The 56,015-nt window shown below is 60.7% G+C and carries 52 protein-coding genes, 4 tRNA genes and 1 pseudogene (1 of these 57 running past the window's edge); 29 read left to right on the forward strand and 28 right to left on the reverse strand.

From position 1 onward, the window contains the following. Positions 1–26: 26 nt before the first annotated feature. From msrQ to PSEUDOMOFG3G_RS23180, 6 genes are all read right to left on the reverse strand, one after another. Complete coding sequence (msrQ, locus tag PSEUDOMOFG3G_RS23155; protein WP_139051172.1) at positions 27–647, reverse strand: protein-methionine-sulfoxide reductase heme-binding subunit MsrQ; 621 nt, start codon at positions 645–647, stop codon at positions 27–29. Then, on the reverse strand, positions 647–1,660 hold the full coding sequence (msrP, locus tag PSEUDOMOFG3G_RS23160; protein ID WP_139051173.1) for a protein-methionine-sulfoxide reductase catalytic subunit MsrP: 1,014 nt from the start codon (positions 1,658–1,660) through the stop codon (positions 647–649). The genes msrQ and msrP overlap by 1 nt, the downstream gene beginning before the upstream one ends. A gap of 63 nt (positions 1,661–1,723) precedes the next feature. Beyond that, positions 1,724–2,581, reverse strand: coding sequence for a CDP-diacylglycerol--serine O-phosphatidyltransferase (gene pssA / locus PSEUDOMOFG3G_RS23165; protein ID WP_076386334.1), 858 nt, complete (start codon positions 2,579–2,581; stop codon positions 1,724–1,726). A 143-nt stretch (positions 2,582–2,724) separates the two neighbouring features. Continuing rightward, the gene (gene ilvC, locus PSEUDOMOFG3G_RS23170) at positions 2,725–3,741 is read right to left on the reverse strand and encodes a ketol-acid reductoisomerase (RefSeq protein WP_003228216.1); all 1,017 of its coding nucleotides are present in this window, start codon (positions 3,739–3,741) and stop codon (positions 2,725–2,727) included. A 45-nt stretch (positions 3,742–3,786) separates the two neighbouring features. Beyond that, positions 3,787–4,278 carry an acetolactate synthase small subunit gene (gene ilvN / locus PSEUDOMOFG3G_RS23175; protein ID WP_003205610.1) on the reverse strand — a complete coding sequence of 164 codons (492 nt, stop codon included), beginning with the start codon at positions 4,276–4,278 and terminating at the stop codon, positions 3,787–3,789. Positions 4,279–4,280: 2 nt separating this feature from the next. Next, positions 4,281–6,005 carry an acetolactate synthase 3 large subunit gene (locus tag PSEUDOMOFG3G_RS23180; protein ID WP_047229879.1) on the reverse strand — a complete coding sequence of 575 codons (1,725 nt, stop codon included), beginning with the start codon at positions 6,003–6,005 and terminating at the stop codon, positions 4,281–4,283. 400 nt (positions 6,006–6,405) lie between these two features. Here PSEUDOMOFG3G_RS23180 and PSEUDOMOFG3G_RS23185 point away from each other — a divergent pair, with 400 nt between their 5' ends. After that, on the forward strand, positions 6,406–6,828 hold the full coding sequence (locus PSEUDOMOFG3G_RS23185) for a DUF4124 domain-containing protein (RefSeq protein ID WP_047229831.1): 423 nt from the start codon (positions 6,406–6,408) through the stop codon (positions 6,826–6,828). A 7-nt stretch (positions 6,829–6,835) separates the two neighbouring features. Here the strand turns inward: PSEUDOMOFG3G_RS23185 and PSEUDOMOFG3G_RS23190 are convergent, their stop codons facing one another. Genes PSEUDOMOFG3G_RS23190 through mrcB form a run of 3 tightly spaced genes read right to left on the reverse strand, consistent with a single transcriptional unit; the run spans position 6,836 to position 10,219 of the window. Next, the gene (locus tag PSEUDOMOFG3G_RS23190) at positions 6,836–7,165 is read right to left on the reverse strand and encodes a YqcC family protein (RefSeq protein ID WP_047229832.1); all 330 of its coding nucleotides are present in this window, start codon (positions 7,163–7,165) and stop codon (positions 6,836–6,838) included. Next, positions 7,165–7,884, reverse strand: a complete 720-nt coding sequence (locus PSEUDOMOFG3G_RS23195; protein ID WP_047229833.1) for a M48 family metallopeptidase — start codon at positions 7,882–7,884, stop codon at positions 7,165–7,167. Before PSEUDOMOFG3G_RS23195 ends, PSEUDOMOFG3G_RS23190 begins: the two co-directional genes overlap by 1 nt. 16 nt (positions 7,885–7,900) lie before the next feature. Beyond that, complete coding sequence (mrcB, locus tag PSEUDOMOFG3G_RS23200) at positions 7,901–10,219, reverse strand: penicillin-binding protein 1B (protein ID WP_047229834.1); 2,319 nt, start codon at positions 10,217–10,219, stop codon at positions 7,901–7,903. Positions 10,220–10,346: 127 nt separating this feature from the next. Here mrcB and PSEUDOMOFG3G_RS23205 point away from each other — a divergent pair, with 127 nt between their 5' ends. The 3 genes from PSEUDOMOFG3G_RS23205 (at position 10,347) to PSEUDOMOFG3G_RS23215 (ending at position 12,818) form a co-directional block, all read left to right on the forward strand. Then, on the forward strand, positions 10,347–11,903 hold the full coding sequence (locus PSEUDOMOFG3G_RS23205) for a bifunctional aminoglycoside phosphotransferase/ATP-binding protein (RefSeq protein ID WP_139051174.1): 1,557 nt from the start codon (positions 10,347–10,349) through the stop codon (positions 11,901–11,903). A 91-nt stretch (positions 11,904–11,994) separates the two neighbouring features. Further along, positions 11,995–12,336, forward strand: a complete 342-nt coding sequence (locus tag PSEUDOMOFG3G_RS23210; protein WP_139051175.1) for a pentapeptide repeat-containing protein — start codon at positions 11,995–11,997, stop codon at positions 12,334–12,336. A 209-nt stretch (positions 12,337–12,545) separates the two neighbouring features. Next, the gene (locus PSEUDOMOFG3G_RS23215; RefSeq protein ID WP_047229837.1) at positions 12,546–12,818 is read left to right on the forward strand and encodes a TfoX/Sxy family protein; all 273 of its coding nucleotides are present in this window, start codon (positions 12,546–12,548) and stop codon (positions 12,816–12,818) included. 182 nt (positions 12,819–13,000) lie between these two features. On the opposite strand, the gene PSEUDOMOFG3G_RS23220 is transcribed toward PSEUDOMOFG3G_RS23215, so the two are convergent. The 4 genes from PSEUDOMOFG3G_RS23220 to PSEUDOMOFG3G_RS23235 are packed head-to-tail and all read right to left on the reverse strand — an operon-like array spanning position 13,001 to position 16,589. Then, positions 13,001–13,888, reverse strand: coding sequence for a ChaN family lipoprotein (locus tag PSEUDOMOFG3G_RS23220; protein ID WP_139051176.1), 888 nt, complete (start codon positions 13,886–13,888; stop codon positions 13,001–13,003). A 21-nt stretch (positions 13,889–13,909) separates the two neighbouring features. Further along, a complete protein-coding gene (locus PSEUDOMOFG3G_RS23225; RefSeq protein WP_139051177.1) occupies positions 13,910–14,677 on the reverse strand; it encodes a heme ABC transporter ATP-binding protein in 768 nt (255 codons plus the stop codon). Then, entirely contained in the window at positions 14,677–15,660 is a 984-nt protein-coding gene (locus PSEUDOMOFG3G_RS23230; protein WP_171061425.1) for an iron ABC transporter permease, read from the reverse strand. Before PSEUDOMOFG3G_RS23230 ends, PSEUDOMOFG3G_RS23225 begins: the two co-directional genes overlap by 1 nt. Positions 15,661–15,710: 50 nt before the next feature. Further along, positions 15,711–16,589, reverse strand: coding sequence for a hemin ABC transporter substrate-binding protein (locus PSEUDOMOFG3G_RS23235; RefSeq protein WP_107322943.1), 879 nt, complete (start codon positions 16,587–16,589; stop codon positions 15,711–15,713). 264 nt (positions 16,590–16,853) lie between these two features. Between PSEUDOMOFG3G_RS23235 and PSEUDOMOFG3G_RS23240 the strand changes: the two genes are divergently transcribed. Then, positions 16,854–17,177 carry a Rieske (2Fe-2S) protein gene (locus tag PSEUDOMOFG3G_RS23240; RefSeq protein ID WP_047229841.1) on the forward strand — a complete coding sequence of 108 codons (324 nt, stop codon included), beginning with the start codon at positions 16,854–16,856 and terminating at the stop codon, positions 17,175–17,177. Here PSEUDOMOFG3G_RS23240 and sfsA read toward each other — a convergent pair. Then, positions 17,127–17,867, reverse strand: a complete 741-nt coding sequence (sfsA, locus tag PSEUDOMOFG3G_RS23245; protein WP_139051178.1) for a DNA/RNA nuclease SfsA — start codon at positions 17,865–17,867, stop codon at positions 17,127–17,129. The two genes, PSEUDOMOFG3G_RS23240 and sfsA, sit on opposite strands and share 51 nt — an antisense overlap. Further along, positions 17,867–19,039 carry a pyridoxal phosphate-dependent aminotransferase gene (locus PSEUDOMOFG3G_RS23250; protein ID WP_139051179.1) on the reverse strand — a complete coding sequence of 391 codons (1,173 nt, stop codon included), beginning with the start codon at positions 19,037–19,039 and terminating at the stop codon, positions 17,867–17,869. Before PSEUDOMOFG3G_RS23250 ends, sfsA begins: the two co-directional genes overlap by 1 nt. Before the next feature lie 342 nt (positions 19,040–19,381). On the opposite strand from PSEUDOMOFG3G_RS23250, the gene dksA reads away from it, so the two are divergent. From dksA to PSEUDOMOFG3G_RS23325, 15 genes are all read left to right on the forward strand, one after another. After that, a complete protein-coding gene (gene dksA / locus PSEUDOMOFG3G_RS23255) occupies positions 19,382–19,825 on the forward strand; it encodes an RNA polymerase-binding protein DksA (RefSeq protein WP_047229844.1) in 444 nt (147 codons plus the stop codon). A gap of 233 nt (positions 19,826–20,058) precedes the next feature. Next, positions 20,059–20,949 carry a tRNA glutamyl-Q(34) synthetase GluQRS gene (gene gluQRS, locus PSEUDOMOFG3G_RS23260; protein WP_047229881.1) on the forward strand — a complete coding sequence of 297 codons (891 nt, stop codon included), beginning with the start codon at positions 20,059–20,061 and terminating at the stop codon, positions 20,947–20,949. A gap of 77 nt (positions 20,950–21,026) precedes the next feature. Next, a complete protein-coding gene (locus PSEUDOMOFG3G_RS23265) occupies positions 21,027–21,203 on the forward strand; it encodes a hypothetical protein (protein WP_003176118.1) in 177 nt (58 codons plus the stop codon). After that, entirely contained in the window at positions 21,187–24,141 is a 2,955-nt protein-coding gene (locus PSEUDOMOFG3G_RS23270) for a sensor histidine kinase (RefSeq protein ID WP_160893587.1), read from the forward strand. The genes PSEUDOMOFG3G_RS23265 and PSEUDOMOFG3G_RS23270 overlap by 17 nt, the downstream gene beginning before the upstream one ends. A 22-nt stretch (positions 24,142–24,163) precedes the next feature. After that, on the forward strand, positions 24,164–25,594 hold the full coding sequence (locus tag PSEUDOMOFG3G_RS23275; RefSeq protein WP_076386346.1) for a sigma-54 dependent transcriptional regulator: 1,431 nt from the start codon (positions 24,164–24,166) through the stop codon (positions 25,592–25,594). A 715-nt stretch (positions 25,595–26,309) separates the two neighbouring features. After that, on the forward strand, positions 26,310–27,707 hold the full coding sequence (locus PSEUDOMOFG3G_RS23280; RefSeq protein WP_047229847.1) for a polynucleotide adenylyltransferase PcnB: 1,398 nt from the start codon (positions 26,310–26,312) through the stop codon (positions 27,705–27,707). A 3-nt stretch (positions 27,708–27,710) separates the two neighbouring features. Then, positions 27,711–28,196 (forward strand): 2-amino-4-hydroxy-6-hydroxymethyldihydropteridine diphosphokinase, encoded by a 486-nt coding sequence (gene folK, locus PSEUDOMOFG3G_RS23285; RefSeq protein WP_139051180.1) that lies wholly within the window; start codon positions 27,711–27,713, stop codon positions 28,194–28,196. Positions 28,197–28,598: 402 nt separating this feature from the next. Further along, positions 28,599–29,399 (forward strand): 3-methyl-2-oxobutanoate hydroxymethyltransferase, encoded by an 801-nt coding sequence (panB, locus tag PSEUDOMOFG3G_RS23290; protein WP_139051181.1) that lies wholly within the window; start codon positions 28,599–28,601, stop codon positions 29,397–29,399. Beyond that, positions 29,396–30,256, forward strand: coding sequence for a pantoate--beta-alanine ligase (gene panC, locus PSEUDOMOFG3G_RS23295; RefSeq protein ID WP_047229850.1), 861 nt, complete (start codon positions 29,396–29,398; stop codon positions 30,254–30,256). The genes panB and panC overlap by 4 nt, the downstream gene beginning before the upstream one ends. A 240-nt stretch (positions 30,257–30,496) precedes the next feature. Next, a complete protein-coding gene (gene panD, locus PSEUDOMOFG3G_RS23300; protein WP_047229851.1) occupies positions 30,497–30,877 on the forward strand; it encodes an aspartate 1-decarboxylase in 381 nt (126 codons plus the stop codon). Between the two features lie 316 nt (positions 30,878–31,193). Further along, positions 31,194–32,858 (forward strand): glucose-6-phosphate isomerase, encoded by a 1,665-nt coding sequence (pgi, locus tag PSEUDOMOFG3G_RS23305; RefSeq protein WP_047229852.1) that lies wholly within the window; start codon positions 31,194–31,196, stop codon positions 32,856–32,858. Between the two features lie 205 nt (positions 32,859–33,063). After that, complete coding sequence (acs, locus tag PSEUDOMOFG3G_RS23310) at positions 33,064–35,001, forward strand: acetate--CoA ligase (RefSeq protein ID WP_139051182.1); 1,938 nt, start codon at positions 33,064–33,066, stop codon at positions 34,999–35,001. Positions 35,002–35,135: 134 nt separating this feature from the next. Next, positions 35,136–36,152 carry a class I SAM-dependent rRNA methyltransferase gene (locus PSEUDOMOFG3G_RS23315; protein WP_139051183.1) on the forward strand — a complete coding sequence of 339 codons (1,017 nt, stop codon included), beginning with the start codon at positions 35,136–35,138 and terminating at the stop codon, positions 36,150–36,152. Between the two features lie 119 nt (positions 36,153–36,271). Beyond that, positions 36,272–39,205: a DUF748 domain-containing protein gene (locus PSEUDOMOFG3G_RS23320; RefSeq protein ID WP_139051184.1), complete on the forward strand. Its 2,934-nt coding sequence runs from the start codon at positions 36,272–36,274 to the stop codon at positions 39,203–39,205. Position 39,206: 1 nt separating this feature from the next. Next, positions 39,207–39,503 (forward strand): DUF2845 domain-containing protein, encoded by a 297-nt coding sequence (locus PSEUDOMOFG3G_RS23325; protein ID WP_047229856.1) that lies wholly within the window; start codon positions 39,207–39,209, stop codon positions 39,501–39,503. A 322-nt stretch (positions 39,504–39,825) separates the two neighbouring features. Here the strand turns inward: PSEUDOMOFG3G_RS23325 and PSEUDOMOFG3G_RS23330 are convergent, their stop codons facing one another. Both PSEUDOMOFG3G_RS23330 and PSEUDOMOFG3G_RS23335 read right to left on the reverse strand, forming a co-directional pair. Further along, the gene (locus tag PSEUDOMOFG3G_RS23330; protein ID WP_047229857.1) at positions 39,826–40,179 is read right to left on the reverse strand and encodes a BON domain-containing protein; all 354 of its coding nucleotides are present in this window, start codon (positions 40,177–40,179) and stop codon (positions 39,826–39,828) included. Between the two features lie 280 nt (positions 40,180–40,459). Beyond that, the gene (locus tag PSEUDOMOFG3G_RS23335; RefSeq protein ID WP_047229858.1) at positions 40,460–40,879 is read right to left on the reverse strand and encodes a pilin; all 420 of its coding nucleotides are present in this window, start codon (positions 40,877–40,879) and stop codon (positions 40,460–40,462) included. A gap of 224 nt (positions 40,880–41,103) precedes the next feature. Here PSEUDOMOFG3G_RS23335 and pilB point away from each other — a divergent pair, with 224 nt between their 5' ends. Genes pilB through yacG form a run of 5 tightly spaced genes read left to right on the forward strand, consistent with a single transcriptional unit; the run spans position 41,104 to position 45,727 of the window. Then, the gene (gene pilB / locus PSEUDOMOFG3G_RS23340) at positions 41,104–42,804 is read left to right on the forward strand and encodes a type IV-A pilus assembly ATPase PilB (RefSeq protein WP_047229859.1); all 1,701 of its coding nucleotides are present in this window, start codon (positions 41,104–41,106) and stop codon (positions 42,802–42,804) included. 2 nt (positions 42,805–42,806) lie between these two features. After that, entirely contained in the window at positions 42,807–44,024 is a 1,218-nt protein-coding gene (locus PSEUDOMOFG3G_RS23345) for a type II secretion system F family protein (RefSeq protein WP_076386354.1), read from the forward strand. 1 nt (position 44,025) lies between these two features. Beyond that, positions 44,026–44,895, forward strand: coding sequence for an A24 family peptidase (locus PSEUDOMOFG3G_RS23350; protein ID WP_139051185.1), 870 nt, complete (start codon positions 44,026–44,028; stop codon positions 44,893–44,895). Between the two features lie 11 nt (positions 44,896–44,906). Continuing rightward, a complete protein-coding gene (coaE, locus tag PSEUDOMOFG3G_RS23355; protein ID WP_139051186.1) occupies positions 44,907–45,530 on the forward strand; it encodes a dephospho-CoA kinase in 624 nt (207 codons plus the stop codon). Then, on the forward strand, positions 45,527–45,727 hold the full coding sequence (yacG, locus tag PSEUDOMOFG3G_RS23360; RefSeq protein WP_047229863.1) for a DNA gyrase inhibitor YacG: 201 nt from the start codon (positions 45,527–45,529) through the stop codon (positions 45,725–45,727). The genes coaE and yacG overlap by 4 nt, the downstream gene beginning before the upstream one ends. Positions 45,728–45,759: 32 nt before the next feature. Here the strand turns inward: yacG and PSEUDOMOFG3G_RS23365 are convergent, their stop codons facing one another. Both PSEUDOMOFG3G_RS23365 and PSEUDOMOFG3G_RS23370 read right to left on the reverse strand, forming a co-directional pair. Continuing rightward, on the reverse strand, positions 45,760–45,975 hold the full coding sequence (locus tag PSEUDOMOFG3G_RS23365; RefSeq protein WP_076386357.1) for a hypothetical protein: 216 nt from the start codon (positions 45,973–45,975) through the stop codon (positions 45,760–45,762). Between the two features lie 63 nt (positions 45,976–46,038). After that, positions 46,039–46,725, reverse strand: a complete 687-nt coding sequence (locus PSEUDOMOFG3G_RS23370) for an energy-coupling factor ABC transporter permease (RefSeq protein ID WP_047229865.1) — start codon at positions 46,723–46,725, stop codon at positions 46,039–46,041. 145 nt (positions 46,726–46,870) lie between these two features. On the opposite strand from PSEUDOMOFG3G_RS23370, the gene PSEUDOMOFG3G_RS23375 reads away from it, so the two are divergent. Genes PSEUDOMOFG3G_RS23375 through PSEUDOMOFG3G_RS23390 form a run of 4 tightly spaced genes read left to right on the forward strand, consistent with a single transcriptional unit; the run spans position 46,871 to position 49,606 of the window. Continuing rightward, a complete protein-coding gene (locus PSEUDOMOFG3G_RS23375) occupies positions 46,871–47,497 on the forward strand; it encodes a DUF1780 domain-containing protein (protein WP_047229866.1) in 627 nt (208 codons plus the stop codon). Next, the gene (locus tag PSEUDOMOFG3G_RS23380) at positions 47,494–48,021 is read left to right on the forward strand and encodes an MOSC domain-containing protein (protein ID WP_107322954.1); all 528 of its coding nucleotides are present in this window, start codon (positions 47,494–47,496) and stop codon (positions 48,019–48,021) included. Before PSEUDOMOFG3G_RS23375 ends, PSEUDOMOFG3G_RS23380 begins: the two co-directional genes overlap by 4 nt. Before the next feature lie 52 nt (positions 48,022–48,073). Beyond that, positions 48,074–48,247 (forward strand): DUF3094 family protein, encoded by a 174-nt coding sequence (locus tag PSEUDOMOFG3G_RS23385; protein WP_076386361.1) that lies wholly within the window; start codon positions 48,074–48,076, stop codon positions 48,245–48,247. 60 nt (positions 48,248–48,307) lie between these two features. Continuing rightward, the gene (locus PSEUDOMOFG3G_RS23390; protein WP_139051187.1) at positions 48,308–49,606 is read left to right on the forward strand and encodes an NAD(P)/FAD-dependent oxidoreductase; all 1,299 of its coding nucleotides are present in this window, start codon (positions 48,308–48,310) and stop codon (positions 49,604–49,606) included. 157 nt (positions 49,607–49,763) lie between these two features. Here the strand turns inward: PSEUDOMOFG3G_RS23390 and PSEUDOMOFG3G_RS28485 are convergent, their stop codons facing one another. The 9 genes and pseudogenes from PSEUDOMOFG3G_RS28485 to rluD form a co-directional block, all read right to left on the reverse strand. Continuing rightward, complete coding sequence (locus tag PSEUDOMOFG3G_RS28485) at positions 49,764–50,627, reverse strand: methyl-accepting chemotaxis protein (RefSeq protein ID WP_371517269.1); 864 nt, start codon at positions 50,625–50,627, stop codon at positions 49,764–49,766. Beyond that, positions 50,619–51,428, reverse strand: a pseudogene (locus PSEUDOMOFG3G_RS28490) (MCP four helix bundle domain-containing protein); the annotation flags it as partial. The pseudogene PSEUDOMOFG3G_RS28490 and the gene PSEUDOMOFG3G_RS28485, both read right to left, overlap by 9 nt. Positions 51,429–51,533: 105 nt before the next feature. Next, positions 51,534–51,610, reverse strand: a tRNA-Pro gene (locus PSEUDOMOFG3G_RS23400). A gap of 94 nt (positions 51,611–51,704) precedes the next feature. Continuing rightward, positions 51,705–51,780: transfer RNA gene (locus PSEUDOMOFG3G_RS23405), tRNA-Lys, on the reverse strand. 5 nt (positions 51,781–51,785) lie between these two features. Then, a tRNA-Pro gene (locus PSEUDOMOFG3G_RS23410) sits at positions 51,786–51,862 on the reverse strand. 7 nt (positions 51,863–51,869) lie between these two features. Then, positions 51,870–51,945, reverse strand: a tRNA-Asn gene (locus PSEUDOMOFG3G_RS23415). Positions 51,946–52,261: 316 nt separating this feature from the next. Next, entirely contained in the window at positions 52,262–54,826 is a 2,565-nt protein-coding gene (gene clpB, locus PSEUDOMOFG3G_RS23420) for an ATP-dependent chaperone ClpB (RefSeq protein WP_047229871.1), read from the reverse strand. Between the two features lie 130 nt (positions 54,827–54,956). Continuing rightward, a complete protein-coding gene (pgeF, locus tag PSEUDOMOFG3G_RS23425) occupies positions 54,957–55,682 on the reverse strand; it encodes a peptidoglycan editing factor PgeF (protein WP_076386367.1) in 726 nt (241 codons plus the stop codon). Further along, positions 55,679–56,015: the end of a 23S rRNA pseudouridine(1911/1915/1917) synthase RluD gene (rluD, locus tag PSEUDOMOFG3G_RS23430; RefSeq protein WP_047229873.1), read on the reverse strand. The gene runs 626 nt beyond the window's last position; only the last 337 of its 963 coding nucleotides appear in the window; its start codon lies off the right edge, out of view; its stop codon occupies positions 55,679–55,681. Before rluD ends, pgeF begins: the two co-directional genes overlap by 4 nt.

The following is a 56,015-nucleotide window of genomic DNA, read 5'->3' on the forward strand; positions in this document are numbered from 1 at the left end:
TTCCAGGATTTGCCGTCAAGCGTTAATTACGCTTTTGTTGCAGAAGGTGCTTTGCGTCCAATTAAACGCGGTATCCGGCGCGTAACCACAGGAATTCGAAGCATCAAAAGCACAGCACCTATAAAGGCGTAAATCGACCACTCCTTAAGATCCGCCCGCACAATCCACAACATATGCAGCAATCCAAGGCCCAAGATCGGATAAACCAGGCGATGCAGTTTTTTCCAGCGCGCGCCCAGTCGCCGCTGACTGTAGCGATTGGAAGTCATCGCCAGCGCCAAGAGCCCCAGAAACCCGAGCGCTCCAACGATAATATAAGGTCGCTTGCTCAGCTCGACGCCCAGTTGCGACCAATCGAACCCCAGGATGAACGCCGTATACCCACTCAAATGCAGCACCACATAAGCAAAACACCACAATCCCAGCTGACGCCTGACCGCGATCCACCCTGCCCACCCCGTGAGTTTCTGCAACGGCGTCATGCTCAAGGTGATCAACAACAAAATAAGCGTGCCCAACCCGAGCCGATCCACCAGCACCTTGCCTGGATCAGGCCCCAACTTATTCATCAACGCTTCGTAGAGCCAGAGCAACGGCCAAACCGCCGCCGCGACAAAGACGCCGATTCGCCAGACTGGAAAACGCATCAGTAGTCCTTCCTCAAGTCCATCCCTGCATATAAAGAAGCGACTTCATCCTGATAGCCGTTGAACATCAACGTATCGCGCACGTTAGGACTGAACAGCCCGCTCGGCAGACGGCGCTCCCGTGCCTGGGTCCAACGCGGGTGATCGACCGTCGGATTGACGTTGGCGTAAAAGCCGTACTCGTCGGACGCAATGCTCTGCCAGGTGGTCTTGGGCTGCTCGCTGACCAGACTGATGCGCACAATGGACTTCACACTTTTGAACCCGTACTTCCACGGCACCACCAAGCGCAACGGTGCACCGTTCTGATTCGGCAACTCTCGCCCATACATCCCAACCGCCATGATTGCCAGCGGATTCATCGCTTCATCCAGTCGCAAGCCCTCAACATAAGGCCAGTCGATCAAAGCAAACCCTGAGCGCTGCCCTGGCATAGTCTTGGGATCCTGCAGGGTTTCGAAACGAATGTACTTGGTCTTGGAGGTCGGTTCGACCTGCTTGAGCAACGCCGAAATGGGAAAGCCGATCCATGGAATAACCATGGACCAGGCTTCCACGCACCGCAGGCGATAGATTCGCTCCTCCAACTGGTAAGGTTTCATGAAGTCTTCCAACGCATAGCGCCCCGGCTTGCCCACTTCCCCATCGACCACCACGCTCCAGGGCTCGGTTTTCAAGGATCCGGCATTGGCCGCCGGATCACCTTTGCCGGTTCCGAACTCATAGAAATTGTTGTAATGGGTGGCGTCTTTAAAAGGGGTGATGGACTCATCCTTGACCGTAACCGCGCCCCATTGGGTGGACGGCAGCTTCTCGGCGAACCAGGACGGCGCCTTGCCGGGCTCGACATCCGCATAACGCGCAACATCGGCAGCACTGGCCCAACGCGGAAGACCGCTGACGGCAAGCCCCGCCATGGCGGCCCCAAGCATTTGGCGACGGGATAGATAGAGGGATTCTGGCGTGACGTCCGACTCAAGGCAGTCGGACGACTTGGGGATCTTGATCAGCATGACAACTCCGCAGCATTGGAGGGCAGATGCACCAATAGACTGCGGAGTATGAGGGAAATTACATCACTCGGCTTTTTTGTGTCGGCGCAGGCGCAACAGGTATTGAACCGGGCCGGAAGCGGCATAGGCGAGGAATACCAGCAACAAGATACGTGGCGGATCACTGAAGACCACCGCGAACACCAGCACCACCGCCAGAATCGCAACGAACGGCACCCGCCCTTTGAGATCCAGCTCCTTGAAGCTGTTGTACTTGATGTTGCTGACCATCAGCATACCGGCCGCCGCTACCAGCAGCGCCACAAGGAACGACATCTTCGATCCCTGGATACCGTAGTCGCTGAAAGCCCAAACAACACCGGCTACGACACCCGCAGCGGCAGGACTCGCCAAGCCGATGAAGTAGCGCTTGTCAGCCGTACCGACCTGGGTGTTGAAACGTGCCAGACGCAACGCGGCACCGGCAACATAGATGAAGGCGACCATCCAGCCGACCTTGCCCATGTCCCCCAGCGCCCAACCGAACGCCAGCAAGGCCGGGGCCACGCCGAAAGCGACCATGTCCGACAGCGAATCGTACTCGGCACCGAACGCGCTCTGGGTATTGGTCATGCGGGCCACACGCCCGTCCAGGCCATCGAGCACCATGGCGACAAAGATCGCGATGGCAGCGAAGGCAAAGTAACGACTCGCCCCGGCGCTATCGCCGGCGCTCAAGGCCGCTTGGGCGCTCATGGAGCTGATGATGGAATAGAAACCGGCGAACAGGTTCGCGGTGGTGAACAGATTCGGCAGCAGATAGATGCCACGGTGCCGGACCTTACGGCCTTCAGCGTCATGTCCTTCTTCGACGTGCTCATCGATGGGCAGCAGGCTTTCGGCGTCAGGAGCCTGGTTGGGCTCGTCGGGGCGTTCGCTCATGGACAGTACCTTGCAACGGTGTGAAAAATTCGACAGGTGTCTGGGACGAGGGTTCGGCCGCAAACGATGCAGCTTTATACCAGAAGCCACCGCCCAAACGAAAAAACGCGGCCAGGGCCGCGTTTTCCGATCAAGCTCGCGACTTAGTTCTTGGCTTTGTCGACGATCTTGTTGGCACCGATCCACGGCATCATCGAGCGCAACTGCTCGCCAATGATTTCGATACCGTGAGCGGCGTTGTTGCGACGCTTGGCGGTCATCGAAGGATAGCCGGTAGCGCCTTCGCTGATGAACATCTTGGCGTATTCGCCGTCCTGAATACGTTTCAGGGCGTTACGCATGGCCTGGCGGGATTCGGCGTTGATCACTTCCGGACCCGTCACGTACTCGCCGTATTCAGCGTTGTTGGAGATCGAGTAGTTCATGTTGGCGATACCGCCTTCGTACATGAGGTCAACGATCAGTTTCAGTTCGTGCAGGCATTCGAAGTAGGCCATTTCCGGCGCGTAGCCAGCTTCAACCAGGGTTTCGAAACCGGCCTTGACCAGCTCGACAGTACCGCCGCACAGAACGGCTTGTTCGCCGAACAGGTCGGTTTCGGTTTCGTCCTTGAAGGTGGTTTCGATGATGCCGGTACGGCCGCCGCCAACACCGGCAGCATAGGACAGAGCGACGTTCTTGGCGTTGCCGGAGGCGTCCTGATAGATCGCGATCAGGTCAGGGATACCGCCGCCCTTCACGAATTCGGAACGAACGGTGTGGCCCGGGGCCTTCGGCGCGATCATGATCACGTCGAGGTCGGCGCGTGGCACTACCTGGTTGTAGTGAATCGCGAAACCGTGGGAGAAGGCCAGGGTGGCGCCTTTCTTGATGTTCGGTTCGATTTCGTTCTTGTACAGCGAAGACTGGAACTCGTCCGGGGTCAGGATCATGACCAGGTCGGCGGCGGCAACGGCAGAAGCCACGTCGGTGACTTTCAGGCCATGGGCCTCGGCCTTGGCAACGGTGGCCGAGCCTTTACGCAGGCCGACGGTCACGTCAACACCGGAGTCCTTGAGGTTGCACGCCTGGGCGTGGCCTTGGGAACCGTAACCGATGATGGCGACTTTCTTGCCCTGGATGATCGACAGGTCGCAGTCTTTATCGTAGAAAACTTTCATGAATTACCCCTATTTCCGGCCATTCAGGCCATTCGCTAATTTGGTTTAGATGCTCAGTACTTTGTCGCCACGGGCAATCCCGGTGACGCCACTGCGTACGGTTTCCAGAATCGAGGCAGTGCCGATCGATTGAATGAAGCTGTCGAGCTTGTCGCTGGTACCGGTCAACTGAACGGTATAGACGCTGGCGCTGACATCGACGATCTGCCCACGATAAATATCGGTAGTGCGTTTGATCTCGGCGCGCTGGGCACCGGTGGCCTTGACCTTGACCAGCATCAGCTCGCGCTCGATGTGCGCGCTTTCCGACAGGTCCACCAGCTTGACCACCTCGATCAGCTTGTTCAGGTTCTTGGTGATCTGCTCGATGATTTCATCGTGCCCCACAGTGGTCAGCGTCAGACGCGACAGGGTCGGGTCTTCGGTTGGCGCCACGGTCAGGCTTTCGATGTTGTAGTTGCGCTGCGAAAACAGGCCCACTACGCGAGACAGAGCACCCGGTTCGTTTTCCAGAAGCAGGGAAATAATATGTCGCATGATTAGGTACGCTCCGTCTTGCTCAGCCACATATCGCGCATGGAGCCGTCTTTGATCTGCATCGGGTAGACGTGCTCGCTGGTATCGACCTTGATATCGAGGAACACCAGGCGATCTTTCATGGCGAAAGCTTCTTCGAGCCCGGACTTCAAGTCCTTCAGGTCAGTGATGCGGATGCCCACGTGACCATAGGCTTCGACCAGCTTGACGAAGTCCGGCAACGACTCCATGTAGGAGTGCGAGTGACGGCTGCCGTAGCTCATGTCCTGCCACTGGCGAACCATGCCCAGTACGCCGTTGTTCAGGTTGACGATTTTCACCGGCAAACCGTACTGCAGGCAGGTCGACAGCTCCTGGATGTTCATCTGGATACTGCCCTCGCCCGTGACACAGGCGACGTCGCTATCCGGAAAGCTCAACTTGACGCCCATGGCCGCCGGGAAACCGAAGCCCATGGTGCCCAGGCCACCGGAGTTGATCCAGCGGTTGGGCTTGTTGAACTTATAGTACTGCGCGGCGAACATCTGGTGCTGGCCCACGTCGGAGGTCACAAAGGCATCGCCCTTGGTCACTTCGCACAGGGTTTCGATTACGGTCTGCGGCTTGATCACGCTGCCGTCGCCCTTGTCGTAAGGGAACAGGCCACGATCACCGCGCCACTCATCAACCTGCTTCCACCAGCTGGCCACGGACTCCTTGTTCGGAGCCTCGCCGATTTCCTTGAGGATGGCGACCATTTCGCTCAGCACGCTCTCCACAGGACCGACAATCGGCACGTCTGCCTTGATGGTCTTGGAGATGGACGCCGGATCGATGTCGATATGGATGATCTTGGCGTTCGGGCAGAATTTCGCCGGGCCGTTGATGACACGGTCGTCGAAACGCGCGCCGACCGCCAGAATCACATCGGCATGGTGCATCGCCAGGTTGGCGGTATAGCTGCCGTGCATGCCGAGCATGCCGATGAACTGACGGTCAGTGCCCGGGTAGGCGCCCAACCCCATCAGCGTATTGGTGACCGGCAGGTTGAGCATTTTCGCCAATTCGGTCAGCGGCGCGGAGCCACCACCGAGGATAACGCCGCCACCCGAGTACAGCACCGGACGCTTGGCCGCCAGCAGCATTTCGGCTGCCTTGCGGATTTGCCCGGAGTGACCGCGCACAGCCGGGCTGTAGGAACGCAGCTTGGCTTTCTTGGGGAAAATGTATTCGAACTTCTCGGCCGGGTTGGTCATGTCTTTCGGGACATCGACCACAACCGGGCCCGGACGACCGGATTCAGCCAGGTAGAAAGCCTTCTTCATGACCTCCGGGATCTCCGAAGCGTGCTTGATCATGAAGCTGTGCTTCACGATCGGCCGGGAAATACCGATCATGTCGGTTTCCTGGAACGCGTCGGTGCCGACCATGGTGCTGGGCACCTGACCGGAGATGATCACCATCGGGATAGAGTCCATGTACGCCGTGGCGATACCGGTGATGGCGTTCGTGGCGCCAGGGCCGGAAGTCACCAGGACCACGCCGGCTTTACCGGTGGCACGGGCATATCCGTCAGCCATGTGGGTCGCCGCTTGCTCATGACGAACCAGGATGTGGGTCACTTCCGGTTCTTTGAACAGGGCATCATAGACATGAAGAAGAGCACCACCGGGGTACCCGTAGATATATTTGACGCCTTCGTCACGCAAAAAGCGGACGAGCATCTCACCGCCAGATAAAAGCTCCACGTTGTTCACCTCTAAAACGCCAGAATACCGGCCCACAAAAAGGGACGGGTCTTAATAGGTTTACTTCTCGGCAGAGCATGAGCGACGGTGGTCGCCGACTACGTCAGCACTGACTGAGCAAGTATTGGGATCGTCCCAAGTGTTGCGGGCCTTTCCCACCCAGCGCGAGGTAACGCGTTGCGGGTGTAACAGGTCGGCGCGGATGTGCGCCTCATGATCTGCCGAGTGGGCCTGCTTCTGGCAGTCCCTCTACAGCGGACTTTGGATTCTTCTGTTTCGCCCTCTGCAAGTCAAGCCGTCAATGTGCTTTATTCGAAGTAAGCGCATGAGAACGCAAGAAAAAACCTTTAAACAGCAACTGTGTTAGCTTCAATTGCGCAACCCATGACAAGGAAACAGCATGCGAATGTTCTTCTTGACGGCCAGCCTGCTGGTTGGCCTGAGCCCGATGTGCATGGCCGGTCAGGTCTATAAATGGGTGGACGCCCAAGGGGTTACCCACTTTGGCTCCCAGCCACCGCCTGGAGGACAGGCCACAACGGTGATCAAGTCCTCCCCTTCCGCCGCCAAGCCAGCAGCCCCCCCGCCTGCCGGGGTCATTGGCGACCAGAAGGCGATTGACCAACAGGTCAAGCAACAGATTGCCGAGCAGCAAGCCCAGCTCAAGGCCTTCTGCGAACAGACTCGGACCAATCTGGCGCAACTGCAGAACAACCCGAGGGTACGCGAGGATGTGGAAGGGGAAATGCGCCGCCTCACAGAAGAGGAGCGGCGCCAGCGCATCGACGAAACCCGCAAGCAGATCGAGGAGCACTGCCAATAAATGGCGGTCAGTTAACGTCGCTGATCAATTGGTCGAACTGCGCCAACAGTCGCTGCAACTCGACGCCTTGCCCCGGCCGCTGGGCATAGACCATTTGAGCCATCTCCAGGATGCCCGAGGCGTTGGGCAGCGGCAGGTCATTTTCCAGGATGGCTTTCATGCGCGGCAGGAAAATCCATTGCAGCCATTGCTCGAAGTCCAGCGTGTCGACCGCGAACGGTTCGACACTGGCCAACGCCTCGGCCGATGGCGAAACGCTGCTCCACCAGCCTTGGACCCGCAACTCGCGCTCAATCAGCAGCAACTGATCGGCGATCTTGGGAAAACGCGTATCCATCAGAGCGAAACCTTGGCCTTCTGACGGGCCAATGCCGCGCCGGCGGAGTCGCCTTGTTTCTCACGGGCCTGAGCGATCAATTCCCACAGGCTGGCCTGAAGCGCCGGACGACCGTTGGCGAATGTCAGGCCACGGCGGGCCAGTTGCTCGGCTTGCGGCGCATCGCCCTGGGCCATGCGCACCTGGGCCAGGCGATAGAGAACCTGGGGTTCACGCGGCGCAACACGCTGGGCTCGCTCAAGGCTGGAGGACGCACCATTGAGGTCACCACCGGCCTGTTGCTGTTGGGCTGTGGTGAGCAATGCCAGTACTGGACCGTCCAATTGTTCATCAGCGGACAGGCCTCCCGAACTGGTCGAGGGAATGCTGCTCGGTGCAGAAGGCATGTTGAAGCTGCCCTGGTCGATTGGTGAAGTATCGATAGGGCCCGGCGTGATCGGCCCTGGCGTGATCGGTGTGCTGCTGATCGGTGCCGACGTCGTGGCGCCGCCACCGGGCACCATCACGACGACACCGGTATCGCCCTGGGGAATCGCCTGGACCTGTCCCTGCACCGGCCGCTGCACCGTCGTTTGACGGAAACCGCCATTGGCCGAGACCCGCTCGCTATTGGAAACGGCAGTGCCGGAATCGACAACCGGAATCGAACCGCGTTGTACGGTAGAGCAACCGCTGAGCAATGCCACGGCCGTAACCGCTGGAATCAACCACTTGTTCACTTGAAACCCTCTTTGCTTAATTCATCCAGTCCTTGACCCAATCCATGACCGATTCGGCGGGGTTTGGAATGCCACAGGCTGCACCGGGTGGTGGTTCGCTGCCGCGAATATACGGCATCTGCACCGCGCCCGGGCAACTGGCGTCGGAGCCTTGGCCAGTGCGCGAATCCACCCAGGCCTGAACGATATTGTCTGGTTGCGGCATGTCCAGCGGCAACGGATCGGCCTTGCGCATGAAACTGGTCCAGACCTGCAATGCCCCGGTGGCGCCAGTGAACGGGGTCTTGCCATTGTCGTCACGGCCGAGCCAGACCACTGCCAGCAGGTCCTGGCTGAAACCGGCAAACCAGCTGTCGCGCGAGTCGTTGCTGGTACCGGTCTTGCCCGCCAGGGTCAGGTTACGCGGTAGTACGTTATAAACCGAACTGCCGGTGCCTTCACGCATGACCCGTTGCATGGCGCTCTGGATCAGATAAATGGACGCGGGATCAAAACGCTGCTGGATCTGGAACGGATAGCGTTTGAGCGGCTCGCCGTCGGCGGTAAGCACGCTGCGAATGCCGCGCATCGGCGTGTTGAAGCCACCGTTGGCCAGTGTCTGGTACATGGCTGCCACTTCAATCGGCGTGAGGCCACCGGCTCCCAGCAGCATCGATGGGAATGCCGGGAATTCGCGACTGACACCCAGGCGGGCCAAGGTCTTGAGGACATTCGGCACGCCGATTTCAAGCCCGAGGCGAGCCGTCGACAGGTTGTAGGAATGCGCAAGCCCCTGGTACAGGAACACCGTACCGTGGGAGCGGCGATCATAATTCTGCGGCTTCCACACCTGGCCGTCCGCGCCCTTGACAGAGAACGCCTCGTCGGACAGCCAACTGGTCAGGGTGTACTGGCTCGGCTTTTCCAGGGCGGTGAGGTAGACCGCCGGCTTGATCAGGGAGCCGATCGGGCGGACCGCATCGAGCGCCCGGTTGAAACCGGCAAAACTGGCCTGCCGACTGCCGATCATGGCCTGGACTTCGCCGGTTTCCGGGTTGGTCACCACCATCGCGGCTTCCACTTCATCAGAGCCCTTGCGCCCGGCCAGTCGCTTGAAGGTGTCATTGACCGATGCTTCGGCCTTCATCTGCAGGATCGGGTCGAAACTGGTGAAGATCCGCAGGCCTTCTTCGGTCAAGTCTTCATCGCGGTAGTCTTCACGCAGTTGACGCTTGACCAGGTCCATGAAACCAGGAAACGAGCTGTCGGCCAGACTGCCGCGCTTGGTCACGCCCAAAGGCATCTTCTTCGCCGCTTCGACTTGCTCAGCCGTCGCCACGCCTTGCTGTTGCAGCAAGTCGAGTACCAGATTGCGCCGCTCGAGGGCGCGCTCCGGATTACGCCGCGGGTTATAGGAGGACGGCCCTTTCACCATCCCCACCAGCAATGCCACCTGATGCAGCTTGAGCTCGGACAGCGGCTGGCTGAAGAAGAACTGGCTGGCCAGGCCGAAACCGTGAACCGCTCGCTGGCCGTCCTGGCCGACGAAGACTTCGTTGAGATACGCCTCGAGAATCTCCCGCTTGTCGTAGTGCAGCTCCAGCAACAGCGCCATCATGGCTTCGGTAAGCTTGCGGCTGAGGCTGCGCTCGTTGGTCAAATAGAAGTTCTTGACCAATTGCTGGGTCAGGGTACTGCCGCCCTGGCGCATACGGCCCGAGGAGGTGTTGACCCAGATGGCCCGGGCAATCGACTTGGGCGAGACGCCGAAGTGATGGTAGAAATCGCGGTCCTCGACAGCGATCAGCGTATCGAGCAGGAACGGCGGCACCTGGTCGATCTTGATCAGGATCCGGTCTTCAAGGTTCTTGGGGTAGAGGCCACCGATCAGCAGCGGTTCAAGGCGCACCACTGACAGCTTCGCATTGTTGGCACCGGTCAGCGCAGCGACGTAGTCGCCGGAGAAGCGCACTCGCACCGCCTGCGCCTGCTCCATGCCTTCATAAAATTGGAAACCGCGGGTATTGAGGTCGACGGTATTGCCATTGACGGACGCGGCACCCGGGCCATTGGCAACGCTTTCACGGCGATAGCCGAGAGCATCGAGCTCGGTCAGGAAATCGTCCCGACTCAGCTTTTGTCCGACGAACAGCTCCAGGGGCCTGGCGTAGACCTTGGCCGGGATGGTCCAGCGCTTGCCGGAGAACTTCTCCTGGACCACGGCATCGAGGTAGACCGCAAAGCCAGCGAGCACGACGAGGCCCACCAGGCTGAGTTTAAGGGCCCAGCCCAGCCAGGGCCGCAAGCGACTGGCGGGTGGTTTCTTGGGGGTACGGGGGGATCGGGTACGAGTCATGGCGGCGGATTATACGCACTTTGCCGCGGTTCAACATGACCACACAACGGCCCCCTCCTGTTTGCGTTAACGCGGCTTGCCGCCATAATGACGGCCTTGAATTTTCCCAGTCTCTGAAGGATCGCCCGTGAGCCAGTCCCTGATCGCTGCCCTGCAAAACCCGGCCCTCTATCCGCATCCCGTCGAAGGGTTCCAGGTCATCGAGACCCACATTTCCTGGGTATTGCTCACCGGGCCGTATGCCTACAAATTCAAAAAACCGGTCAATTTCGGCTTCCTTGATTTCACCAGCCTCGAGGCACGCAAGCATTTCTGCGGGGAAGAACTGCGCTTGAACCAGCGCCTGACCCAGGATCTGTACCTGGAAGTCATGCCGATTACCGGCACCCCGCAAGCGCCACAACTGGGTGGCGAAGGTCCGGCCATCGAATACGCCCTGAAGATGCGTCAGTTCCCCCAGAGCCAACTGCTCAGCACGCTCCAGGCCAACGGCGAACTGACCACCGCGCACGTTGACGAAATGGCCGCGCAGATCGCCCGTTTCCATCTCTCCACGCCCACCGTGCCTGCCGAAAACGCCGCCGGCACCCCCGACAGCGTTATGGCACCGGTGCGGCAGAACTTCGAACAGATTCGTCCGTTCCTCAGTGACAAGGCTGACCTGGTGCAACTCGAAGCCCTGCAAGCCTGGGCCGAAAGCAGCTTCGAACGCCTCAAACCGCTGTTCACTCAACGCAAGACTGAAGGTTTCATCCGCGAATGCCACGGTGACATCCACTTGGGCAATGCCACGGTGATCGATGGCAAGGTAGTGATTTTCGACTGCATTGAGTTCAACGAGCCGTTCCGCTTCACCGATGTCTATGCCGACACTGCATTCCTGGCGATGGACCTGGAAGACCGCGGCCTCAAGTCGCTGGCGCGACGTTTCGTCAGCCAATACCTGGAGCTGACCGGCGACTATCAAGGCCTGGAGCTGCTGAACTTCTACAAAGCCTACCGCGCCCTGGTCCGCGCCAAGGTCGCGCTGTTCAGCATGCCGGCCGAAGCCGACCCGGTGCAGCGCGCCACAACCCTGCGCCAATACCGCAACTACGCGAACCTGGCCGAAAGCTACAGCACCATTCCCTCGCGCTTTCTGGCCATCACCCACGGCGTTTCGGCCGTTGGCAAAAGCCATGTCGCGATGCGCCTGGTGGAAGCCCTGGGCGCCATTCGCTTGCGCTCGGACGTTGAGCGCAAGCGTCTGTTTGGTGAGCAGCAAGTGCCCAATGATCCACAAGCCGGCATCTATAGCAGCGGCGCCAGCGACGCCACTTATGCCCGCTTGCATGAAATCGCTGGTGTCATCCTGCATGCCGGGTTCCCAGCAGTGATCGACGCCACGTACCTCAAACACGATCAGCGCGATGCGGCGGCGAAAGTTGCCGAGGCCAAGGGCGCTCCGTTCCTAATCCTCGATTGCAATGCGCCACAAGCGGTTATCGAAAGCAGGCTGGCGCAGCGTCAGGCCGATCAGACAGATCCGTCCGACGCAAATCTGGCCGTTATCGCCGCCCAACAGGCCAGCCGCGAAGCACTCACCCCTGCGGAAATCCTGTGCAGCAAACGGGTCCAGACCAATGAAAGCGGCACGCTCGACATCGTGGTCGCGCAGATTCGTCAACGCTTGCCAGGCCTGTAAAAAACTATTTCGGCCGTGGAGTCTGCCCACCCTTCACGGCCGTCAAACAGTGGCACTATACTGGCGTCATAAAACCAACAGGTGATATGAAATGAGCCTACCCAAGCTTCTCAGTACCCCGCTTTATGCTTTGCTGCGCGAAGACGACATTGCCGGTTTCAACAACGAACGGCCACACGGCCCGGTTGATATGCGTGGCGGCGATTTTCGCGGTCTGGATCTGCGAGAGCTCAATGCCGACGACGTGGATTTCACCGACGCTTACTTCCGCTCCGCGGATTTGCGCGGCATCGATTTTCGCAAGTCGTCCCTGGAAGGTGCCAGCCTGGCCCATGCGCAAATATCGGGCGCCTATTTCCCGGCAGAACTGTCTGCCGACGAAATTCTGATGTCGATGAACTTTGGCACCCGGCTGCGCTACCGCACCCGCTGAATCGGGCCGAATCTGCCGTCAACCCAATTGATCTCCAGCGCCCCTGCCTGCGCTGGACGCTGCATCTTGCCGCGCGCCCCCACCTATCGTGCGTAATGCATTAGAAGCTTTTGCTTCAAATCCCACCAAAGAATCACGTTTTTCCTACTGACCGCTACACTCCTGAGAAGCTTGCCCACTGCACCAGTCGGCCGTCGCAAGGAGGTTCGATGAATGATGAACTGCAACACCTGAAGAACCTGGGCAAGACATCAGCCCAGTGGCTGCATGCCGTGGGCATCCACAGCGCCTCGGATCTGCGCCGCCTCGGAGCGGTTGATGCCTATCGCGCAGTACGCACTCGCGGGTTCCGGGCTTCGAAGGTGTTGCTCTATGCCATTGAGGGCGCATTGATGGATGTGCACTGGAATGACATCCCCGCCGAACGCAAGGAAGCCTTGAACAAACAATTGGACGCCGTTTCGACGCGTCACAAAGCCTGACCATTCTCCTTGTTTGTCGCCACACGGCCTGCGCTTGAAAGTTATTTGGGCCAATCCAAAAAACAACGTTTGACATGGTAATGAGAATCGCTATGATTAGCGCATCCGGTCGCGAGACTGGTCGATATTTGAAAAGCCCTTGGTTCGGACTCTCAGATATCTCCTCATCAGGCTAATCACGGTTATTTGACCCGACTTTTGTCGGGTCTTTTTTTGTCTGGAGGAAATGCGCTGTGTTCACGCATCTGCGCGCAGTAATCCTGAGGGGGAGTGGCCTTGGTGTACCACACGTAATCTGCCATGACCGATGTCATCTCGCTGCCCTCCTCGGCCAGCATCAGGACGGTCGGCGCCTCACTGGCCCCCAAGTCCAGCACATGCAGCGGCACCCCAACGTCTTTCCGTCCATGCCAGGCACCGGCGAACAATAACGCAGGTAATGGCGCAGCCAGCAGACGTTCGGCCATGCGTCGGTCACGTTGTTGCTGGACAGCCAGCATCGCCGGCATCTGAGATTCGGGCAGCAGGCCGCAATGGGATTGGCGAATCTGCTCCAGCAACTGATCCTTCACACTTGCCGCATTCGCACGGGCGCCTCGCAAGTCCGGCGCCTGCCGGTAGACGCGCTGGATCTCGGCGGCGTCCAGATTGGCGGCCAACAACCGATAGCGTTGCGTCAGGGCAAACTCCACGACCGGACCATACAGGCTCCAGTCCCATCCCGGCGACCAATCCAGGGCACCGGGAAGATCAGTTGGCAAGGCAGGTAACTGGCGGACCGCATCAACACGAGGCTGCTGGTGGGGTGTCAGCATTTCCAGCAGGAGGCTGCCCTGGGCCCGTTGCGCGGCCAGGGCCTGAAGCAGCCATAGCTGCAGCGCGTGGTGATCCGGATTGTCGTGCTGCTCGCCGACCACCACTCGCGGCGCCCGTGCCAGACGCTCGATCAACGCTTGAGGCGTGATGGCCCGGCCACTGTGCAAATCAAGGATCTGCCCGTCGACCGGGGGCGGCGCAGTGCTCTGACAGGCCGTCAGCACACTCAATGCCAGAATCAGGATCAGGCGCACGTCTACATCCTCAGGCAACCCTCAGCGGGCGATGATCAATGGATGTCCGCGCTCCGGATGGGGTTGCACCAGCACTTCCAGGCCAAACACTGCTTTGAGCGGTTCCGGGCGCAGCACTTGTTGCGGCGTGTCCAGGGCCACCGGCCGGCCGGACGCGAGCAACAACAGGCGATCACAATAACGCGCTGCCAGGTTCAGGTCATGCAGGATCACCAATACGGCCGCGCCGCGATCGGCAAACTCACGCACCGCTTGCAGGATGGTGTGCTGGTGCAGTGGATCGAGCATCGAGGTCGGTTCGTCGAGCAGCAGGGTCTGCCCCGCTTCCCCTGGCCACAACTGTGCCAAGACCCGCGCCAGGTGCACCCGCTGACGCTCGCCGCCCGACAGCGCCAAGTAACTGCGACCGTGCAGATGCGCCGCGTCTGCAGCGTGCAACGCCAAGGCAACGATTTGCTCATCACGCACTCGACCACACTGATGAGGCAGGCGCCCCATGCCGACTACTTCCTCGACGCGGAAGGCAAAATCCAGGGTCGATGACTGCGGCAATACCGCCAGGCGGCGGGCACGCTCGGCGCCGTCCCACTGGGACAAAGGCCGATCATCGAGCCAGACCTGTCCCTGCGCAGGAGGCAATTGACCGCACAGCCCCGCCAGCAAAGTACTTTTACCTGCACCGTTGGGCCCGAGCACGCCCAGCACCTGACCGGGATGCAGATCAAGATTGACATCAGCCAACACGGTCTTGCGACCCCGCTGGATGTGCAGGTTCTGCGCTCGTAACATCAGGCGCGTCCTCGCAGCAATAAATAGAGGAAGAACGGCGCCCCGATGAATGCCGTGACGATGCCGATCGGCAGTTCCGCCGGAGCCAGCGCCAGACGCGCCACCAGATCGGCGAACAGCAGCAGGCTCGCCCCTGCCAGCACCGAAGCCGGCAACAGAACGCGATGATCGGGGCCGGCCATCAACCGTACCAGATGCGGCACTACCAGCCCGACAAAGCCGATCATGCCCGCCGCCGCCACTGCCGCGCCAACCCCCAGGGCCGTGCAAAACACCAGTTCACGCTTGAGCCCTTCGACATCAACGCCCAAATGGGCTGCTTCGGATTCACCCAGCAACAGAGCATTGAGTGCCCGGGCCCGTCGTGGCAGCCAGAGTGCTACGCCAACGCTGACCAGCAACAGCGGCCACAACCGCGCATAGCTGGCACCATTCAGGCTCCCCAGGTTCCAGAACGTCAAGGTGCGCAGGGTCGCGTCGTCCGCCAGGTAAGTGAACAAGCCCACCGCCGAGCCGGACAGCGCGGTCAGGGCGATACCGGCCAGGAGCATGGTCGCGACATGGGTCTGGCCGTTGCGCCGGCCGAGGCGATAAACCAATGCCGTAACCCCAAGCCCGCCGAGGAACGCACACAACGACAACACATAGGGGCCGAACGCTTCGGGCAAGCCGCCCAGCGCCGAGCCGCCAACAATGGCGAACGCCGCGCCCAGTGCCGCACCGCTGGACACCCCGACCAGCCCCGGGTCGGCCAACGGGTTGCGGAACAGCCCCTGCATCGCCACCCCGGATAATGCCAATACCCCGCCCACCGCCAGCCCCAGCAGGGTGCGTGGCAGACGGATCTGGCCGAGGATCAGTTCGGCCTGCTCCAGACCTTCGGCGGCCACTGGCAAGCCCATCAAGCGCAACGCCGCGCGCAAGGTATCGAACAGCGGCAAACTCACCGGCCCCAGGGCCAGGGACAGCCAGATCGCCAGCAGACACAACAGGGCCAGGCCAATGAACAAGGTGCGCGGTTTGACCAGAGGGGTCATGGTGCCTTGGCCGGTTCGGTCGGGTAAAAACCGGCCGTCAGCTTCACCAGACTTTGCGGCAACCGCGGGCCTAGCCCGCCGACCAACAGTGTCGGGTCAAGCTCGATAACGCGCCCGGCCCTGGCGGCACGGGTGGAGGAAAGAATCGGATTTTCCCTGAACAACGCCGCACGCGCTTCTTCGCCACTCAACGCGCGATCGGCGAACACCAGTACTTCGGGATTCAGGCTGGCCAGGCTCTCCACCGAAAATGCCTTGTAACCATGGTGTGTCGCCAAGTTGTGACCGCCGGCCTGCTGCACCAGCCAATCGGCGGAGGTGCCCAGGCCTGCGACCATCGGCTTGCCGCCGGAGCTTGCGACCAACAGCAACACGCCGGGGGCCTGTTGCTCAAGCTGGATTTTACTCACTCGAGCTTTCTGTTGGCTGAGCTGCTGTTGATAACTGTCGAACAACTGCGCGGCTTTGGCCTCGGCGCCCAGCAGTTGACCCAGGTGCCGCAGATTGCCCTGAAGGGTCGACAGGTCGGGCGTGGCCGAGAACAGTTCAACCTGTACCCCGGCGCTGCGGATCTGCGACAGCACCGGTGGCGGCCCCATTTCTTCGGTGCCTACGAGGATCTGCGGACGCAGGCTCAATACCCCCTCGGCCGAGAGTTGTCGCTGATAACCGATGCTGGGTAAATCCCGCAAGGCTTCGGGATGCTGGCTGGTGGTGTCCACGCCCACCAGTTTCGACTCACCGCCCAGCGCGCTGACCCATTCGGACACTGCCCCGCCGGCACTGACCCAGCGCTGCGGCAGTTCAGCCGCCACCAAGCCCTGGCTGGCTAACATGACAACACAGAGCGTGACAACACGGATATTCAGGCGCATCGGGCAGCTTCCTCGAAGAAATGTTCACAGGGCCGGGCATGAACCCCGCAGGCAAAGTATCCTCAGCCCCCTGCGAAGGAGGCGCCATTTGATAATTGCTTTCATTTGGACGTCAAGCATGAACCTTTGGGGGGGTTGCCTCTGTGGGAGCGAGCCTGCTCGCGATTAGCGGTGTGTCGACCCATTGCTGCTGGCTGATCGACCGCTATCGCGAGCAGGCTCGCTCCCACACAAACTCGCCCACTCATAACCATAGAGACCCACATGAAGTTTCTTTGTACCGGCGCCGAATTGCCCGACAACAGCAGTCGCGGTTTCGACCTCGATGGGCGCAAGTTGTTGGCGGTGCGTCGCGCCGGCCAGGTGTATGTCTATCTCAACCGCTGCCCGCACCGCGGCGTACCGCTGGAATGGCGGCCCGATGAGTTTCTCGACCCCAGCGCCAGCCTGATCCAGTGCGCCACCCACGGCGCACTGTTTCTGATTGAAAGCGGTGAATGCGTCGCCGGCCCCTGTGCCGGGCAGTCCCTGGCTGCGTTAGAGAGCCGGGAGGACGAGCAAGGCATCTGGGTCGAGCAGCACCGGTAACGGCCGATCCACCCACATTTGCTCGGGCGTCAGCGTCACCCCGTAGGCCAGCACTTCCACGCCCGCGGCCACAGCGTCGCGCAACGCCGCCGCGTACAGCGGGTCGATTTCCTGTGCCGGGCGCACGGCGTCGATCCCGCTCAGGTTGACACAATACAACTGCACCGCCCGCACGCCGTCCCGGGCCAGGTGAGCGAGTTCGCGCAGATGCCTGGCTCCCCGCTGGGTCACCGCATCAGGAAACGCCGCCACGGTCGTGCCGTCAAAACCCAACGTGACACTTTTGACTTCGACCCAGGCGGAGCCTTCGTCGTAGTCCAGTCGAAAATCGATACGACTGTTTTCCTGACCGTAAGCCACTTCACGCTTGAGCCCGGTAAAACCGTTCAGCTCGCTGATGACCCCGGCACGCAGGGCCTCTTCGATTAGCGGGTTGGCTCGCGCGGTATTGATGCAGGCCAACCGCCCCTGGGGGGTTTCGCCTATTTCCCAGGTGCCGGGCAATTTGCGCTTGGGGTCGCTGGAACGACTGAACCAGACTCGCGCACCTTCGGCCATGCAATTGAGCATCGAACCGGTGTTGGGGCAATGAATCGTCAGCAGTTCGCCATGAGCGGTCTCGATATCGGCAAGAAAACGCTTATAACGTCGAATCAGCCGGCCTTCTTCCAGCGCAGGTGAAAAAAGCATCAGCCTTGCCAACTCCGCAGTCCACGCTCGATTCGCTCCACCGCTTCCTGGAGCCGCGGCAAGCTCTGGGTGTAGGCGAAACGCACATGGTGCCCAGCCTGATGGCGACCGAAATCCAGCCCCGGCGTGAACGCCACATGCTCGGTCTCCAGAAAGTGCTGGCAGAACGCAAAAGCATCGCCGCCGAATGCACTAATGTCGGCATACAGGTAAAACGCCCCTTCCGGCTCCACTGCGATGCCGAACCCCAGATCACGCAAGGCCGGTAGCAGAAAGTCGCGCCGCAGCGCGAACTCGGCCCGGCGCTGCTCGAATATCTCGATTGTCGCCGGTTCGAAACAGGCCAACGCCGCGTACTGGGCCATGCTCGGCGCACTGATGTAAAGGTTCTGCGCCAGCTTCTCCAGCTCACCAACAGCCGCCGAAGGGGCCACCAGCCAGCCCAGCCGCCAGCCGGTCATGCCGAAATACTTGGAAAAGCTATTAAGGACGAAAGCTTCGTCGTCGACTTCCAGCACGCTCGCGGCATCGGTGCCATAAGTCAGGCCGTGATAGATCTCATCCACCACCAAGTGACCGTTGTGGCCCTTGATTGCCTTGGACAGGCCGGCCAGTTCGTCCCGGCTGAGAATCGTCCCGGTCGGGTTGGCCGGCGACGCGACCAGCGCACCCACGCTGTTCGAGTCCCAATAGCGGTTCACCAGGTCCGGGGTCAGCTGGTAGCGCACGTCCGGGCCTACCGGCACCAATTGAGCCGTACCTTCCACCAGCCGCAGAAAGTGGCGATTGCAGGGGTAACCGGGGTCCGCCAACAGCCAGTGCTTGCCCGGGTCCACCAGCAACGCGCTGGTCAGCAGCAACGCGCCGGATCCGCCCGGCGTGACCAGGATGCGCCGTGGGTCTATGTCCACACCGTAGCGCTGCCCGTAGAAACCGGCGATGGCTTCGCGCAGCTCGGGGATGCCACGGGCCGCCGTGTAACGGGTCTTTCCCGCCGCCAGCGCGGCCTGGCCGGCCTGGATGATCGGCTCAGCCGTGGTGAAGTCCGGCTCGCCGATCTCCAGGTGGATGACATCGTGCCCGGCGGCCTGCAGCTCATTGGCACGGGCCAGGAGCGCCATCACATGGAAAGGTTCGATGGCGCGGCTACGCGCACTGTAGGGCTGAGCCATTAGCCTTCCTTCTGGTAAAAAAGAACCGATTCTACCTAACTCTCCGGCCAACCCAGAAACAACTGCGCAAGCGAGCACGAACTCAGGGCCCGGCCGCTTGCAGCAAATGTCTCCAGCGATCGGCTCAGGCTTGACTAGAATCAAGCATTGAGCAGGTTTGTCACTCCACCGGACTGAACTTGACCACGCTTTGCAAGCCCCGGCCACCGCAGGCTCGACAACCGGGAGTAGCGCGGCCCGATTTGATCTGGTAAGTTCGCCCGCTTGCAGCCGCAGGGCCGGCAGGTGTCGGTGATGGAGCAATCCTGCGTAGTGGATTACAAGAGTAGAGGCGGTCCATTCATGCCCACCCAAGCAAAGCAGAATCAAAATCAGTCGCTCAGCGGGTTTGAGCCGTACGTGCCGCAAGCTGGCGAAGAGTACATGGGCGCCCCCATGCGCGCGCACTTCACCAAGATCCTGAACAAGTGGAAACAGGACTTGATGCAGGAAGTCGACCGCACTGTGGATCACATGAAAGACGAAGCGGCGAACTTCCCTGACCCGGCCGACCGTGCCAGCCAGGAAGAAGAATTCAGCCTCGAACTGCGCGCCCGCGACCGTGAGCGCAAGCTCATCAAGAAAATCGACAAGACGTTGCAACTGATCGAAGACGAAGAATACGGTTGGTGCGAGTCCTGCGGCGTCGAGATCGGCGTCAAGCGGCTGGAAGCACGTCCGACCGCCGACATGTGTGTCGACTGCAAGACCCTGGCGGAAATCAAGGAAAAACAGGTCGGCAAGTAAATTGCCTGGGCTGTCATCGAAAAACGGAGCGTTCACACGCTCCGTTTTTTGTTTCTGATACTTCCCGCACACCCGGTTCCCTTGTGGGAGCGAGCCTGCTCGCGATAGCGGTGGGTCAGCCACATCAATGCCCACTGATAAGACGCTATCGCGAGCAGGCTCGCTCCCACAGAGGGGTGGCTTCGTCAGCAGGATATGTATTCCAACAGCCCGGACCCAGTAACATTCGCTTTATGACCGCCACTGCCCCCTACATCGGCCGCTTCGCCCCCACACCCAGCGGCCACCTGCACTTCGGCTCCCTGGTCGCCGCGCTGGCGTCCTATCTGGATGCCCGGGCTGCGGGCGGGCGCTGGTTGCTGCGCATGGAGGACCTTGACCCACCACGGGAAGAGCCTGGCGCGCAAGCGGCAATCTTGAAGGCACTGCAAAGCTACGGGTTTGAATGGGACGGCGAGATGGTCCGTCAGAGTGAGCGCCATGAGGCCTACGACCAGGTCATCAATCGCCTGCTCAGCCAGGGTCTGGCCTATGCCTGCACCTGCTCGCGCAAACAACTGGAGCCGTATCAGGGCATTTATCCGGGCCTGTGCCGCAACGCCGGTCACGACACCAAAGACGCGGCCATCCGCCTGCGCGTTCCCGAGCTGGCGTATCACTTCAACGACCGAGTACAAGGCCCGTTCCGCCAGCACCTGGGCCGTGAAGTCGGCGATTTCGTGATTCGCCGTCGCGACGGGCTCTATGCTTATCAACTGGCGGTGGTGTTGGACGACGCCTGGCAGGGGGTCACCGATATCGTGCGCGGTGCCGACCTGCTGGACTCCACGCCACGTCAGCTGTACCTGCAAGAGCTGCTTGGCTTGCCACAACCGCGCTACCTGCATGTGCCGCTGATCACCCAGCCGGACGGACACAAACTCGGCAAGTCCTACCGTTCGCCACCGCTGGCGGCCGATCAGGCCACGCCATTGTTGTTGCGGGCACTGCGCGCGCTGGGCCAACAGCCAGGCCCCGAACGGGTCGACGCCAGCCCCCGGGACCTGCTGGACTGGGGCATTCGCCATTGGGATGCGGGGAAGATACCGCGCACTTTGACCCTGCCAGAGGCGCAAATACGTTGACGGCGCTTGCAGCTTGGCCCCCATCCGTTACCATCGCCGCACGTTTTCGGGCACGCGTTTAAAAAAGAGAGGCCGGGATGTACATCTATCGCTTGGTCCTGCTCCTGGTAGTGGGGATTTATCTGTTCTCCCCGGCCATCATGGATTGGTGGATCGACGCCACGGGTGCCTGGTATCGGCCCTATCTGCTTTGGCTGATCCTGATCGTCGTGACCTTCATCCTGCAGAGCCAAAAAGATGCCGATGAGCTTTAGCCTGACCCAGATGATCCTGATCAGCGCAGCCTACCTGGCAGTGCTGTTCGGCGTCGCCTGGATCAGCGAACGGGGCATGATCCCCCGGGCGATCATCCGCCACCCGCTGACCTACACCCTGTCGCTGGGCGTCTACGCCAGCGCGTGGGCGTTCTATGGCACGGTCGGGCTGGCCTATCAGTACGGCTACGGTTTTCTGTCCAGCTACCTGGGTGTATCGGGGGCATTCCTGCTGGCACCGGTGCTGCTCTACCCGATCCTGAAAATCACCCGCACCTACCAGCTATCATCCCTGGCCGACCTGTTCGCCTTTCGCTTTCGCAGCACCTGGGCCGGCGCGCTGACCACGATTTTCATGCTGGTGGGCGTATTGCCGTTGCTGGCCCTGCAGATCCAGGCGGTGGCCGACTCCATCAGCATCCTCACCCGCGAACCGGTGCAGCACCGGGTCGCACTGAGTTTCTGCGCGCTGATCATTCTCTTCACGATTTTCTTCGGTTCCCGCCACATCGCCACCCGGGAGAAACACGAAGGCCTGGTGTTCGCCATCGCCTTCGAATCGGTGATCAAACTGATCGCCATCGGCGGCGTCGGCCTCTATGCCCTGTACGGCGTATTCGATGGCCCGCAACAACTGGAGCTGTGGCTGCTGCAGAACCAGACCGCCCTCGCCGCCCTGCACACACCCCTGCAGGAAGGCCCGTGGCGCACGCTGTTGCTGGTGTTCTTCGCGTCAGCGATCGTCATGCCGCACATGTACCACATGACCTTTACCGAAAACCTCAACCCGCGCTCGCTGGTGAGCGCGAGCTGGGGCCTGCCGCTGTTCCTGCTGCTGATGAGCCTGGCGGTGCCGCTGATCCTGTGGGCCGGACTGAAGCTGGGAGCCAGCACCAATCCTGAGTATTTCACCCTCGGCATCGGCATCGCCGCCAACAGCAAGGCCCTGGCGTTGCTGGCCTACATCGGTGGCCTGTCGGCGGCCAGCGGCCTGATCATCGTTACCACGCTGGCGCTGTCGGGCATGGCGCTCAACCATCTGGTGCTGCCGCTCTACCAGCCGCCAGCCGAGGGCAATATCTACCGCTGGCTGAAATGGACCCGCCGCGCACTGATCGTCGCCATCATCATGGCCGGCTACGGCTTTTACCTGATGCTGGGCGACGGACAGGACCTGGCCAACCTCGGCATTGTCGCGTTCGTCGCCACCTTGCAGTTCCTGCCCGGCGTACTGTCGGTGCTGTATTGGCCAACAGCCAACCGCCGTGGTTTTATCGCCGGTCTGCTCGCGGGGATCCTGGTGTGGCTGGTCGCCATGCTGTTGCCACTGCTGGGCAACATGCAGGGCTTCTATATCCCGTTGCTGAACATGATCTACGTGCTCGACGACACCAGTTGGCACATGGCGGCCATCGCCTCACTGGCGGCGAACGTGCTGATGTTCACCCTGATTTCACTGTTCACCAACGCCAGCAGCGAAGAGGCCAGCGCCGCCGAAGCCTGCGCGGTGGACAACGTTCGCCGCCCTCAGCGCCGGGAACTGCACGCCGCCTCACCCCAGGAGTTCGCCACGCAACTGGCCAAGCCCCTGGGCGCCAAGGCCGCGCAAAAAGAAGTCGAACAGGCCCTGCGCGACCTCTACCTGCCCTTCGATGAACGCCGTCCATATGCCCTGCGTCGCCTGCGGGACCGGATCGAAGCCAACCTGTCCGGCCTGATGGGCCCCAGCGTGGCCCAGGACATGGTCGAGACGTTCCTGCCCTACAAGGCCGGCGGCGAGAACTATGTCACTGAAGACATCCACTTCATCGAGAGCCGTCTGGAAGACTACCACTCGCGCCTCACCGGCCTGGCCGCCGAACTGGACGCCTTGCGCCGTTATCACCGCCAGACCTTGCAGGAACTGCCGATGGGCGTGTGCTCCCTGGCCAAGGACCAGGAAATCCTGATGTGGAACAAGGCCATGGAGGAACTGACTGGAATCGCCGCCCAGCGCGTGGTTGGTTCACGCCTGAGTACCCTGAGTGAGCCGTGGAAAGGCCTGCTGCAAGGCTTCATCGACCTGCCGGATGAGCATTTGCACAAGCAGCACCTGGCCCTCGACGGCCAGACTCGCTGGTTGAACCTGCACAAGGCGGCGATCGACGAGCCGCTGGCGCCGGGTAACAGTGGCCTGGTATTGCTGGTGGAAGACCTCACCGATACTCAGATGCTCGAAGACAAGCTGGTCCACTCCGAACGGTTGGCAAGCATCGGTCGGCTGGCCGCCGGGGTGGCCCACGAAATCGGCAACCCGATCACCGGCATCGCCTGCCTGGCGCAAAACCTGCGCGAAGAGCGCGAGGACGACGGCGAACTGACGGAAATCAGCGGCCAGATCCTCGAACAGACCAAGCGTGTGTCGCGTATCGTCCAGTCACTGATGAGCTTCGCCCATGCCGGCGGCCACCAGCACAACGACGAGCCCGTCTGTCTGGCCGAAGTGGCCCAGGACGCCATTGGTCTGCTGGCCCTGAACCGGCGCAATTTCGAGGTGCAATTCTTCAACCTGTGCGACCCGGATCACTGGGTCGACGGCGATCCCCAGCGGCTCGCCCAGGTACTGATCAACCTGCTCTCCAACGCCCGCGACGCCTCACCTGCGGGCAGCGCGGTGCGGGTCAAGAGCGAAGCCAGCGAACACACGATCGACCTGATCGTCGAAGACGAAGGCAGCGGTATCCCCCAGAACATCATGGACCGATTGTTCGAACCTTTCTTCACCACCAAGGACCCGGGCGAAGGCACCGGTCTGGGCCTTGCACTGGTCTATTCCATCGTTGAAGAGCATTATGGACAAATCACCATCGACAGCCCGGCCGATGTACAAAGCCAACGCGGCACCCGTATACGGGTGACCTTGCCGCGTCATGTCGAAGCGACGTCCGCTGTGAACTGAGACCGTCGAGAGAATCGAATCAATGCCGCACATTTTGATCGTCGAAGACGAAACAATTATCCGCTCCGCCTTGCGCCGCCTGCTGGAACGCAATCAGTACCAGGTCAGCGAAGCCGGTTCAGTGCAGGAAGCACAAGAACGTTTCAGCATTCCAACGTTTGACCTGATCGTCAGCGACCTGCGCTTGCCTGGCGCCCCCGGCACCGAACTGATCAAGCTCGGCCAGGGCACGCCGGTACTGATCATGACCAGTTACGCCAGCCTGCGCTCGGCGGTGGACTCCATGAAAATGGGCGCGGTGGACTACATCGCCAAGCCGTTTGACCACGACGAGATGCTCCAGGCCGTGGCCCGCATCCTGCGCGACCGACAGACGGCGGCCAGCCATGCGCCGGAACCGGCGAGCAAGGCGACAGCCTCCACCAAAGGCGGCGCCGGCAACCATAACGGCGAAATCGGCATCATCGGCTCCTGCCCGCCCATGCAGGACTTGTACAGCAAGATCCGCAAAGTGGCGCCCACCGACTCCAATGTCCTGGTCCAGGGCGAGTCCGGCACCGGCAAGGAGCTGGTAGCCCGTGCGCTGCATAACCTGTCCCGACGGGCCAAGGCCCCGATGATTTCGGTGAACTGCGCGGCGATCCCGGAAAGCCTGATCGAGTCCGAACTGTTCGGTCACGAAAAGGGTGCGTTCACGGGTGCCAGCGCCGGGCGCGCCGGGCTGGTGGAAGCGGCGGACGGCGGGACGCTGTTCCTCGATGAAATCGGTGAACTACCCCTTGAAGCCCAGGCACGTTTGCTGCGGGTGCTTCAGGAAGGCGAGATCCGTCGGGTCGGGTCGGTGCAGTCGCAGAAAGTCGACGTGCGCCTGATCGCGGCCACGCACCGCGATCTCAAGAGCCTGGCGAAGATCGGCCAGTTCCGTGAAGACCTGTATTACCGTTTGCACGTCATCGCCTTGAAGCTGCCGGCCCTGCGCGAGCGTGGCGCCGACGTCAACGAAATCGCCAATGCTTTCCTTGCCCGCCAGAGCGCGCGGGTCAACCGCACCGATCTCAAGTTCGCCCCGGATGCCGAACAGGCCATCCGTCACTACGCCTGGCCGGGTAACGTTCGAGAGCTGGAAAACGCGGTAGAGCGAGCAGTGATCCTCTGCGAGAGCCCGGAAATCTCGGCCGACCTGCTAGGCATCGACATCGAGCTCAGTGACCTGGACGATGACGAGTTCATCGGCCTGGCCCCGCAACAGGGTGGTGCCAACAACTCCAGTCACGAGCCTACCGAAGACTTGTCCCTGGAAGATTACTTCCAGCATTTCGTCCTCGAACACCAGGACCACATGACTGAGACCGAACTGGCGCGCAAGCTGGGGGTTAGCCGCAAATGCCTGTGGGAACGCCGCCAGCGCCTGGGTATCCCACGCCGCAAGACCGGGGTCGCCAGCGAAAGCTGAGGTGCGCGGGTAACACCGCCCATTGTGAAAAAACTGTTACCTCAGCTTTTTCACGTAACAGAAGCCGGGGTTTACGGTAACGAAACCCCGGCTTTTTTTCGCCCCGAAAAAACCAGCAACCCCGCCAGCCCCCCGACTTTGCTAGGGTTCGCAAAAGTTGGCACGCACCCTGCTATAGCTTTGGTACAAGAACAATAACAAACCGTGTAAACGACAATAAAAATAAGACGAATCGACTCACGCACAATAAAAACAAGACGGCGAGAGGCGCAGCTAACTGATTCTTTTGGAGAGGCGTTGTATTTGGGGCTTGCCCCACAACCAGGCCGAGAACAATAAAACTGTCCCAAGACAGGTGCCTGAACTGGTTGGATCGATTGATCACTGCAACACAGCGACCAAAGCAATCCGTTTGCTCTTGACTCCCGAATGGGAGTGTCACGCAGGGAAAACCTCGTGGCGCGGGCACTCAACAAAAACAAGAAGCCCGAAATCAATAATAAAAACAGAGCACGCAACTAATTCTGGGGGAGCTTCGGCTCCCCCTGTGGTTTCCGGCATTCCCCTTCCCTTAAAGCCTACAAGGCTTGTCGCTCAAGCTTGCAGCTCAAAACTGCTCCGTCCTACACCATCCCTCGACTAAATGCTAGAATCCCCGCCCATCATGCGGTCACTCTTCGTTTTTGGCCGAATATTCCTTCAAACAGTGCATCCCATGCTGAAGAAGCTGTTCCAGTCATTCCGTTCTCCCTTGCGTCGTACGCAACACATTCGCAGCACGCCTGAAGTGCTCAACAGTGGCCAGCATTCGTTGCAAAAGGCCCAGTTCAGCCGTTACGCGGTGAACATCGTCGAACGCCTGCAGAACGCCGGCTACCAGGCTTATCTGGTGGGCGGATGTGTGCGTGACATGCTGCTCAACATCACGCCCAAGGATTTCGACGTCGCCACCAGCGCCACGCCGGAACAGATCCGCGCCGAATTTCGCAACGCACGGATCATTGGCCGGCGCTTCAAGCTGGTCCACATCCACTTCGGCCGCGAAATCATCGAAGTGGCGACATTTCGCGCCAACCACCCGCAAAACGATGAAGAAGAAGACAGTAGCCAGTCTTCGCGCAACGAGAGCGGGCGCATCCTGCGCGATAACGTCTACGGCACGCTGGAAGAAGACGCGCAACGCCGCGACTTCACCATCAACGCCCTGTATTACGACCCGGTCAGCGAACGCATCCTCGACTACGCCAATGGCGTACACGACATCCGCAATCGCCTGATCCGCCTGATCGGCGACCCCAAGCAGCGTTACCAGGAAGACCCGGTGCGCATGCTGCGAGCCGTGCGTTTCGCCGCCAAGCTGGATTTCGGCATCGAAAAACACAGCGCCACGCCGATCCGCGAATTGGCGCCGATGCTGCGGGAAATCCCGTCGGCCCGTCTGTTCGAGGAAGTGCTCAAGTTGTTCCTGTCGGGCAACGCGGCGGACACCTTTGAAATGCTGGTGGACCTGCAACTGTTCGACCCGCTGTTCCCGGCCAGCGCCGAAGCGCTGGAGCACAACCCGACCTACACCCACACCCTGATCAGCGAAGCGTTGATCAACACCGATCTGCGCATCAAGCAGAACAAACCGGTGACCCCGGCCTTCCTGTTTGCCGCACTGCTCTGGCCTGCCCTCCCGGCCCGGGTGCTGCGCCTGCAGGAGCGCGGCATGCCGCCAATCCCTGCCATGCAGGAAGCCGCCCACGAGCTGATCAGCGAACAGTGCCAGCGTATCGCGATTCCGAAACGCTTCACGATGCCGATCCGCGAAATCTGGGACATGCAGGAACGCCTGCCACGGCGCAGCGGCAAACGTGCCGACCTGCTGCTGGACAACCCGCGTTTCCGGGCTGGCTACGACTTCCTGCTACTGCGTGAAAGCGCCGGCGAACAAACCGATGGCCTCGGTGAATGGTGGACTGACTACCAGGACGCCAACGACAGCGAGCGCCGCGACATGATCCGCGAACTCAGTGGTAAGGACGACGGTGCCAGCGGCCCGCGCAAGCGTCGTCGCAGCAGCGGCGCCAAGCGTAAACGTGCCGGTGTCCCGAGCGCTTCGGACGAGTAATCGATGGAGCGCATCTACATCGGCATGGGCAGCAACCTCGCCGAGCCCTCCGAACAATTGCGCAGCGCTGTCCAGGCGCTGGCGCAACTGCCCGACACGCAACTGACGGGCGTGTCAGCGTTCTACCAGAGCGACTCCCTGCTGCCTGGCCAGCCACGCTACACCAATGCGGTCGCGGCGCTGGACAGTCGCCTGGCGCCGCTGGACCTGCTCGATGCGCTGCAAGCCATCGAAACCGGGCAAGGTCGCGAACGCCTGGAGCGCTGGGGTCCGCGTACCCTGGACCTGGACATTCTCCTGTTCGGCGATCGCCTGATCGACGAGCCCCGCCTGAAAGTCCCTCACTACCACATGCACGCCCGGGCCTTCGTACTCTATCCCCTCGCAGAACTGGCACCCGCCGACCTGCGCCTGGCCGATGGAAGGCTGCTCAAGGACCTGCTTGCAGCGTGCCCGTTTGTCGGCCTGGAACGCTTGCCCTCCAACTGACGTAGATAGCCTGTGGGAGCGAGCCTGCTCGCGACAGCGGTGATTGAACCATTGCAAATGTCGACTGACACACCGCAACCGCGTGCAGGCTCGCTCCCACAAGATTCGGACCCTACAGTCACTTTCGAGACTCTCCCCCACGCTGAAACGCATCAGTAACCCCGGTAACACCCGGCGGTAACACATCCAATTGACTTCCCGGGTACTCCTCACGACTATAGGCGTCCCGTCGCCGCCAACGCGGCGCTAAAGGGCGCAATCCAGGCCTTACAAGCACCACGCATAGAGGGTGCGCCTGTATAAATGACGAATCATGCGCGTTACTCGCAGTAGTTCAAGGAGGTGTTCTCAGTCAGGGAAACCGATTGAGAACATCCCCTGGCGCCTAATGAGGACTTTTTCATGCCAGCTATTACCCTGATCACGCTGCAAGGTCTCAAGCAAAAAGGTGAAAAAATCACCATGCTGACCTGCTATGACGCAACCTTCGCCCACGCCTGCAATGAGGCCGGTGTCGAAGTGCTGCTGGTGGGCGATTCCCTCGGCATGGTGCTGCAAGGTCACGACAGCACGCTGCCGGTGACCACCGCCGAGATGGCCTATCACGTGGCCGCCGTCAAACGCGGTAACACCGATGCACTGATCCTTGCCGACCTGCCATTCATGGCCTACGCCACCCTCGAACAAACCATGACCAACAGCGCCATGCTGATGCAGGCCGGCGCCCACATGGTGAAAGTAGAAGGCGCGTTGTGGCTGGCCGATTCCATTCGCCTGCTGGCCGAACGCGGCATCCCGGTGTGCGCACACCTGGGCTTGACGCCCCAAGCGGTGAACATCCTCGGTGGCTACAAGGTTCAGGGCCGCAATGAAAACCAGGCCCGTCAGATGCGCGCCGATGCGATCGCGCTGGAGCAGGCGGGTGCCGCGATGTTGCTGCTCGAATGCGTGCCCAGCGAACTGGCGGAGGAAATCACCCAGGCGGTGAAGATCCCGGTCATCGGCATCGGCGCCGGCAGCGCCACCGACGGCCAGGTACTGGTGCTGCATGACATGCTCGGCTTGTCGATCACCGGTCGCGTACCCAAGTTCGTGAAGAACTTCATGGCCGGGCAAGCGACCATCCAGGCCGCCCTGGGCGCCTACGTTGCCGAAGTCAAAGCGGCGACCTTCCCTGGCGTCGAGCACGGATTTTCTGCATGAACACCGTCAAAACCGTACGCGAACTGCGGGCCGCCGTGGCCCGCGCCCGCAGCGAAGGCAAACGCATTGCTTTCGTGCCGACCATGGGCAACCTGCACAGCGGCCATATGGCGCTGATCACCAAAGCGGCGCAGCGGGCCGACTTCGTGGTGGCGAGCATTTTCGTCAACCCGCTGCAATTCGGTGCCGGCGAAGACCTGGACAAATACCCGCGCACTTTGGCTGCCGATCAGGAAAAACTGCTCCAGGCCGGCTGCCATCTGCTGTTCGCTCCAACCGTCGAAGAGATGTACCCCGACGGCATGGCCGGACAGACCCGGGTCAGTGTCCCGCAACTGTCCGAAGGCCTGTGCGGCGCCAGCCGTCCGGGGCATTTCGAGGGCGTGGCAACGGTGGTCAGCAAACTGTTCAACATGGTCCAGCCTGACCTTGCGGTGTTCGGCCAGAAGGACTTCCAGCAACTGGCGGTGATCCGCGCGCTGGTCCATGACCTGAACATGCCGATTCAGATCATCGGTGAGCCGACCGTTCGCGCCGAAGATGGTCTGGCGCTGTCGTCACGCAACGGCTTCCTCAGCCCTGAACAACGCGCGGTGGCCCCCGTGGTCTATCGCAGCCTGAGCCAGATTGCCGAGGCGATCAGGCTGGGGCGGCGGGATTTCCCGGTGCTGGTGGCCGAGCAGGTCAAGCAACTGGAAACTGCCGGCTTGCGTCCTGATTATCTGGAAGTCCGCCACGCCCGTACCTTGCGTCCGGCCACGGCCGAGGATCGTGATCTGGTGATTCTGGTTGCCGCTTTCCTGGGCACCACCCGGTTGATCGATAACCTGCACCTGGACCTCGACGCACTCGCCTGAACACCCTAGCCCAATGGGGGCCTTGTGGGAGCCAGGCTTGCTCGCGATAGCAGTCTAAAAGTCGACATATGTGTTGAATTTGACGGCGTCATCGCGAGCAAGCTTTGCTCCCACAGCCTTCGCTTCCACAAGGGATAGACGGTGTTTTACAGACTGCATTCTCACATCTCTTGTGTATTGCTGCCTCCAGAGCCTTCGGGCAAACTGCCCGCCGTTCGGACCCGACCAGAGGAAACATTCATGCACGCCATCATGCTCAAGGCCAAGCTGCACCGCGCCGAAGTCACTCACGCCGTGCTCGACTACGAAGGCTCCTGCGCCATTGATGGTGAGTGGCTGGACCTGTCGGGTATCCGCGAATACGAACAGATCCAGATCTACAACGTCGACAACGGTGAACGCTTCACCACCTATGCAATCCGTGGCGAAGAAGGCTCGCGAATGATTTCGGTCAACGGCGCTGCGGCGCACAAGGCCAAGGTGGGTGACCGGGTGATCATCTGCGCCTACGCCCATTACAGCGAAGCCGAACTGGCCAACTTCAAGCCCCGCATGCTGTACATGGCCCCGGGCAACGAACTGAGCCACACCAGCAATGCCATCCCGGTTCAGGTCGCCTGACCGAACCCTGTGCCGCTCCCTCGGTGTGCAAGCTTGGGGAGCACGCTTTGCTCCCACAGCGGGCATTCCCCAGAATAGGGACTTTGTGCCAGGGAACATCGCCGCGCTTCCGTCTGTCGGACCAATCCCGCCCCTGTTGTATAAAAAAGTACCGGGAAACGGTCTGACAAAGCCAAGACAGATCGCAACGCGAGGTTTACTGTAGTCGCCCTGTGCCCATAGATCGTGTCGACGCAGTTGTCCGGACGCCCCCTGAGGCCATGCCGGAATTTTTAGTGTACAAAAGGTCGTTCAAGTAAAAAGGAAACCCGCAGCGATGGCGTATTACCGAACCCCTCACGACGTGACCGCTCTGCCTGCCTGGCAAGCGCTGAATGACCACCGCAAAGCCATGCAGGATTTCAGCATGCGCGAAGCGTTCCATGCCGATCCGCAGCGTTTCAATCAATTCACTCTGTCGAGCTGCGGCCTGTTTCTCGACTACTCAAAGAACCTGATCAACGCCCAGACCCGTGACCTGCTGGTGTGCCTGGCCAATGAAGTCGACCTCAAGGGCGCGATCAAGGCGCTGTTCGAAGGCGAAATCGTCAATGCCTCCGAGAGCCGCCCGGCCCTGCATACCGCGCTGCGCCGCCCTGTGGGCGATAAACTGCTGGTGAACGGCGCCGACGTCATGCCCGACGTACACAAGGTGTTGAACCAGATCACTGATCTGGTGGGGCGCATCCATGACGGCCTGTGGCGCGGCTACACCGAGAAACCGATTACCGACGTGGTGAACATCGGCATCGGTGGCTCTTTCCTCGGCCCGGAACTGGTCTCCGAAGCGCTGCTGTCTTACGCGCAAAAAGGCGTGCGCTGTCACTACCTGGCGAACATCGACGGCAGCGAGTTCCATGAACTGACCATGAAGTTGCGCGCCGAGACCACGCTGTTCATCGTCTCGTCGAAATCCTTCAACACCCTCGAAACCCTGAAGAACGCCCAGGCTGCCCGTGCCTGGTACCTGGCCCAGGGCGGCTCCGAAGCCGAGCTGTACCGCCACTTCATCGCCGTATCGAGCAATAACGCCGCCGCCGTGGCTTTCGGCATCCGCGAAGAAAACATCTTCCCGATGTGGGATTGGGTCGGCGGGCGCTACTCGCTGTGGTCGGCCATCGGCTTGCCGATCGCCCTGGCCATCGGCATGTCGAACTTCAAGGAATTGCTCTCCGGCGCCTATTCCATGGACCAGCATTTCCAGAGCGCGCCGTTCGAACAGAACATGCCGGTACTACTGGCGCTGCTGGGCGTGTGGTACGGCAACTTCTGGGGCGCGCAAAGCCACGCGATCCTGCCGTACGACCACTACCTGCGCAACATCACCAAGCACTTGCAGCAACTGGACATGGAATCCAACGGCAAGAGTGTGCGCCAGGACGGCACGCCGGTGTCTACCGACACAGGTCCTGTGATCTGGGGCGGCGTCGGTTGCAATGGTCAGCACGCCTACCACCAGTTGCTGCACCAGGGCACCCAGTTGATCCCGGCAGACTTCATCGTGCCGATCGTCAGCTTCAACCCGGTTTCCGATCACCACCAGTGGCTGTACGCCAACTGCCTGTCCCAGAGCCAGGCATTGATGCTGGGCAAGACCCGCGCCGAAGCCGAAGCGGAACTGCGTGACAAAGGTGCGAGCGAAGAAGACGTGCAGAAACTGGCCTCCCACAAGGTGATCCCGGGCAACCGTCCGAGCAACACCTTGGTGGTCGAACGCATCAGCCCACGTCGCCTTGGCGCATTGGTAGCGCTGTATGAACATAAAGTGTTCGTGCAAAGCGTGGTCTGGGGTATCAACGCGTTCGACCAATGGGGCGTGGAGCTGGGCAAGGAATTGGGCAAGGGCGTCTACAACCGTCTGGTGGGCAGCGAAGAAAGCGCGGCCGAAGACCCTTCGACCCAGGGCTTGATCAACTACTTCCGCGGGCGTCATCGCGGCTGATCCTCAAGTAGTTATCAAGGCCCGCGTTACCTTTGTGGGAGCGAGCCTGCTCGCGATGGCGGTGGATCAGTTGACACAGATGTTGACTGACACAGCGCCATAGCGAGCAGGCTCGCTCCCACAGTTGATTTGTACATGACTTGAACCCTCCGGCTACTCGGCGCATCTTTATGACTTGTCGCAAAAACAAGAATAAGGAACCGTCATGTTCGATATCAGCCAGTACCCCCAAGCCGATGCCGTCCGCCGGGCTGCGCAACTGAGTCAGGACGAGTACACGCGGCTCTACAAAGAATCCATCGAACATCCCAGCGCTTTCTGGGGCGAGCAGGCCACGCGCTTTCTCGACTGGATGACGCCTTGGCAAACCGTCCAGCGCTATGACCTCAAGATCGGCGACGCCACCTGGTTCGCCGGGGGCAAGCTGAACGTCAGCGCCAACTGCATCGACCGCCACCTGGAGACACGTGGCGACCAGACGGCGATCATCTGGGAAGGCGACAACCCCGCCGAATCGGCAGAAATCACCTACAAAAAACTTCATCACCATGTTTGCCGCCTGGCCAACGTGCTGAAAAGCCGCGGCGTGAAGAAAGGCGATCGGGTCTGCATCTACATGCCGATGATCCCTGAAGCGGCCTACGCCATGCTTGCCTGCACACGGATTGGCGCGGTGCATTCGGTGGTGTTCGGCGGCTTTTCGCCGGATTCGCTGCGCGACCGGATTCTCGACGCCGATTGCCGCACCGTGATCACGGCCGACGAAGGCGTGCGCGGCGGACGATTCATACCGCTCAAACGCAACGTCGATAAGGCCCTGGAAAGTTGCCCGAACGTCAGCACCGTGCTGGTGGTCGAGCGCACCCAGGGCGAAGTGGCCTGGGTCGAAGGCCGCGACCTGTGGTACCACCAGGCCATGCACGACATGAGCGACGATTGCCCGCCGGAACCGATGGACGCCGAGGACCCGCTGTTCATCCTCTACACCTCCGGCAGTACCGGCAAGCCCAAGGGCGTGCTGCACACCACCGGTGGTTATCTGCTGCAAGCGGCGATGACGTTCAAGTACGTGCTCGATTACCGCGACAACGAAGTGTTCTGGTGCACCGCCGACGTCGGCTGGGTCACCGGTCACAGTTACATCGTCTACGGCCCGCTGGCCAACGGCGCCACCACGCTGATCTTCGAAGGCGTACCGAGCTACCCCAGCAGTTCGCGCTTCTGGCAGGTGATCGACAAACATCAAGTCAATATTTTCTACACCGCGCCGACCGCCCTGCGAGCGCTGATGCGCGAAGGTGCCGGACCGTTGCAGGAAACGTCGCGCAAAAGCCTGCGATTGCTCGGCAGCGTCGGTGAGCCGATCAACCCGGAAGCGTGGGAATGGTACTTCAACGTGGTCGGCGAACAGCGCTGCCCGATTGTCGACACCTGGTGGCAGACCGAGACCGGCGGCATCATGCTCAGCCCGCTGGTGAGTGCGCCGCGGCTCAAGCCGGGCTGCGCCACCCGACCGATGTTTGGCGTGCAACCGGTGTTGCTGGATGAAACCGGCAAGGAAATCCATGGCGCAGGCAGCGGTGTGCTGGCGATCAAGGCGAGCTGGCCGGGGCAGATTCGCAGCGTTTATGGCGACCACTCCCGCATGGTCGACACCTACTTCAAGCCCTACCCCGGCTATTACTTCACCGGCGACGGCGCCCGTCGAGACGAAGATGGCGATTACTGGATCACCGGGCGCATCGACGATGTGATCAACGTCTCCGGTCACCGCATCGGCACTGCCGAAATAGAAAGTGCCTTGGTGCTGCACGACAACATCGCCGAAGCGGCAGTGGTCGGTTACCCCCACGACCTCAGAGGCCAGGGCATCTACGCTTTCGTCACGCCGATGGACGGAATCGAGGCCAACGACGCGTTGAAAAAGGAATTGCTGGACCACGTCAGCAAGGAGATCGGCAGCTTCGCCAAACCGGAACTGATCCAGTGGGCGCCGGCACTGCCCAAGACCCGCTCGGGCAAGATCATGCGGCGCATCCTGCGCAAGATTGCCTGCAACGAGCTCGACAGCCTCGGTGATACCTCGACCCTGGCCGATCCAAGCGTGGTGGAGGGGCTGATCGACAAGCGCCTTAATCGCTGAGCGAATGACTCGGTTCCCCTGAGGCATCGAGTCCTTGCGTCGCTGGACTGTGGGAGCACAGCTTGCTCCCACAAATCCCCTCGCCACAGAAACTGCTAAACTCCCGCGCCTCATTTCCTTAAGGCGCGCCCGGCATGTCTTCCTTGAATCAGGCGCTGCGCGCCGCCCTCGATCAGCGTCAGGACCTGCTCGGCCAATTGCACCAGCAAGGCACCGATTGCTATCGCTTGTTCCATGGCAGCCAGGAAGGCGCCCCTGGCCTGACGGTCGACCGCTACGGCCCGCAATTGCTGGTGCAAAGTTTCCATCAGTCACTGGAACGCGATGCCTTGCTGCAATTGCACGGTATCGTCAACGAGTGCCTGGGCCTGGACACCCTGCTGGTCTACAACGATCGCGCCCGGGGCAATTCGCGCGTCGACCGCCAGGACACCGTTTACCAGGCTGACGAAACCGCCCTGCAAGACCTCGTCGGCCATGAATGGGGTCTGAACTACCGCGTGCGCGGGCGCCATGCCGGGCAGGATCCATTGCTGTTTCTCGACCTGCGCAACGCCCGGGGCTGGGTCAAGGAACACAGCCGTCACAAAAGCGTGCTGAACCTGTTCGCCTACACCTGCGGCGTCGGCCTGAGCGCCGCGGCCGGTGGCGCGCGCGAGGTGTGCAACCTGGACTTTGCCGAAGGCAACCTGGCGGTGGGGCGCGAGAACGGTTTGCTCAACCCTGATCTGCCGCCCATGGATTTCGTGCAATCGGATTACTTCCCGGCCATCCGCCAACTGGCCGGCCTGCCCATCAGCCAGCGACGCGGGCAGAAGCTGCCAGGTTATGTGCGCCTGGAGCAACGCCAGTACGACCTGGTGCTGCTCGACCCGCCCGCCTGGGCCAAGAGCGCGTTCGGCACTGTCGACCTCTTGCGCGATTACCAGAGCCTGCTCAAGCCGGCGCTGCTCACCACCGCTGAAAATGGCGTGCTGATCTGTTGCAACAACCTGGCAAAAGTCTCCATGGACGACTGGCGCGAGCAGGTGCTGCGCTGCGCGGAAAAGGCCGGCCGCCCGGTGCGCGAATGGAAAATACTGGCACCCGGCAGCGATTTCCCCTCGCGGGACCAGCAGCCGCCACTCAAGACGTTGATCCTTCAGCTCTGAACCAGCGGTTCAACTCCTACGCCGAAAACGGACAAATCTGATAAATCACAGTGGCTTCGGAACCGTAAACGCATGCCATACTCCAAGGCACTCCGAATTCACACCAGATGAAGCCGCACATGCCCAAAGGATTGATTCGCGCTTTCGGCGCCCTGTTGACCGTACTGGCCCTCTACAGCCTGCTGGGTTTTCTGATATTACCCGGTGTCGCCTTGCGGATCGCCAATCAACAACTGGCCGACCATGCAACGGTGCCAGCCCAGATTCAGCGTATCGAGCTCAATCCCTTCAGCCTCGAAGTCACGCTTTGGGGCCTGAATGTCGGCGAACCGGGCAAGGAGCAGGTCGCCTTCGAACGGCTGTACACCAACCTGCAGCTCGACAGCCTCTGGTCCGGTGCCCTGCACCTGACCGATATCGAGCTGGACAAGCCCAAGACCGAGATCATGTTCGCCAAGGACGGTCAGTTGAACCTGTTGGGCCTGTTCAAGCTGCCGGCCAGCGAACCCACCCCGGCCGACCCCGACACCAAGCCGTTTCCCCTGCGAATCGACCGGATCAAACTGGCGGGCGGTTACCTGCATTTTCAGGACCTGCGTCCCAGCGAGCCCATCGAGTTTCTGTACGACACCCTTGATTTCGAGCTCAAGAACCTCAGCACACTGCCCGACGACAACGCCGACATGACCCTGGTGGCCGTCAGCCCTCAAGGCGGCCGGGTCGACTGGACCGGCAACTTCAGCCTCACGCCGATCGCCTCCGAGGGCAAGATCAAAGTCACCGACGGCCAGATGAAAGTCTGGTGGCCCTACGTACGCGACGCGGTACCGCTGGTGCTGGAAAACGGCGTGCTGAACCTGAGTACCGACTACAAGCTCAACCTGGCCAAGGGCACCGAACTGCTGCTCAACAACGTGGCCGTCAGCGTGGCCCCCTTCTCCATCAAGGCGCCGGATGGCCGTCCATTGGCGAAGCTCGAACGCCTGGATGTGAGTGAGACAACCGTCGACCTGGCCAAGCAACAAGTCATCGTCGGCAAGATCCGCAGCCAGAAGCTGGAAACCTGGGCCGCGCGCGAGGCGGATGGGCAACTGGACTGGCAAAAACTCTTCGCCAGTCAGCCGGCCAAACCGCAGGTCAAGGTCGAACCGGCGTCGGCCCCGGCAGCCGCCGACTCGCCCGAGCCTGAACCCCAGGCACCGAGCAAGCCCTGGCAGGTGCTGTTGAAGGACGTGCAACTGCGCAATTACCAGGTGCACCTGGCCGACCGTCAGGCGCAGCCGGCGGTGGCCCTGGAGGTCGGCCCGCTGAACCTCGACCTGCAGAACTACGACACCCTCAACGGCTCCCCCTTTACCCTCAAGCTGGATACCGGGATAGGCAAACAGGGCAAGATCCTGGCTGACGGCGAGGTCAACCTGAACCCGATCACCGCCCGGCTCAAGGTCAAGACCCAGGACATCGACCTGCGGGTCGCCCAGGCCTACATCAACCCGTTCATTCGCCTGGAACTGCGCTCCGGGATGCTCGGCAGCGACCTGGCGGTGGACCTCAAGAGCACCGAGCCGCTGGCATTCGCCGTCACCGGTCGAGCCCAGGTCGATCAACTGCACACCCTCGATACCCTCAGGACCCGGGACTTCATCAAGTGGAAACAGTTGGTGCTCGAAGGGCTCAACTATCAGCACGGCGACAGCCTGTCGATCGACAAGGTCAACCTGTACCAGCCTTACGCGCGATTCATGATCAACCCAGACCGCACCACCAACATCGATGACCTGCTGATCCCGCAACCGGCCGACAGTGGTACGAACAACAGCCCGGCAAAACCGGCATCCCAGGAGAAACCGCTGGGCATCCACGTCGGCGGCATTGCCATCAACGATGGCTCGGCCAACTTCGCCGACTTCAGCCTGACGCCGAACTTCGCCACGGCCATCCAGCAGCTCAACGGCCAGATCGGCACCATCGACAGCCGCCAGGCCAAGCCGGCCACCGTGGACATCAACGGCAAGGTCGACCGCTACGCGCCTGTCACCATCAAAGGGGCGCTCAACCCCTTCGACCCGATGGCCAGCCTCGACATCGCCACCAGTTTCAAACGGGTCGAACTGACGACCCTGACACCCTATTCCGGCAAATTCGCCGGCTATCGCATCCGCAAGGGCCGACTCAACCTCGACCTGCACTACCGGATCACCAAAGGCAAGTTGCTGGCCGATAACAAAGTGGTGGTCGAGCAACTGCAGTTGGGGGAAAAGGTCGACAGCCCGGACGCCGTGAGCCTGCCGCTCAAGCTGGCCGTCGCGCTGCTGAAGGATTCCGAAGGCAGGATTTCCATCGAGCTGCCGGTTTCCGGCGACCTCAATGACCCGCAATTCAGCGTGATGCCGATTGTCTGGCAAACCCTGCGCAACCTAGTGGTACGGGCGGCCCAGGCGCCATTCAAACTCATCGGTGGGCTGGTGGCCGGGGGTGCCTCGCAAGACTTGGGCAGCGTGTCATTCGCCCCGGGCTCAAGCGAACTGAACCCGGACAACGAAGGCACGCTGCTCAAGTTGTCCGAAGCCCTCGGTAAACGTCCGGAGTTGCGCCTGGAGATCGAAGGCACCGCCGCCCAAAGCAGCGACGGTCCGCTGCTCGCCGCCCAGCGTCTGGAACGCGAATACCAGTACAACTACTACAAGATGCTGCAGCGCAGAGGCGACAAAGTCCCTGCCAAGGCCTCGCTGCTGGAGGTGCCCGAGGATGAAAAGGCACCGCTGCTCGAAGGCATCTATCGCACCCGTCTCAAGACCCAGCCACCGGTCGAATGGACGCAACTGGATAAAAAGGCGCGCACGGAAAAACTGCGCGAAGGCGTGATCTCGTTCTGGAGTGGCAACGAAGTGCTGTTGCGCCAGCTGGGACAGGAGCGCGCCAGCAGCATCAAGGATTTCCTGGTGGACAAAGGGCAATTGGCCGATGACCGTGTGTATTTCATCGACGCCAGCCTCGGTCAGGCCGAAAGCGACGGGCGCGTGATCACCCCCATGCATCTGGATGCCGAATAAGATGAAACGTCTGTACGGGCTTAGCCTGATCTTGCTGCTCGCCAGCGGCCAGACGTCGGCAGCCGATACATTGCGCTGTGGCAGCCAGTTGATCAGCGTCGGTGACCGCTCCAGCGAAGTCCTGCAAAAATGCGGGCAACCCGCGGCGCGGGATGACCTGGGCTACAAACGCAGCGTCAATCGCCGGGAAGAATACCCGGTGGAAGAATGGACCTACGGCCCCAACAGTGGCATGTACCAGTACCTGCGTTTCGAGGGGAATCGGTTGGTGCAGATCACCAGCAAGCGGGGGCGCTGAGCGGTTCTGTCATTCAGTTGAGATGGCGTGGGATGTGCCGCCGCCAATCGCGAGCAAGCTCCCTCCCACATTCGAACGCATCTTGCCGAAGAAGCTTGTCCACTGTGGGAGCGAGCCTGCTCGCGAAATCGGCCAGTCGATTTCCCAGATGGGTCCCTGAATACTTTTCCATTGCGCAATAGAACAGGCCCCCGGCACGAATGCTGGGGGCCTGTAATGGCCACTTCCGTGTGGCCTTCGCATGAACTCCAAAGCAACGGCAAACGTATGTCTCAGCCCGCTTGCCGTGCCTTCTCCCGGTCCAGGCGAGAAGCCTTGAGTCTTACTCGGATTTCAGGCCGTCAGCCGAAACGTCTCGGACGCCTTTGATTTTCTTGGTAATCGCCACGGCGGTGTCTTTTTGCGCGTCGGTCAGGACAGTAGTCGACGACAGCGACACTACGCCTTTATTGGTTTCTACCTTGATATCGGAACCTGGGATGCCTTTTTCAGTGACCAGATCGGCTTTGACCTTGGTGGTGATCCAGGTATCAGAAACGTCTTCTTTGGCTTCTGTCACTTCACCAGCAGCCAGCATCATCGGAGCCTGAGTTGCTTGAGTGGTCTCGGCGAAAGCGCTAGCCATGGTCAGAGTCAGGGCGGTGGCAGCTGCGGCAGTGATAGCGAACTTCTTCATACGAGTAACTCCTGTTTTTCTCAAAAACTGCCGGAGGTGTTTCCCGGCAGGGTTATCAGGAGTAGTGCGAAGGCTGTGCCAGTTTTCACGAATTAATTAATTCTTTTAAAATCAACTAGTTAAGCGAAACGGAAATTTTCACAATCATGCAAAATGCATGGCCTGCTGATTTGGGACATGCAAGTTGCGGCTTTTTCGGCGCTCCCTAAGTTTATGAATTGTTGAGGTTTTCCTGGGCAAGGGGAAAAGCCCCTCGCCACCGGCTCAACCAGACCCAAAATCAGGGTGCAGCGGCCCCCGTGCAACCGGCGGGCAAGAATTCCTGGACGGCCGTCGAAGCGCAGGTCCAGACACCGGCTGCTGAACGGGAAAGGGTGATTGCCTTGCCGAGAACGGGAGCTGGCGCATTCAGCAGGGTGCATGCAATGGTTCCGGTTCCGTCCGCTGCAGTACCTGAAGCGGTCAGGGTGCAATTGCTGGTGGGCGATGTTCCGCCGATGTTGGCTAACGTCGGGTTGGTTCCCTGGTTCATGACGTCCTCGAACGGCACCTTCAACGCGGAGACTTCCGCCAGCCCCGCCGTAGCTTTCGCCCGCGCTTGATACTTGGAATACTGCGGCAACGCAAACGTCGCCAGGATGCCGATGATCGCTACAACGATCAGCAACTCGATCAAGGTAAAACCGTTTTGCTTATTCATAGATAATCTCCAAAGCATGAGGTGGAGTCTCATGACCTGAGGAGGCCATTGCATGGCATGTGCCAACCCTGTCGCGCCCGCTGACAAGGGACTTCGACCCGCCGCGTCCCTATGTCCTACCCCAACAAGCGCACTATCTGACGTTTTTTGTCACTGCGCCCCGCTGGTTTGGTCTGGATGCTTGACTAGGCTATAAGTCATGAACTGTCCGCGTCGGAATCCCCATGAATGACATCGCCTTAAGCGGTCTGGCCAAGCAATTGGTACTGGCCGAACTGATCACCGAGCAAAGTGCGCAGCAGGCGTACCAACAAGCCCAAAGCAGTCGCATGCCCCTGGTCAGTTACCTGGTGCAGAACAAACTGGTCCAGAGTCGCCAGGTGGCGGAAATTGCCTCGGAGCATTTCGGCGTGGCCCTGCTGGACCTCAACAGCCTGGACAAGGAAACCCAACCCACCGGCCTTGTCAGCGAAAAACTGGTGCGCCAGCATCACGCCCTGCCGCTGTGGCGGCGTGGCAACAAGCTGTTCGTGGGCATCTCCGACCCCACCAACCACCAGGCCATCAATGACATTCAGTTCAGCACCGGCCTGACCACCGAAGCCATCCTGGTGGAGGACGACAAGCTCAGCGACGCCATCGAAAAGTTTTTCGAATCCACCAGCACCGGCCTGGAAGGCATGGGCGATGTCGACCTCGACGGCCTGGACATCGAGTCGATCGATGATCACAAGCAAGACTCCATCGCCGGCCAGGACACCGACGATGCGCCGGTGGTGCGGTTCGTCAACAAGATGCTGCTGGACGCGATCAAGGGCGGCTCCTCCGACCTGCACTTTGAACCCTATGAAAAAATCTACCGGGTGCGGGTGCGTACCGACGGCATGCTGCGAGAGGTGGCCCGCCCGCCGATCCAGTTGGCCACCCGCATCGCCGCGCGCCTGAAGGTCATGGCCAGCCTTGATATTTCCGAGCGGCGCAAACCCCAGGACGGGCGCCTGAAAATGCGCCTGTCGAAAAACAAGTCCATCGACTTCCGGGTCAACACCCTGCCGACGCTCTGGGGTGAAAAAGTGGTGATCCGGATCCTCGACCCCTCCAGCGCGCAGATGGGTATCGATGCCCTGGGCTACGAGCCGGACCAGAAAGAGCTGTACATGGCGGCGCTCAAACAACCACAAGGGTTGATCCTGGTGACCGGGCCCACCGGCTCTGGCAAAACCGTGTCGCTCTATACCGGGCTGAATATCCTCAACACTGTGGACATCAATATTTCCACCGCTGAGGATCCGGTGGAAATCAACATGGAAGGCATCAACCAGGTCAACGTGAATCCGCGCCAGGGTCTGGATTTCGCCCAGGCCCTGCGCTCGTTCCTGCGCCAGGACCCGGACGTGATCATGGTGGGCGAGATCCGCGACCTGGAAACCGCCGAAATCGCCATCAAGGCCGCCCAGACCGGACACATGGTGCTCTCCACCCTGCACACCAACAGCGCCGCCGAAACCCTGATCCGCCTGCACAACATGGGCATTCCCGGCTTCAACATCGCCACGGCGGTCCACCTGATCATCGCCCAGCGACTGGCGCGCAAGCTGTGCCCGCATTGCAAAAGGGCCATCGAGATTCCCGAGGAAACCCTGCTCAAGGAAGGCTTCCCCCGGGAACGCATCGGCTCGTTCACGATCTATGAGCCGGTCGGTTGCGAACAGTGCAACAACGGCTACAAGGGGCGCGTGGGGGTTTACGAAGTGGTCAGGAATACGCCCGAACTGCAACGGCTGATCATGGCCGAGGGCAACTCGTTGGAAATCGACCTGCAAATGCGCAAGGACGGTTTTAATGACCTGCGCGCCTCGGGACTGCTCAAAGTGATGCAAGGCATCACCAGCCTCGAAGAAATCAACCGGGTCACCAAGGATTGAACATGGCGGTCAAGGCAATAAAAACCGACGTTTACACGTGGGAAGGCAAAGACCGCAAAGGCACGAAAATGACCGGCGAACTGACTGGGCAGAGCCCGGCCCTGGTCAAGGCCCAGTTGCGCAAACAAGGCATCAACCCAGGCAAGGTTCGCAAGAAGTCCACCTCGATATTCAGCAAGGGCAAGCGTATCAAGCCATTGGATATCGCCCTGTTCACTCGGCAGATGGCGACCATGCTCAAGGCCGGCGTGCCCTTGTTGCAGGCGTTCGACATCATTGGCGAAGGCTTCGACAACGCCAACATGCGCAAGCTGGTGGACGAGGTGAAACAGGAAGTCGCCGCCGGCAACAGCTTCGCCGCGTCGTTGCGCAAGAGTCCGCAATACTTCGACGAACTGTACTGCAACCTGGTGGACGCCGGTGAACAGGCCGGCGCCCTGGATACGCTGCTGGAGCGCGTCGCGACCTACAAGGAAAAAAGCGAAGCCCTCAAGGCCAAGATCAAGAAGGCCATGACCTACCCGGCCGCTGTGGTGCTCGTCGCCGCCGTGGTCACGGGTATTCTGCTGGTCAAGGTGGTGCCGCAGTTCGAATCGGTATTCTCCGGGTTCGGCGCCCAACTGCCGGCCTTCACGGTGATGGTCATCGGCCTGTCGGAGTTCATGCAGCAGTGGTGGTGGATGCTGCTGGGCGGCGCGGTGGCGGCGTTCTTCGGTGTCAAACATGCACTCAAGCGCTCCCAGGGCTTGCGTGACTGGCGCGATAAATGGCTGCTCAAACTGCCGCTGATCGGCACCCTGATGTACAAATCCGCCGTGGCCCGCTACGCCCGGACCCTGTCCACGACATTCGCGGCCGGCGTGCCGCTGGTGGAAGCCCTGGACTCGGTATCAGGCGCCACCGGTAACGTGGTGTTCAAACGCGCGGTACAACGCATCCGGCAGGATGTCTCGACCGGCATGCAATTGAATTTTTCCATGCGTGCTTCAGGCATATTCCCGAACATGGCGATCCAGATGACCGCCATCGGCGAGGAGTCCGGCGCGCTGGACGACATGCTCGACAAAGTGGCGAGCTTTTATGAAGCCGAGGTGGACAATCTGGTGGACAATCTCACCAGCCTGATGGAACCGTTCATCATGGTGGTCCTGGGGGTGGTCGTCGGCGGCCTGGTGGTTGCCATGTACCTGCCCATCTTTCAACTCGGCTCTGCGATCTGACATGCCCCTGACTGAGTTTTTCGCGCTGTATCCCCTGGCCTTTGTGCTCGCCGCGTTGTTGCTCGGACTGATCATCGGCAGTTTCCTCAACGTCCTGGTGTGGCGCCTGCCCAAGATGCTCTCGCGCGAATGGCGGCTGCAAGCCCATGACTTGCTGGGCCTGCCCGCCGAAGCCCCTGGCCCGGTCTACAACCTGATGCTGCCGCATTCCCAGTGCCCGCACTGCGGCCACCGCATCGGGGCCTGGGAAAACATTCCGCTATTGAGTTACCTGGCATTGCGCGGTCGTTGCTCCAGTTGTGCCGCGCCCATCGGCCGGCGCTATCCCCTGACCGAACTGGCCTGCGGCATCCTGTCGGCGTTCGTCGCCTGGTATTTCGGCTTTGGCTGGCAGGCCGCAATGGTGATGGTGCTGACCTGGGGCCTACTGGGCATGAGCCTGATCGATGCCGAGCACCAATTGTTGCCCGACACCCTGGTGCTGCCGTTGTTGTGGCTGGGCTTGATCGTCAACAGCTTCGGCTTGTTCGTCCCCTTGAATCAGGCGATGTGGGGCGCCGTGGCCGGCTATCTGGCGCTGTGGTCGGTGTTCTGGGTGTTCAAATTGATCACTGGCAAGGAAGGCATGGGCTACGGGGATTTCAAGCTGCTGGCGATGCTGGGCGCCTGGGGTGGCTGGCAGATCCTGCCGCTGACGTTGCTGTTGTCATCGCTGGTGGGCGCCGTTATCGGGGTCATTGTGCTGCGCCTGCGTGATGCTCCGACATCGACGCAAATCCCCTTTGGGCCCTATCTGGCCATTGCCGGCTGGATTGCCTTGCTCTGGGGTGGTCAAATAACCGACTTCTATTGGCAGTCTGTCGGTTCCTAATGTCGATTTCAATGAATAGCCCCGCAGAAAAACCCTGGATTCTCGGCCTGACTGGCGGTATCGGCAGCGGCAAAAGCGCGGCGGCCCAGCACTTTATCGACCTGGGCGTGCACGTCGTCGACGCCGATCACGCGGCGCGCTGGGTGGTCGAACCCGGACGCCCGGCGCTGGCCAAGATCGCCGAACATTTTGGCCCCGGCGTATTGCAGGCCGACGGCACACTGGACCGAGCGGCCCTGCGCCAACTGATTTTCGAAAATGCCGAGCAACGCCGCTGGCTCGAGGCGCTGCTGCATCCGTTGATCGCCGAGGAAATCGCTCATCATCTGGCCCAGGCACAATCACCCTATGCGATTCTGGTGTCGCCGCTGTTGATCGAGTCCGGCCAGTACGCCATGACCCAGCGGATCCTGGTGATCGATGTACCGGAACAACTACAGATCGAACGCACCTTGCAGCGCGACAAGACCAGCGAGCAACAGGTCCAGGCGATCCTCAAGGCCCAGTCCAGCCGTCAGGATCGCTTGAGCCATGCCGACGACGTGGTGGTCAATGACCGCGACCTCGCCTGGCTGCACAGCGAGGTCGAGCGCCTGCATCACTTTTACCTTACTTTGCGTGGAGGCCAGTCATGAGCCAAACCCCAACCGTTGATTGCCCAACCTGTGGCGCCCCTGTGGAATGGAGCCCGGAAAACACCTTCCGGCCCTTCTGCTCCGACCGCTGCAAACTGATCGACCTGGGCGCCTGGGCGTCGGAAGAACACAAGATCCCGGTCAGCCCCGATGCCGAGGACGACCTGTTCAGCGAAGAGTTCGAGCCTCGCCACTAGGGAGCCATGAGTTTCCCCACCGCGTTGTCGCTTTAAGGCCGCATGAAACCGTAGTCCTGTTCATCGTCGAGATTCTCCGCCAGGAAACTCAGTTCATCGGCCAGGTCTTCAGCACTGCGCACCGCCTTGCTCTGCTGCACGATCGCACTGAGCAAGGCCCGCAGGCTAAGGCCCGGGTCGAAGCCGATTTCCACTGCCGCGTCCTGGCTGCGCCTGATCTCTTGTCTCGCCCACTCATAAACACTCATGGTTGTGCTCCTGGAATTTTTCCAGAGCATGAAGCGCACCCGGCTGCTCAGCCTTGATGTGAATCAAGGCTTGTCGTCATCCTTCCAGGGGGCCGACAGATAGCGCGTACGGTTAAAAGTCTCCAGCCATTCGGGGCTGAACACCACCAACGCACTGACCACCATGCCGTTGATAAACGCCTCGGGAAAGATGATCAGCCAGAGGTAGCCGATGAAATCTTCCAGCCAGTAAGGCATGGCGAACACCCCGTCGTACCACAGCAGGCCAAGCCCCACCAGCAGGCACAACAACGCCGAAAGCGCGGCGGCGAGAAATCCCGAACAGAAGATGTACACGAACAGATTGCGCGGTTGGGCGCGTTCCACCAGGATCGCGCAGCACTCGGTCACCAGCACCGGCAGCAAAATCAGCAACGCACCGTTGATACCCACCGCCGCCATGTCCTGGCGTCCCAGCAGCACCAGGGCAAGCTGGGCGCAAAGGCCGCCGAGAATCGCCAGCGGCCAGTCCAGCAGCAGTGTCACGGCGGTCATGCCGATGAAGTGATACGAGACGCCGGTATCGAAATCCCGTCGCACCAGCCACAACATGAACACGGCCAGGACCGTGCCGAACAGCAAGTGCTGGCGACGGCTGTCGGTGAACAGCTCCACCCATGGCGCCCGTGCTACGGCCCAGGCCAGCACCGGCACATAAATCAGCCAGCCGACCGTCAACGTCTGCGCAGACAGCAGTTCGGCACCGATCATGGCGCTACTCCTCTGGCTTGTCCTTGCATCAAAGACTCCATGATCACCTCAGGATTCAAGCCAGCAGTCTACACCCCACCCTTAACCGGCCATAAATCAATGCAACGCTTCCAGCTTGTCGCAATTGAACGCTAAGCTTGGGCTCATGGATGATTCCGATTATTTACGCCTGCTGACCATCGCGGCCGAGCAAGCCAACGCTTTTCTGTCCAATGCCCGCAAATGGGAGCGTGAGCGTTGGGTCTGCCAGCGTCTGCTGCAAGGGCTGAACGTGCCCTATCGCGCTGATGAGTTCGCCCCTGCGGGAGAGCCGCCGGACGTATTGTTTCGCGATGCCAACTTCGAGGTGTTTTTTGTCCTCGACGAAGGCCGTCGCCTCAATGACGAATGGCGCGACGAGCTGCAGCGCCGCCGTAGCGCTTTCTCCCTGAGCCAACTGGTGCGCCGCGAAGCCAAGCCCCGACGCATCCCGGCCAATGAATTCCTGCTGCGCCTGGCCCCGACCCTGCGCAAGAAAGCCCACAACTACACCGAACGCGGCATGGATCTGGGGGAGCTGGACATCATCGCCTTCGCCAGCCTCAAGCGTGAAGTGCTGGACCTCAACAGCCATTTCCCGCCGCCGACCGAATACCTGCGCCAGGGTTGGCGCTCGCTGTCGCTGGTGGGGCCGACGTTTGCCCGGGTGCTGTTCGCCCATCCCGATGCGCCGGATTTCCTGCGCAGCAATCTGGGGCGCAGCATCGTGTTCGATGTCGGGATCAGCCTGTGAGCCCACTGCAGGAACTGATTGCCGCCGTGCCCCAGCAAGGCCGCGTACGCTGGATAGGCGTGCGCCCCCAGGGCCATGCACCCATGATTGAACTCGACGCCGTGGAGGCACGCCTGGAGGCCGGCCTGACGGGCGACCATGCCCGTCCCGGCGTGCGCAATGCACGGCAAGTCACCTTGATTCAGTGGGAACACCTGGCCGTGATCGGTTCACTGATGGGCCGCCCGGTGGATCAGCCGGTGTTGCCGCAAGAGCTGCGACGCAACCTGGTGGTCAGCGGTATCAATCTGTTCAGCCTCAAGGGCCGGCGCTTTCGCATCGGCCAGGCCATCTTCGAAACCACCGGCTGGTGCCAGCCGTGCGCGCGACTGGAGCGTAACCTCGGCGAAGGGACGTTCCAGGCCGTGCGCGGCCATGGCGGAATCACCGCACGGGTGTTAAAAAGTGGAATCATTCGCCTGGACGACAGCTTGAGTGTCGAACCTGTTCCGGCGAGCGGCTACGCTGCTTTCAATGCCGGATAGCCAGACGCTGTAGCGTCTATACCTTTCGCAACGTCTACCTGCCGAGGCCTTTATGACCAGCCGCCTGAACCCGGAAGACCAGAAGCATGTCGAAGAGTACCTGCAACTGTCCCAGCACCGAGTCGAACGCCGGCCTTTCCGGCCGTGGATGCTTCTGGTGGTGGTACTGGCCATCACCATCGGCCTGGGCCTGTTGAGCCGACTGATCAGTTACCTGACGCTATGAGCCGCTTGATGCTCGCGCGGGTAACGGCACCGATTTCCTTTAGCCTTGCGAGATATCCCCATGACTCATCGTATTGTCATCGTTGGCGGCGGCGCCGGCGGTCTGGAGTTGGCTACCCGTCTGGGTAAGACTCTGGGCAAGCGCGGCACGGCCAGTGTGATGCTGGTCGACGCGAACCTGACCCATATCTGGAAACCGCTGTTGCACGAAGTGGCTGCCGGTTCCCTGAACTCCTCCGAAGACGAACTCAACTACGTCGTCCAGGCAAAATGGAACCATTTCGGGTTCCAACTGGGGCGCATGAGCGGTCTGGATCGCGAGCGCAAGAGCATCCAGCTGGCCGCCACCTATGACGAGGCGGGCCTGGAACTATTGCCCGCCCGGGAGCTGGGTTACGACACTCTGGTGATCGCCGTCGGCAGCACCACCAATGACTTCGGCACCGAAGGCGCGGCGCAGCATTGCCTGTTCCTCGACACGCGCAAACAGGCCGAGCGTTTCCATCAGCAACTGCTCAACCATTATCTGCGCGCCCATGCCGGGCAAACCGACGTGGTCGAACGCATCAGCGTTGCCATCGTCGGCGCCGGGGCGACGGGGGTTGAACTGGCGGCCGAGCTGCACAACGCCGCCCATGAGCTGGCAGCCTATGGCTTGGACCGGATCAAACCGGAGAACATGCACATCACCCTGATCGAAGCCGGACCGCGGGTCCTGCCGGCCTTGCCGGAGCGCATCGGCGGCCCTGTGCACAAGACCCTGGAGAAACTTGGGGTCAATGTCATGACCAACGCCGCTGTTGGCCAGGTGACAGCCGACAGCCTGATCACCGTCGATGGCAAGGTCATCGACGCGAGCCTGAAAGTCTGGGCCGCCGGGATTCGCGCCCCGGACTTCCTCAAGGAAATCGACGGTCTGGAGACCAATCGCATCAACCAGTTGCAAGTGCTGCCGACCCTGCAAACCACCCGTGACGAGAACATCTTCGCCTTCGGCGACTGCGCCGCCTGCCCGCAACCTGGCACCGACCGCAACGTCCCACCCCGCGCCCAGGCCGCCCACCAGCAGGCCTCGCTGCTGGCCAAGTCCTTGAAGTTGCGGATCGAAGGCAAGGCACTGCCGGAATACAAATACACCGACTACGGCTCGCTCATCTCGCTGTCGCGTTTCTCGGCGGTGGGTAACCTGATGGGCAACCTCACCGGCAGCGTGATGCTCGAAGGCTGGCTGGCGCGGATGTTCTATGTATCGCTGTACCGCATGCACCAGATGGCGCTGTACGGCATGTTCCGCACGGCCATGCTGATGCTGGGCAGCAAGATCGGGCGTGGGACCGAGCCTCGGCTGAAGCTGCATTGAGTCAGCAGTACTGACATCGAATGATCCACCGTCATCGCGAGCAAGCTCGCTCCCACAGTTGATCGCGGTCATCCTGTGGGAGCGAGCTTGCTCGCGATGGGGGCGGTACAGTCAATACTTGAGCTCGGGCAGGATCACTGTCCGAGCCATCCATCGATCAAACCTGAAACCGCTGCACCATGGTGCGCAATGAATTCGCCAGTTGCGATAACTCATGGCTGGACGCGCTGGTCTGGTCCGCACCGGTGGCCGAGCGCACCGACAGATCCCGAATGTTCACCAGGTTGCGATCCACCTCCCGAGCCACTTGCGCCTGTTCTTCAGCGGCGCTAGCGATCACCAGATTGCGTTCGTGGATCTCGTTGACCGACGCCGTGATGGTCTGTAGCGCCTCCCCTGCCCGCTCCGCCATTGCCAGAGTGCTGGCGGCGCGACTGGAGCTGGCCTGCATCGAATCCAGCGCCTGGGTGGCGCCGCTGCGCATGCCCTGGACCATCTGCTCGATTTCCTGGGTCGATTGCTGCGTGCGATAAGCCAGCGCCCGCACCTCATCGGCCACCACCGCAAACCCACGACCGCTTTCGCCAGCCCGGGCCGCCTCGATGGCCGCGTTGAGGGCCAGCAGGTTGGTCTGCTCGGCGATGGCCCGGATCACGTCCAGCACCTTGCCGATATCCTGCGATTGGTTGGCCAGGGACTGCACCAGGCCGCCAGTCACCTGCACATCACTGGCCAGGGCGCCGATGGCGTCGACCGTGTCGCTGACCCGCTGCTGCCCAAGGGACGCCGACTCACTGGACTGACGCGTGGCATCGGAGGTGGAAACCGCATTGCGCGCGACTTCCTCCACGGCGGTGGTCATCTCGGTGACGGCGGTGGCGGCCTGTTCAATTTCGTTATTCTGCTGTTGCAGGCTGTGGGTGCTATCGACCGTGACCGCGTTCAGCTCATCGGCGGCGGTCGCCAGTTGGGTAGCTGAGCCGCTGATGCCCTGCAAGGTTTCACGCAGGTTCTGCTGCATGGTCGCCAGTGCCTTGAGTAAGCGGCTGACTTCGTCGCTGCCGTGGGTCTTGATCGGTCGGGTCAGGTCACCTCGGGCGACGTTTTCGGCGGCATTCAACGCCTCGCCCAAAGGCTTGACGATACTGCGAGTAAGCAGCATGGCCAGGGCCACCGTCGCCAAGGCGGCGAGCACAATGAACAGGCTGACGATCATCCGGGAATTGACGTAGTGTTCCTGGGATTTCTGGCTCTCGATGGAGACTTGTCTGGAGAACAGTTCCGCCAGATCGTTGAGCTGTTTGCCGGAACCGTCCACCACGGTCTTCATGTCCACCAGCAGCAGCTTGATCAACTCGTCCCGACGCCCCTGCTCTGCCAGGGCGAAGGATTGGGCGATGCCCGTGCGGTAAGCGGCAAAGGTTTGCTTGAACTGGTCATAAAGCGCCTTGCCTTCAGGCGTGATGACGAGCTTTTCGTAACTGACGATTTTTTCGCTCAGTTCTTTGTCGCGGGTGTCCATTTGCCCACGGTACACCGGGATGTTCTTCGGGTCCTGGTCCAGGGCCATGCGCAGGGAAATGGTGCGGATGCGCAACATCAATTCACGGATCTCGTCACCGCCGCGAATACTGGGCAACCACTGGGTTTCTACCGCGACTTCACTGTCACGGATACTCGACATCTGTCCTAGCGCAAACACCCCGAGCAACGCCACCAACACGGCGATCAAAGCGAAACCCAACGCGGCACGGGGGGCGATATTCAGTTGACGAAGAACCATGGGGAGCGCCTTTTTTATTTTGGCCTGAAGTGGAGCCATGCCCCTGTCGGTGGGTTATCGGCAGGTTGTACGATGACTTAAGGCAATCTGCTTTATCGCAGGCAAAAAAAATCCCCGTATCTTTCGATACGAGGATTTTTAATATGGTCGGGGTAAGGGGATTCGAACTCCTGACATCCTGCTCCCAAAGCAGGCGCGCTACCGGACTGCGCTATACCCCGGTAAAAAAAAGGCGACCTTCGCAAGTCGCCTTCCTCGATCAGCGCTTTTGGCCTCTGATCTTAAGATTCGATTCCAGCGAACTGGTTTCAAAAATGGTGGGTCGTGTGGGATTCGAACCTACGACCAATTGGTTAAAAGCCAACTGCTCTACCAACTGAGCTAACGACCCAAAAATGGTCGGGGTAAGGGGATTCGAACTCCTGACATCCTGCTCCCAAAGCAGGCGCGCTACCGGACTGCGCTATACCCCGATTGAAATGGCTCCGTGACCAGGACTCGAACCTGGGACCCAATGATTAACAGTCATTTGCTCTACCGACTGAGCTATCACGGAACTGATATTTCAAGTTACTGCTATTTGAAGCTACAACATTGAAGCCAGCTTCAACCTCTTCTACCCGTTCGCATCGCTGCGTTCGTGTGTCTGAGGCGCGCTATTCTACAATCTTAAAAACCTCTGTCAACCCCTTAAATTGCTTTCAAGACAATGATTTGCAACTTATTTCGGGTTGCTTCTCACAGAGAAGTGGCCCTTGGGGGTGACGTACTGCGGGGCGCACTTTACAAGCCTTTTCCTTTGAGTTCAACGGCCTGATGAAAAAAATGGCCTCGCAGTGCGAGGCCATTCCAATCACCCGATCCGCAGGCTTTCAGTTGAAGACGATTTCGTCGTTCTCCACCGTGCCGGTCACGGTTTCGCCCGGCATGAAGCGCCCGGACAGAATCAACTGTGCCAGCGGGTTTTCGATCCAGCGCTGGATGGCACGTTTGAGTGGCCGCGCGCCATAGACCGGGTCGTAACCCACCGCGATCAGCTTATCCAGCGCCTCGTCACTCAATTGCAGCTTCAGCTCGCGCTCGGTCAGGCGGCTGCGTAGACGTCCCAGCTGGATCTCGGTGATGCCAGCGATCTGATCACGAGCCAGCGGCTCGAAGATCACCACTTCGTCCACCCGGTTGATGAACTCCGGCCGGAAATGAGTGGAGATTGCATCCATCACCGCCGCGCGTTGCGCCTCACGATCACCGACCAGTTCCTGGATCTGCGCCGAGCCCAGGTTGGAGGTCATCACGATCACGGTATTGCGGAAGTCCACCGTGCGTCCGTGGCTGTCGGTCAAACGACCATCCTCCAGCACTTGCAGCAGGATGTTGAACACATCCGGGTGGGCCTTCTCGACTTCATCGAGCAGGATCACCGAGTACGGCTTGCGTCGCACAGCCTCGGTCAGGTAACCGCCCTCTTCGTAGCCGACATAGCCCGGTGGTGCGCCGATCAGCCGCGCCACGGAATGTTTCTCCATGAACTCGGACATGTCGATGCGCACCATGGCCTCTTCGGTGTCGAAGAGAAACTCGGCCAGCGCCTTGCACAGCTCGGTTTTACCGACACCGGTCGGGCCGAGGAACATGAACGAGCCACTCGGCCGGTTAGGGTCCGACAGCCCGGCTCGAGACCGGCGCACGGCGTTGGAAACCGCCACTACCGCTTCTTCCTGACCGATCACGCGCTGGTGCAGCAGGCTTTCCATCTTCAGCAGTTTGTCGCGCTCGCCTTCGAGCATTTTCGACACCGGAATGCCGGTCCACTTGGAAACCACTTCGGCAATTTCTTCTTCGGTGACCTTGCTGCGCAGCAACTGGTTTTCGCTCTTGCCGTGCTGGTCGACCATTTGCAGGCTGCGCTCCAGATCCGGGATCACCCCATATTGCAGCTCGGCCATGCGGTTGAGGTCGCCTTTACGACGGGCCGCTTCCAGTTCCTGGCGGGACTGTTCGATCTTTTGCTGGATCTGCGCCGAGCCCTGGACTTCAGCTTTCTCCGAATTCCAGATTTCCTCGAGATCGGAATACTCGCGCTCGTGGCGAACAATCTCTTCCTGCAACCTTTCCAGGCGCTTCTTCGCCGCTTCGTCGCTTTCTTTCTTCAAGGCCTGGGATTCGACCTTGAGTTGAATCAGGCGCCGCTCCAGACGATCCAGCACTTCCGGTTTGGAATCGATTTCCATGCGGATGCGGCTGGCGGCTTCGTCGATCAGGTCAATGGCCTTGTCCGGCAACTGACGGTCGGTGATGTAGCGATGGCTGAGCTTGGCCGCCGCAATGATCGCGCCATCGGTAATCGCCACCTTGTGGTGAACCTCATAGCGTTCTTTAAGGCCACGCAGGATGGCAATGGTGTCTTCTTCGCTGGGCTCTTCCACCAGCACTTTCTGGAAACGCCGCTCCAGCGCCGCGTCCTTCTCTATGTATTGGCGGTACTCGTTGAGCGTTGTCGCACCGACGCAATGCAGCTCGCCACGGGCCAGCGCAGGCTTGAGCATGTTGCCGGCGTCCATCGAGCCTTCGCCCTTGCCCGCACCGACCATGGTGTGCAACTCGTCGATGAACAGAATGATCTGCCCTTCCTGCTTGGACAATTCATTAAGCAAGGCTTTGAGCCGCTCTTCGAACTCGCCGCGGTACTTGGCACCGGCAATCAACGAACCCATGTCCAGGGACAACAGTCGCTTGCCCTTGAGGCCATCCGGCACTTCGCCATTGATGATGCGCTGGGCCAGGCCTTCGGCGATGGCGGTTTTACCCACGCCAGGCTCACCGATCAGCACCGGGTTATTCTTGGTGCGACGCTGCAGCACCTGAATTGTGCGGCGGATTTCGTCGTCACGGCCGATCACCGGGTCAAGCTTGCCTTCCTCGGCACGCTTGGTCAGGTCGACGGTGTATTTGTCCAGCGCCTGGCGGGACTCCTCGTGGTTGGCGTCGTTTACCGCTTCGCCGCCACGCAGGTTGTTGATGGCATTTTCCAGGGCCTTCTTGCTCACGCCCTGGCCGAGCAACAGCTTGCCCAGCTTGCTGTTCTCGTCCATGGCGGCAAGCAGCACCAGCTCACTGGAGATGAACTGATCGCCCTTCTGCTGGGCCAGGCGGTCGGCCTGGTTGAGCAGGCGCGCCAGATCCTGGGACATGTTCACGTCCCCTGTCGGATTCTGGATCTTGGGTAGCTGGTCGAGCTCTTTGGCCAGCTCTTTACGCAGGCTGCTCACGTCAAAGCCCACCTGCATCAGCAGTGGCTTGATGGAGCCGCCCTGCTGCTCGAGCATGGCTTGCATCAGATGCGCCGGCTCAATGCCGGGATGGTCCAGGCCGACAGCCAATGACTGGGCATCGGACAGGGCCAATTGCAACTTACTGGTTAAACGGTCAATACGCATGGGTCACCTTCCTTTTGAGCAGGCCGGACCTTAAAAACATCCTGAATGAAGAAACCTGCCAGATACCGCTATAGATGTGGACGATTCTGGAAGATTCAAGCAGTGCGCTATTGATACAGATCAGAGAAGTCTAGCGGTCGAGCCAGATCAGGGAGGCGAAGCGACCGGTACGCGAGTTGCGCCGATAGGAAAAGAAGCGTGGGTCGGTCACCGTGCACTGGCCGCCACCATAGACCGCCGTGACACCGCGCACCGCCAGCCGTTGGCGGGCCAGTGCATAAATATCGGCCAGGAACTTGCCGGCAGTGTCGCCAGGCACGAAGGCGTCTGCCGCCCTAGGCAGTTGCGCCATGAACGCTTCACGCACCTCTGGCCCCACTTCAAAGGCTTGCGGACCGATGGCCGGGCCGAGCCAGGCAAGGATTTCGTCGGCCGGGACCTGGAGACTGTCGAGAGTCGCTTCCAGTACGCCGTTGGCCAGCCCGCGCCAACCGGCATGGGCTGCCGCGACGCGGGTGCCGGCACGGTTGCAGAACAGCACCGGCAGGCAGTCCGCCGTCATCGCCGTGCAGGCGATACCCGGTGTGGCGGTCCAGCTGGCATCGGCGATGGCCACCTGAGCCGGATCAGCCTCGACCACGGTAATACCGTGGACCTGCTGCAACCAGGCCGGACGGATGGCAAATCGATCGGTGAGGCGGCGACGGTTCTCAGCGACGGCCGTGGGCTCATCGCCCACATGGTCGCCCAGGTTGAGGCTGTCGAACGGCGCCAGGCTGACGCCGCCGGTCCGGGTAGTGACGCAGGCCTTTACCCAGGCCGGCGCGGGCCAGTCGGGTATCAGCCAGTCATTCATCCGATGAACGCCTCGCGGTCCTGCTTGAGCAACGTCAGCAGCCAGACGAAGTCATCCGGCAGCGGCGATTCCCAGCTCATGCGCTTGCCGGTGGTCGGATGATCCAGCTCCAGGAAACGTGCATGCAGCGCCTGGCGCGGGAAGTTTTTCAACGACTCGACCATGGTGATGCTCGCGGCCGGCGGAATGCGGAAACGTCCGCCATAGGCCGGATCGCCCACCAACGGGAAGTTGATGTGGGCCATGTGCACGCGGATCTGGTGGGTACGACCGGTTTCCAGCTTGACTCGCACATGCGTATGGGAACGAAAACGCTCCAGCACGCGATAGTGG

Origin of the sequence: Pseudomonas sp. FG-3G, from assembly GCF_901007645.1 — a bacterium.
Classification (GTDB): domain Bacteria; phylum Pseudomonadota; class Gammaproteobacteria; order Pseudomonadales; family Pseudomonadaceae; genus Aquipseudomonas; species Aquipseudomonas rhizophila.

Coding starts and splice junctions, on each gene's coding strand:
- msrQ (WP_139051172.1), bottom strand. CDS start 647: ATGCGTTTTCCAGTCTGGCGAATCGGCGTCTTTGTCGCGGCGGCGGTT.
- msrP (WP_139051173.1), bottom strand. CDS start 1,660: ATGCTGATCAAGATCCCCAAGTCGTCCGACTGCCTTGAGTCGGACGTC.
- pssA (WP_076386334.1), bottom strand. CDS start 2,581: ATGAGCGAACGCCCCGACGAGCCCAACCAGGCTCCTGACGCCGAAAGC.
- ilvC (WP_003228216.1), bottom strand. CDS start 3,741: ATGAAAGTTTTCTACGATAAAGACTGCGACCTGTCGATCATCCAGGGC.
- ilvN (WP_003205610.1), bottom strand. CDS start 4,278: ATGCGACATATTATTTCCCTGCTTCTGGAAAACGAACCGGGTGCTCTG.
- PSEUDOMOFG3G_RS23185 (WP_047229831.1), top strand. CDS start 6,406: ATGCGAATGTTCTTCTTGACGGCCAGCCTGCTGGTTGGCCTGAGCCCG.
- PSEUDOMOFG3G_RS23190 (WP_047229832.1), bottom strand. CDS start 7,165: ATGGATACGCGTTTTCCCAAGATCGCCGATCAGTTGCTGCTGATTGAG.
- mrcB (WP_047229834.1), bottom strand. CDS start 10,219: ATGACTCGTACCCGATCCCCCCGTACCCCCAAGAAACCACCCGCCAGT.
- PSEUDOMOFG3G_RS23210 (WP_139051175.1), top strand. CDS start 11,995: ATGAGCCTACCCAAGCTTCTCAGTACCCCGCTTTATGCTTTGCTGCGC.
- PSEUDOMOFG3G_RS23215 (WP_047229837.1), top strand. CDS start 12,546: ATGAATGATGAACTGCAACACCTGAAGAACCTGGGCAAGACATCAGCC.
- PSEUDOMOFG3G_RS23225 (WP_139051177.1), bottom strand. CDS start 14,677: ATGTTACGAGCGCAGAACCTGCACATCCAGCGGGGTCGCAAGACCGTG.
- PSEUDOMOFG3G_RS23235 (WP_107322943.1), bottom strand. CDS start 16,589: ATGCGCCTGAATATCCGTGTTGTCACGCTCTGTGTTGTCATGTTAGCC.
- PSEUDOMOFG3G_RS23240 (WP_047229841.1), top strand. CDS start 16,854: ATGAAGTTTCTTTGTACCGGCGCCGAATTGCCCGACAACAGCAGTCGC.
- sfsA (WP_139051178.1), bottom strand. CDS start 17,867: ATGCTTTTTTCACCTGCGCTGGAAGAAGGCCGGCTGATTCGACGTTAT.
- PSEUDOMOFG3G_RS23250 (WP_139051179.1), bottom strand. CDS start 19,039: ATGGCTCAGCCCTACAGTGCGCGTAGCCGCGCCATCGAACCTTTCCAT.
- dksA (WP_047229844.1), top strand. CDS start 19,382: ATGCCCACCCAAGCAAAGCAGAATCAAAATCAGTCGCTCAGCGGGTTT.
- gluQRS (WP_047229881.1), top strand. CDS start 20,059: ATGACCGCCACTGCCCCCTACATCGGCCGCTTCGCCCCCACACCCAGC.
- PSEUDOMOFG3G_RS23265 (WP_003176118.1), top strand. CDS start 21,027: ATGTACATCTATCGCTTGGTCCTGCTCCTGGTAGTGGGGATTTATCTG.
- PSEUDOMOFG3G_RS23270 (WP_160893587.1), top strand. CDS start 21,187: ATGCCGATGAGCTTTAGCCTGACCCAGATGATCCTGATCAGCGCAGCC.
- PSEUDOMOFG3G_RS23275 (WP_076386346.1), top strand. CDS start 24,164: ATGCCGCACATTTTGATCGTCGAAGACGAAACAATTATCCGCTCCGCC.
- PSEUDOMOFG3G_RS23280 (WP_047229847.1), top strand. CDS start 26,310: ATGCTGAAGAAGCTGTTCCAGTCATTCCGTTCTCCCTTGCGTCGTACG.
- folK (WP_139051180.1), top strand. CDS start 27,711: ATGGAGCGCATCTACATCGGCATGGGCAGCAACCTCGCCGAGCCCTCC.
- panB (WP_139051181.1), top strand. CDS start 28,599: ATGCCAGCTATTACCCTGATCACGCTGCAAGGTCTCAAGCAAAAAGGT.
- panC (WP_047229850.1), top strand. CDS start 29,396: ATGAACACCGTCAAAACCGTACGCGAACTGCGGGCCGCCGTGGCCCGC.
- panD (WP_047229851.1), top strand. CDS start 30,497: ATGCACGCCATCATGCTCAAGGCCAAGCTGCACCGCGCCGAAGTCACT.
- pgi (WP_047229852.1), top strand. CDS start 31,194: ATGGCGTATTACCGAACCCCTCACGACGTGACCGCTCTGCCTGCCTGG.
- acs (WP_139051182.1), top strand. CDS start 33,064: ATGTTCGATATCAGCCAGTACCCCCAAGCCGATGCCGTCCGCCGGGCT.
- PSEUDOMOFG3G_RS23315 (WP_139051183.1), top strand. CDS start 35,136: ATGTCTTCCTTGAATCAGGCGCTGCGCGCCGCCCTCGATCAGCGTCAG.
- PSEUDOMOFG3G_RS23320 (WP_139051184.1), top strand. CDS start 36,272: ATGCCCAAAGGATTGATTCGCGCTTTCGGCGCCCTGTTGACCGTACTG.
- PSEUDOMOFG3G_RS23325 (WP_047229856.1), top strand. CDS start 39,207: ATGAAACGTCTGTACGGGCTTAGCCTGATCTTGCTGCTCGCCAGCGGC.
- PSEUDOMOFG3G_RS23330 (WP_047229857.1), bottom strand. CDS start 40,179: ATGAAGAAGTTCGCTATCACTGCCGCAGCTGCCACCGCCCTGACTCTG.
- PSEUDOMOFG3G_RS23335 (WP_047229858.1), bottom strand. CDS start 40,879: ATGAATAAGCAAAACGGTTTTACCTTGATCGAGTTGCTGATCGTTGTA.
- pilB (WP_047229859.1), top strand. CDS start 41,104: ATGAATGACATCGCCTTAAGCGGTCTGGCCAAGCAATTGGTACTGGCC.
- PSEUDOMOFG3G_RS23345 (WP_076386354.1), top strand. CDS start 42,807: ATGGCGGTCAAGGCAATAAAAACCGACGTTTACACGTGGGAAGGCAAA.
- PSEUDOMOFG3G_RS23350 (WP_139051185.1), top strand. CDS start 44,026: ATGCCCCTGACTGAGTTTTTCGCGCTGTATCCCCTGGCCTTTGTGCTC.
- coaE (WP_139051186.1), top strand. CDS start 44,907: ATGAATAGCCCCGCAGAAAAACCCTGGATTCTCGGCCTGACTGGCGGT.
- yacG (WP_047229863.1), top strand. CDS start 45,527: ATGAGCCAAACCCCAACCGTTGATTGCCCAACCTGTGGCGCCCCTGTG.
- PSEUDOMOFG3G_RS23365 (WP_076386357.1), bottom strand. CDS start 45,975: ATGAGTGTTTATGAGTGGGCGAGACAAGAGATCAGGCGCAGCCAGGAC.
- PSEUDOMOFG3G_RS23370 (WP_047229865.1), bottom strand. CDS start 46,725: ATGATCGGTGCCGAACTGCTGTCTGCGCAGACGTTGACGGTCGGCTGG.
- PSEUDOMOFG3G_RS23375 (WP_047229866.1), top strand. CDS start 46,871: ATGGATGATTCCGATTATTTACGCCTGCTGACCATCGCGGCCGAGCAA.
- PSEUDOMOFG3G_RS23385 (WP_076386361.1), top strand. CDS start 48,074: ATGACCAGCCGCCTGAACCCGGAAGACCAGAAGCATGTCGAAGAGTAC.
- PSEUDOMOFG3G_RS23390 (WP_139051187.1), top strand. CDS start 48,308: ATGACTCATCGTATTGTCATCGTTGGCGGCGGCGCCGGCGGTCTGGAG.
- PSEUDOMOFG3G_RS28485 (WP_371517269.1), bottom strand. CDS start 50,627: ATGCAGCAGAACCTGCGTGAAACCTTGCAGGGCATCAGCGGCTCAGCT.
- clpB (WP_047229871.1), bottom strand. CDS start 54,826: ATGCGTATTGACCGTTTAACCAGTAAGTTGCAATTGGCCCTGTCCGAT.
- pgeF (WP_076386367.1), bottom strand. CDS start 55,682: ATGAATGACTGGCTGATACCCGACTGGCCCGCGCCGGCCTGGGTAAAG.